This window comes from Brevibacillus brevis (genome assembly GCF_900637055.1).
GTDB classification, from domain to species: Bacteria; Bacillota; Bacilli; order Brevibacillales; family Brevibacillaceae; genus Brevibacillus; species Brevibacillus brevis.
Genome location: NZ_LR134338.1, coordinates 1,310,001 through 1,367,671, shown reverse-complemented (window position 1 = coordinate 1,367,671; position 57,671 = coordinate 1,310,001). Strand labels below are relative to the sequence as shown.

The 57,671-nt window shown below is 49.8% G+C and carries 50 protein-coding genes, 1 rRNA gene and 1 pseudogene (2 of these 52 cut by a window edge); 6 read left to right on the top strand and 46 right to left on the bottom strand.

The annotated features are described in order from the left end of the window. From EL268_RS07260 to EL268_RS07200, 12 genes are all read right to left on the bottom strand, one after another. A protein-coding gene (locus EL268_RS07260; protein ID WP_106655536.1) for an ROK family protein crosses the window boundary here: on the bottom strand, positions 1-96 show its 5' end (the start). It extends 1,083 nt beyond the left edge of the window; the window shows 96 of its 1,179 coding nt (coding positions 1-96); its start codon is at positions 94-96; its stop codon lies beyond the left edge, outside the window. Between the two features lie 781 nt (positions 97-877). Next, entirely contained in the window at positions 878-1,156 is a 279-nt protein-coding gene (locus EL268_RS07250; protein ID WP_106655535.1) for a hypothetical protein, read from the bottom strand. 320 nt (positions 1,157-1,476) lie between these two features. Then, the gene (locus EL268_RS07245) at positions 1,477-2,358 is read right to left on the bottom strand and encodes a LysR family transcriptional regulator (RefSeq protein ID WP_106655534.1); all 882 of its coding nucleotides are present in this window, start codon (positions 2,356-2,358) and stop codon (positions 1,477-1,479) included. A 129-nt stretch (positions 2,359-2,487) separates the two neighbouring features. Further along, positions 2,488-3,456, bottom strand: coding sequence for a threonine ammonia-lyase (locus tag EL268_RS07240; protein ID WP_106655533.1), 969 nt, complete (start codon positions 3,454-3,456; stop codon positions 2,488-2,490). 16 nt (positions 3,457-3,472) lie between these two features. Next, positions 3,473-4,618: a M20 metallopeptidase family protein gene (locus EL268_RS07235; RefSeq protein WP_106655532.1), complete on the bottom strand. Its 1,146-nt coding sequence runs from the start codon at positions 4,616-4,618 to the stop codon at positions 3,473-3,475. A 16-nt stretch (positions 4,619-4,634) separates the two neighbouring features. Further along, positions 4,635-6,050, bottom strand: a complete 1,416-nt coding sequence (locus tag EL268_RS07230; protein ID WP_106655531.1) for a YfcC family protein — start codon at positions 6,048-6,050, stop codon at positions 4,635-4,637. Positions 6,051-6,151: 101 nt separating this feature from the next. Further along, a complete protein-coding gene (locus EL268_RS07225) occupies positions 6,152-7,273 on the bottom strand; it encodes an aminotransferase (RefSeq protein ID WP_106655530.1) in 1,122 nt (373 codons plus the stop codon). A gap of 35 nt (positions 7,274-7,308) precedes the next feature. After that, on the bottom strand, positions 7,309-8,358 hold the full coding sequence (locus EL268_RS07220) for an ornithine cyclodeaminase family protein (RefSeq protein WP_106655529.1): 1,050 nt from the start codon (positions 8,356-8,358) through the stop codon (positions 7,309-7,311). Between the two features lie 130 nt (positions 8,359-8,488). Continuing rightward, entirely contained in the window at positions 8,489-9,220 is a 732-nt protein-coding gene (locus tag EL268_RS07215; protein ID WP_106655528.1) for an IclR family transcriptional regulator, read from the bottom strand. 27 nt (positions 9,221-9,247) lie between these two features. Then, positions 9,248-9,937: an amino acid ABC transporter permease gene (locus EL268_RS07210; protein WP_106655527.1), complete on the bottom strand. Its 690-nt coding sequence runs from the start codon at positions 9,935-9,937 to the stop codon at positions 9,248-9,250. Positions 9,938-10,001: 64 nt separating this feature from the next. After that, positions 10,002-10,814 (bottom strand): ABC transporter substrate-binding protein, encoded by an 813-nt coding sequence (locus tag EL268_RS07205; RefSeq protein WP_106655526.1) that lies wholly within the window; start codon positions 10,812-10,814, stop codon positions 10,002-10,004. Positions 10,815-10,856: 42 nt separating this feature from the next. After that, positions 10,857-11,579, bottom strand: a complete 723-nt coding sequence (locus tag EL268_RS07200; RefSeq protein ID WP_106655525.1) for an amino acid ABC transporter ATP-binding protein — start codon at positions 11,577-11,579, stop codon at positions 10,857-10,859. 213 nt (positions 11,580-11,792) lie between these two features. Between EL268_RS07200 and EL268_RS07195 the strand changes: the two genes are divergently transcribed. Then, entirely contained in the window at positions 11,793-12,113 is a 321-nt protein-coding gene (locus EL268_RS07195; RefSeq protein ID WP_232030288.1) for a hypothetical protein, read from the top strand. Positions 12,114-12,195: 82 nt separating this feature from the next. On the opposite strand, the gene EL268_RS07190 is transcribed toward EL268_RS07195, so the two are convergent. From EL268_RS07190 to EL268_RS07160, 7 genes are all read right to left on the bottom strand, one after another. Continuing rightward, complete coding sequence (locus tag EL268_RS07190; protein WP_106655524.1) at positions 12,196-13,008, bottom strand: metallophosphoesterase family protein; 813 nt, start codon at positions 13,006-13,008, stop codon at positions 12,196-12,198. Then, positions 13,005-13,556 carry a riboflavin biosynthesis intermediates N-glycosidase gene (locus EL268_RS07185; RefSeq protein WP_106655523.1) on the bottom strand — a complete coding sequence of 184 codons (552 nt, stop codon included), beginning with the start codon at positions 13,554-13,556 and terminating at the stop codon, positions 13,005-13,007. The genes EL268_RS07190 and EL268_RS07185 overlap by 4 nt, the downstream gene beginning before the upstream one ends. Before the next feature lie 21 nt (positions 13,557-13,577). Further along, entirely contained in the window at positions 13,578-14,180 is a 603-nt protein-coding gene (locus EL268_RS07180) for a YwqG family protein (protein WP_373863429.1), read from the bottom strand. Positions 14,181-14,235: 55 nt separating this feature from the next. Continuing rightward, positions 14,236-14,586 (bottom strand): DUF6463 family protein, encoded by a 351-nt coding sequence (locus EL268_RS07175; RefSeq protein ID WP_106655521.1) that lies wholly within the window; start codon positions 14,584-14,586, stop codon positions 14,236-14,238. Between the two features lie 25 nt (positions 14,587-14,611). Then, positions 14,612-14,806, bottom strand: a complete 195-nt coding sequence (locus tag EL268_RS07170; RefSeq protein WP_106655520.1) for a hypothetical protein — start codon at positions 14,804-14,806, stop codon at positions 14,612-14,614. After that, positions 14,803-15,987, bottom strand: coding sequence for an ArsA family ATPase (locus EL268_RS07165; protein WP_106655519.1), 1,185 nt, complete (start codon positions 15,985-15,987; stop codon positions 14,803-14,805). Before EL268_RS07165 ends, EL268_RS07170 begins: the two co-directional genes overlap by 4 nt. A gap of 76 nt (positions 15,988-16,063) precedes the next feature. After that, positions 16,064-16,540, bottom strand: coding sequence for a MarR family winged helix-turn-helix transcriptional regulator (locus EL268_RS07160; protein WP_106655518.1), 477 nt, complete (start codon positions 16,538-16,540; stop codon positions 16,064-16,066). A gap of 145 nt (positions 16,541-16,685) precedes the next feature. Between EL268_RS07160 and EL268_RS07155 the strand changes: the two genes are divergently transcribed. Further along, entirely contained in the window at positions 16,686-16,874 is a 189-nt protein-coding gene (locus tag EL268_RS07155) for a small acid-soluble spore protein H (protein ID WP_106655517.1), read from the top strand. An 82-nt stretch (positions 16,875-16,956) separates the two neighbouring features. Here the strand turns inward: EL268_RS07155 and EL268_RS07150 are convergent, their stop codons facing one another. The 18 genes from EL268_RS07150 to EL268_RS07060 all read right to left on the bottom strand — a co-directional run bounded on the left by EL268_RS07150 (position 16,957) and on the right by EL268_RS07060 (position 43,098). Beyond that, a complete protein-coding gene (locus EL268_RS07150; protein WP_106655516.1) occupies positions 16,957-19,140 on the bottom strand; it encodes a glycosyltransferase in 2,184 nt (727 codons plus the stop codon). Between the two features lie 4 nt (positions 19,141-19,144). Beyond that, a complete protein-coding gene (locus EL268_RS07145; RefSeq protein ID WP_106655515.1) occupies positions 19,145-19,852 on the bottom strand; it encodes a glycosyltransferase family 2 protein in 708 nt (235 codons plus the stop codon). 46 nt (positions 19,853-19,898) lie between these two features. Continuing rightward, positions 19,899-21,377 carry a glycosyltransferase family 2 protein gene (locus tag EL268_RS07140; RefSeq protein WP_232030287.1) on the bottom strand — a complete coding sequence of 493 codons (1,479 nt, stop codon included), beginning with the start codon at positions 21,375-21,377 and terminating at the stop codon, positions 19,899-19,901. A gap of 29 nt (positions 21,378-21,406) precedes the next feature. Continuing rightward, positions 21,407-21,604, bottom strand: a complete 198-nt coding sequence (locus EL268_RS07135) for a hypothetical protein (RefSeq protein ID WP_106655514.1) — start codon at positions 21,602-21,604, stop codon at positions 21,407-21,409. Positions 21,605-21,618: 14 nt separating this feature from the next. Beyond that, positions 21,619-21,993, bottom strand: coding sequence for a DUF2642 domain-containing protein (locus EL268_RS07130; RefSeq protein WP_106655513.1), 375 nt, complete (start codon positions 21,991-21,993; stop codon positions 21,619-21,621). Between the two features lie 221 nt (positions 21,994-22,214). Next, on the bottom strand, positions 22,215-23,183 hold the full coding sequence (locus EL268_RS07125; RefSeq protein ID WP_331251422.1) for an aromatic acid exporter family protein: 969 nt from the start codon (positions 23,181-23,183) through the stop codon (positions 22,215-22,217). 116 nt (positions 23,184-23,299) lie between these two features. After that, positions 23,300-24,934 (bottom strand): YcdB/YcdC domain-containing protein, encoded by a 1,635-nt coding sequence (locus EL268_RS07120; RefSeq protein ID WP_232030286.1) that lies wholly within the window; start codon positions 24,932-24,934, stop codon positions 23,300-23,302. A 151-nt stretch (positions 24,935-25,085) separates the two neighbouring features. Next, positions 25,086-27,320, bottom strand: coding sequence for a YcdB/YcdC domain-containing protein (locus tag EL268_RS07115; RefSeq protein ID WP_106655511.1), 2,235 nt, complete (start codon positions 27,318-27,320; stop codon positions 25,086-25,088). A gap of 125 nt (positions 27,321-27,445) precedes the next feature. Beyond that, positions 27,446-28,198 (bottom strand): hydrogen peroxide-dependent heme synthase, encoded by a 753-nt coding sequence (gene hemQ, locus EL268_RS07110; RefSeq protein ID WP_007715842.1) that lies wholly within the window; start codon positions 28,196-28,198, stop codon positions 27,446-27,448. A gap of 121 nt (positions 28,199-28,319) precedes the next feature. Continuing rightward, positions 28,320-29,084 (bottom strand): glucosamine-6-phosphate deaminase, encoded by a 765-nt coding sequence (gene nagB, locus EL268_RS07105; protein ID WP_106655510.1) that lies wholly within the window; start codon positions 29,082-29,084, stop codon positions 28,320-28,322. Between the two features lie 33 nt (positions 29,085-29,117). Beyond that, a complete protein-coding gene (locus tag EL268_RS07100) occupies positions 29,118-30,011 on the bottom strand; it encodes a MurR/RpiR family transcriptional regulator (RefSeq protein ID WP_106655509.1) in 894 nt (297 codons plus the stop codon). Positions 30,012-30,156: 145 nt separating this feature from the next. Further along, positions 30,157-36,711 (bottom strand): carboxypeptidase regulatory-like domain-containing protein, encoded by a 6,555-nt coding sequence (locus EL268_RS07095; RefSeq protein WP_106655508.1) that lies wholly within the window; start codon positions 36,709-36,711, stop codon positions 30,157-30,159. Between the two features lie 233 nt (positions 36,712-36,944). After that, positions 36,945-37,310, bottom strand: coding sequence for a YisL family protein (locus EL268_RS07085; protein WP_106655506.1), 366 nt, complete (start codon positions 37,308-37,310; stop codon positions 36,945-36,947). Positions 37,311-37,463: 153 nt separating this feature from the next. Further along, positions 37,464-38,468, bottom strand: a complete 1,005-nt coding sequence (locus tag EL268_RS07080; protein WP_106655505.1) for a proline racemase family protein — start codon at positions 38,466-38,468, stop codon at positions 37,464-37,466. Positions 38,469-38,511: 43 nt separating this feature from the next. Next, on the bottom strand, positions 38,512-39,951 hold the full coding sequence (locus EL268_RS07075; protein WP_106655612.1) for an aldehyde dehydrogenase family protein: 1,440 nt from the start codon (positions 39,949-39,951) through the stop codon (positions 38,512-38,514). A gap of 14 nt (positions 39,952-39,965) precedes the next feature. After that, positions 39,966-40,850, bottom strand: a complete 885-nt coding sequence (locus tag EL268_RS07070; RefSeq protein ID WP_106655504.1) for a dihydrodipicolinate synthase family protein — start codon at positions 40,848-40,850, stop codon at positions 39,966-39,968. 32 nt (positions 40,851-40,882) lie between these two features. Continuing rightward, positions 40,883-41,908 (bottom strand): 4-hydroxyproline epimerase, encoded by a 1,026-nt coding sequence (locus EL268_RS07065; protein ID WP_126435401.1) that lies wholly within the window; start codon positions 41,906-41,908, stop codon positions 40,883-40,885. Continuing rightward, positions 41,905-43,098 (bottom strand): NAD(P)/FAD-dependent oxidoreductase, encoded by a 1,194-nt coding sequence (locus tag EL268_RS07060; RefSeq protein WP_106655503.1) that lies wholly within the window; start codon positions 43,096-43,098, stop codon positions 41,905-41,907. Before EL268_RS07060 ends, EL268_RS07065 begins: the two co-directional genes overlap by 4 nt. Positions 43,099-43,232: 134 nt before the next feature. On the opposite strand from EL268_RS07060, the gene EL268_RS07055 reads away from it, so the two are divergent. After that, positions 43,233-44,993, top strand: coding sequence for a sigma-54 interaction domain-containing protein (locus EL268_RS07055; RefSeq protein ID WP_106655502.1), 1,761 nt, complete (start codon positions 43,233-43,235; stop codon positions 44,991-44,993). A 669-nt stretch (positions 44,994-45,662) separates the two neighbouring features. On the opposite strand, the gene EL268_RS07045 is transcribed toward EL268_RS07055, so the two are convergent. The 7 genes and pseudogenes from EL268_RS07045 to EL268_RS07015 form a co-directional block, all read right to left on the bottom strand. Beyond that, the gene (locus tag EL268_RS07045; RefSeq protein WP_106655501.1) at positions 45,663-46,379 is read right to left on the bottom strand and encodes an ABC transporter ATP-binding protein; all 717 of its coding nucleotides are present in this window, start codon (positions 46,377-46,379) and stop codon (positions 45,663-45,665) included. After that, positions 46,376-47,135 (bottom strand): annotated as a pseudogene (locus EL268_RS07040) (ABC transporter ATP-binding protein). The gene EL268_RS07045 and the pseudogene EL268_RS07040 overlap by 4 nt, the downstream one beginning before the upstream one ends. After that, positions 47,098-48,105 (bottom strand): branched-chain amino acid ABC transporter permease, encoded by a 1,008-nt coding sequence (locus EL268_RS07035; RefSeq protein WP_106655500.1) that lies wholly within the window; start codon positions 48,103-48,105, stop codon positions 47,098-47,100. Before EL268_RS07035 ends, EL268_RS07040 begins: the two are co-directional and overlap by 38 nt. 3 nt (positions 48,106-48,108) lie before the next feature. After that, positions 48,109-49,011, bottom strand: coding sequence for a branched-chain amino acid ABC transporter permease (locus EL268_RS07030; RefSeq protein ID WP_106655499.1), 903 nt, complete (start codon positions 49,009-49,011; stop codon positions 48,109-48,111). Between the two features lie 30 nt (positions 49,012-49,041). Then, on the bottom strand, positions 49,042-50,187 hold the full coding sequence (locus tag EL268_RS07025; protein WP_106655498.1) for a branched-chain amino acid ABC transporter substrate-binding protein: 1,146 nt from the start codon (positions 50,185-50,187) through the stop codon (positions 49,042-49,044). A gap of 21 nt (positions 50,188-50,208) precedes the next feature. Then, complete coding sequence (locus tag EL268_RS07020; protein WP_106655497.1) at positions 50,209-51,876, bottom strand: peptide ABC transporter substrate-binding protein; 1,668 nt, start codon at positions 51,874-51,876, stop codon at positions 50,209-50,211. A gap of 222 nt (positions 51,877-52,098) precedes the next feature. Beyond that, a complete protein-coding gene (locus EL268_RS07015; protein ID WP_106655496.1) occupies positions 52,099-53,166 on the bottom strand; it encodes a M24 family metallopeptidase in 1,068 nt (355 codons plus the stop codon). A gap of 148 nt (positions 53,167-53,314) precedes the next feature. Here EL268_RS07015 and EL268_RS07010 point away from each other — a divergent pair, with 148 nt between their 5' ends. From EL268_RS07010 to EL268_RS07000, 3 genes are read left to right on the top strand one after another with little or no spacing between them, the layout of a single operon-like run. Further along, entirely contained in the window at positions 53,315-53,587 is a 273-nt protein-coding gene (locus EL268_RS07010; protein WP_106655495.1) for a (2Fe-2S)-binding protein, read from the top strand. After that, positions 53,584-53,919, top strand: a complete 336-nt coding sequence (locus tag EL268_RS07005) for a (2Fe-2S)-binding protein (RefSeq protein ID WP_106655494.1) — start codon at positions 53,584-53,586, stop codon at positions 53,917-53,919. The genes EL268_RS07010 and EL268_RS07005 overlap by 4 nt, the downstream gene beginning before the upstream one ends. Continuing rightward, positions 53,916-55,121, top strand: coding sequence for an NAD(P)/FAD-dependent oxidoreductase (locus EL268_RS07000; RefSeq protein ID WP_106655493.1), 1,206 nt, complete (start codon positions 53,916-53,918; stop codon positions 55,119-55,121). Before EL268_RS07005 ends, EL268_RS07000 begins: the two co-directional genes overlap by 4 nt. A 30-nt stretch (positions 55,122-55,151) precedes the next feature. Here EL268_RS07000 and EL268_RS06995 read toward each other — a convergent pair whose 3' ends face one another. After that, positions 55,152-55,979, bottom strand: a complete 828-nt coding sequence (locus EL268_RS06995) for a DUF2161 domain-containing phosphodiesterase (protein WP_106655492.1) — start codon at positions 55,977-55,979, stop codon at positions 55,152-55,154. 99 nt (positions 55,980-56,078) lie between these two features. Then, positions 56,079-57,671, bottom strand: a 23S ribosomal RNA gene (locus EL268_RS06990); it runs 1,349 nt beyond the window's last position.

Below are 57,671 nucleotides of genomic sequence, written 5' to 3'. Positions count from 1 at the left end.
GGAAATCTGCCCGTGCAAGACGACCTGCTGCAATACTTCTTCTTTATTCAGTTTTTTCACGAGTTTGCTGTTACCTGTTTTTTTGGGAGCTTGCACGCTTCATCGATCACCGCCACACAGTTAGTTAACATTACTAACAAAGATAACCAAATTATAGACACGGCAACTACCAATAGTCAAACAATTTACATTTGTCTTTCAGATATTTTTTGGATTTTTAGTATGTATATACCTTGTTAAAAAATACTAAAAACGCAGTCGTTAAGCTGTTGTGGTGGGGAGGAAACAGGAGAAAACGCTCAGCTTCTTGTCCCACCCGCTGGGGGATTCACTGCCCGACTCCATGCAAAAAGCGAAACCGCGTCCAAAGTGGTCCATTCAGGATGTGTTTCAGAGGTGGACGCTTAAGAGCGTGTTTCGCTTTTTGCATTCCGTCTCGGTCGGTGTACCAAAGATCTTCGCTTATTTCTCCTGTTTCCTCTACGAGCTGTTAAAGTTATTCGTTTTTTAAAAGCTTGAAAAGAACGAAGTACGTAATCAGATACGCCAGAGAAGAATATTTCCAGACGTAGCGACTTGTGGAGTCCTACCGAGCGGAATAGGGATTAGCGGGTAAAAGAAACGCAACCGTGCTCATGCGACGTAGCGGCTACCACTTTTGCGTTTCCCCGCGAATCTCTTCGGAGCGTGCAGTCCATGCTTCCCCGAGGGACGGAGCACTGAGCCTAGACTGGAAATATTCTTCTCCCCACCGCAGCCACTGATTACCCTTTTGTGTTGTGGTTTTTCAAAAAGAATAAAAAAAGCACATCACCCTCTACAGGGGAAATGTGCTTGGAACACTACTCTTCTTTTCCTGATAACCAGACGTCCTCTATTAGTCTATGTATCCAGCGACTCCTTTTTTAATCAAGTATTCCATCTCTACATCCAGGATCTTCTCGACGGTGATCTCATCCAGTTTCACATCTGACTTACCCATGACGTAATCCACGAGATCATCAAAATCAACGTCGACATCACCTTTTGCATCTGCCTTCGCACTGTTCATGTACGCTTGCTCATGCTTGAGTACGATCATGATTTTTTGCGGGTCTACTTTTGTTTTGGTAGCTACATGCAAAACGAGTTCGTTTTCGTTTACTTGCTTACTCATTTGTTGTCATCTCCTATTTCTCTTACCTTCTGTCATTTTACAATATCATATCCGTTCCACACAAAAACGAAATGGGAAGGGGGGCTGTCCAAAAAGTAAGCACAAAAAAACCGTTTTGCTCTAGAGGTGCAAGAAGAAAACTATTGTCTCCAAGAGATAATTTGCCCCCATGTCGAGTTCGGAATTCTGGTAATCGCACATAACTTGTTGAAAGTAGCGGGCATCCGCCTAGCCACTTTCTGTGAACCAATAAAAACGAAACCTTTTTCCCAGCTTCTTTACTTTTGAGGGACTTCTTAGACAGCCCCTTGCCATTACTCTTACTCTTCTCTTACGGATAACCATACGTCTTTGACCAGTTCCATGAAGCTTTGGATTGCAGGTTCTTCTCGTCGGCGCTCCAGACTGACCAGCGATGTTTCAGCTTTCTTGGAAAAGCGGTACAGCTCGATCAGTTCGCCTGTTCGCAGCTCTTTTTCCACCAGAACCTTACTGAGCAATGCTATACCCGTTTGATTCAGGACGGATCGTTTGATTGTTTCTTCGCTGCTGCATTTTATGACAGAGGGCGGGATGTAGTTTAACTCCAACAGGCATTGGGTAATAAATTCATCGAGATTGCACCCCTCCTGATAGGACAAAAAAGGGAAGGTCACGAGTGCGTCTGCCAGTGTTTTTTCCTTCATCAAATCAGGAGAAGCGATCAAGGTGAATTGTTCCAAGTCCACGACGCTGGAATGAATACCTGGTTGTGCGGTGGTGCCCGCAATGATCCCAATATCCGCTTCGTGGGCTTGGATTTTTTTCAATGCCTCCTGACTGGTGCAAGAAATCACCTGCAGATTGACCTGCGGATGAGTCTCCACGTACGCTTTCAAAATTTGGGGCATGTATTGGATGCAATAAAACTCTGGAGCCGCCACAATCAGCGGACCTACAGGCATGTCTAAGTGATTGAGCCCTTCCGCCATGTGCTGCAAAACGTAGAAAAGCTGATCCGTATGCTGCTTCACTATTTTTCCGGCCGGTGTCAAAAACGTGCGCTTGCCTACCCGATTGAGCAAAGGATGACCCAGCTCCCGCTCCAACGCTTGAATCTGGAGCGTAATCGTAGGCTGGCTGTATCCGAGTTGCTCCGCAGCCTTCGTCAAGTTCAAATGCTCGGCAACGACCTGAAATGTCTTCAGATTGCGTAACTCCATGGTTGATTTTCCACTCCTCACCGAACGACACCATTTCTTCGTGCAAGTGCGTGTTCAAAAAGTCGGCTTTTTGAACAACCTTTGTTAGAAAAAGTGTAGCCGAGAGTGGCTCTATGTTCAACCGATATCCTATGCGTGCTTCCCTATGATCCCCGCCAGCTTGCCAGCATCTACATTACTGCCGCTTACAATCGTCAGCACCTTTTTCCCTGCCAGTTCGGGTACAGTTCCTTGCATGAGAGCAGCAACACCGACCGCGCCTGAGCCTTCCACCATCAGATGATGCTCCTTTGCCAGCCAGCTCATGGCTTGGGCAACATGTTCTTCCTCTACGATCAGGAAGTCATCGACGATCAGCAGGGCCAAGTCCAGATTCCCTTGTGTAATTCCCCCATGAAGACCGTCTGCGAGCGAATCACTGTATACCACATCAGCCAACCGCTTTTCACGGAACGAGTAGTACCATGGCGGAGACGCATGTGTCTGAATCCCAATCACCTGTACATCCGGATTGATTGCCTTTGCTGCGAGGGCCACCCCGCAAATTAACCCGCCACCACCAGCAGGTACGAGAATGACGTCAAAATCCGGCTCTTCCAAAAGAGCTTCCAGGGCTGCCGTTCCCTGCCCTGCTATGATCTCGTTGTCTTCAAAGGCATGGACGAATGTGCGCCCAGTTTCTTTCGCCAGTTCATAGGCGTGACTTTCTGCGTCATCATAGCTGTCTCCATACACGACCAACTCCGCACCGTAGCGCTTGATCCCCGCTTTTTTGGTCTCCGGCGCCGTTTTTGGCACGACAATCAAGGCCGACACACCTCGAAGCGAAGCCGCATATGCGACCCCTTGCGCATGGTTGCCTGCTGAAGCCGTAATAACGCCCCGAGCTAGCTCCTCATTCGTCAAGGATGCGATTTTATTAAGCGCGCCGCGCGCCTTGAATGAGCCTGTTTTCTGATGGCACTCCAGCTTCATCCAGACATCTGCATTTGCGATGGCAGACAGCGCGGGTGATGATAGTAACGGGGTATGAATAACCTGCCCCTTTAGATTCTTGTGAGCTTTTACAATATCGAGAAAGGATACGGACAACGACATGAACTACTCCTCCTTGTTAAAATCTTTTCACTAATTGAATCAATAGTTCAACAGCGGTCGGAATGACATCCTCATCAATGTCAAAACGCGGATGATGGTGGGGATAGCTGCTCTTTTCTCCATGCATTCCTATAAAAATAAAACTGCCAGGCTTGCGTTCCAAATAGTAAGAAAAGTCCTCGCCCCCCATAACCGGCTCCACATAAGCAAGAGAACTCTCACCAAATATATCAGTTACAACGTCAGCAACGAATCGGCTCATAGACTCATCGTTGACAACAGGTGGTGTCCCCCAATCCACGATGACTTCACCATCCGCGCCCCATGCCGAACACAATGCCTCAATCTTCTGCTTCAGCTCGCGAGCCAAGAGCTGCCTTGTCTTTTCCGACTGCGCCCGTAGCGTTCCGTATAATACAGCCTGATTCGGAATGATGTTATAGGTCGAGCCAGCTTCCATCCGACAGATGGAAATGACCGCAGGTTCGATTGGGTTGACGCAGCGACCCACGATTGCTTGGATCGCGTTAATCACCTGACTTGCCACATAGATCGGATCGACGGTTTCGTGCGGCATCGAGCCGTGTCCTCCACGTCCGGTTATGACGATGCGCAGGTCATCAGCAGACGCCATCATCGCGCCTGTACTGATTCCGATCTTTCCTTTCTCAAGAGGCTGCCAGAGATGCAGCCCAAAGACAGCGTCCACATCATCAATCACACCTTGACGGACGATAGCTTGCGCTCCACTAGGAAGCATTTCTTCTGAGGATTGAAATAGAAAAAGCACATTTGGTGCTACGTCTGCGCGGTTTTCCGAGAGCCATTTGGCTGCTGCTAGCAAAATGGCCGTATGTCCATCGTGACCGCATACATGAGCGACACCTTCATTTTTCGAGAGATAAGGCTTCTCTCCCTCTTCAACGATCGGTAGTGCATCCATATCCGCCCGTAACGCAATGGTTTTCTTGCCATCCGTCCCCCGCAAAATGCCGACCACATTCGGCGGCTCACATGGGAGCAGTTCCATTTTCCATTCCTGCAAATACTTCCGAACATAGGCCGCTGTCTGATACTCCTGACCAGACAGCTCTGGGTATTGATGCAAGTATCGCCTTTCACTGATGGCCCATTGGGCAAGCGTTGGTGTGCAAAGTGCCATTCATAATCTCCTCCCGTCAATATGGTCCATAACCAATCAGATGCGCGACGACGACTGCGACTGTCGCAATCACGTACTGCATCAGAATCAGCGGCATAATCCATTTCATCCAGCGCAACCACGGGATGCCAGCCAAAGCCAAACCAGCCATGAAATAGCCGGAGGTCGGAATGAAGATATTGGATATGCCATCCCCGAACTGATAGGCAAGAACCGCGGTTTGACGCGTGACGCCAACTAATTCTGCCAAAGGCGCCATGATTGGCATGGTCAATGCAGCCATTCCACTTCCGGACGGAACAATAAAGCTGATCACGGTTTGGAGGACGATCATGCCAAACGCTGTAAGAGCACCAGGCAATTGATTCAAGAGGCCAGCCGAATAGTAAAGAATCGTATCGAGAATATGGCCGTCATTAAGCACTACAACAACCGCCCGTGCAACTCCAATGACCAAGGCCCCGGCTATCAGGCCAGCAGCACCTTTCATGAAGTTGTCTACCATTTCGTTGATGCCGAGTCTTCCCACGATTGCGATGATGATTCCCAGCAGCAGAAAGATTCCGGATAGCTCGGTTAGATACCAGCCATATTGAATGACACCAAAGACCAACACGACAAAGTTGAGAACAAAGCAAGCCAAAATTCCTTTATGCCTCGCCGTCAACTTCAAATCTTCACGCAAAAGCTCAGCCGTGTTTTTCCCTTCGAACAATCCGAAGAAGCCCAGCGAACGGTCTTTTTTGACTTTCGACGCATACCGCAGGACGAATGCAGTCGATACGAAGTACATCACGACAAAAACAGCAATTCGATAACCCATTCCCGAAAAAGTGGGAAGCTCGGCGATGCCTTGGGCAACCCCCACTGTAAACGGATTCATTAGTGCAGATGTAAATCCGACCGACGCTCCTACCAGCACAATGGCAGCGCCAGTCATTGCATCAAAACCAAGGGCAATCGCCAGCGGAATCATGATTGCGATGTAGGGCAATGTTTCTTCAGCCATGCCCATGAGCGAGCCTCCTGCCGCAAAAAACAGCATCATGATGGGAATCAGCCACTTCTCTTGATTCCTGAGTAGACGGGATAGTGTGACTATGAGCGCTTCAATCGCGCCAGTCGCCGTTAAAATACCGAATGTTCCGCCAATTATCAATACAAAAAAGATAATGCCTGAGGCTTCCACCAAACCGGTATGCACGCTGTTGACCAGCCCGAGCGGCTTGACTGGAGAGGATTCGATCCACTGAAACGACCCCGGATCAATGACGCTTCTACCGTTTACCTCGACCCGTCCGTATTCTCCGGCAGGCAAAATATACGTCAGGATGACTGCGATCGCAATCACGGCAAAAAGTAACGCAAACACATTGACTTCCCACAGCTTCTTCTGTTTTTTCGGCTGCCAATCTACATTAGGCTGACTCATGATATCCCCCCAGTTCGGTATCGTGATAAGAAATGCCAGAAGCCTAGGGGGAGTCTCCCTCTGCTCTCATTGAAGAGAGTCTCCCTCCCCTGCTTCATTCGTTATTTGCGTGACTCCAAAAACTCCGATACTTTTGCCAGACCAGCTTGAAGCACGTCTGTCGAGCAGGCGTACCCGATTCGTACCCACCCTTCCATGTCAAAGCAGCTGCCAGGTGTCAAAAACGCCCCCGTTGTTTTAAACAAGTCGATACAAAACGCTTCCGAAGGGATATCCAGCTCGTACTTAAGCATCGCGGTTGTTCCTGCCTGCGGCTTGACGTAAGAGACCAACGGCTCCTTCGCCACCCACTCATCGAGAATCTCCAGATTGTCCCGCACGATCTTCAGATTGCGCTCCATAATCTTGTCGCGGTTTTTCAGTGCATGGACAGCCAGCATGTCATCCAGCATTCCGCAGCTGATCGTGGTGTAATCGCGGTGCTGGAAGCAGCTTTTGATCACATCCTGAGGCGCTGCAATCCATCCCAGACGCAAGCCCGCCAATGAAAACACTTTGGACATGCTGCTTGTCGCAATCCCTTTTTCGTACAAGTCGACTATAGATGGTACCACCACCTCCGGGTCTTGGTGCAAATTTCGATACACCTCGTCACACAGCAAGTAGGCATCAACGGAGCGGGCAATCTCTACGATTTCTCGCAGCAACCCTTCCCCCATCAAAGCTCCAGATGGATTGTTCGGATTGTTGATACAGATCAGCTTAGTCTTGTCTGTAACGAGCGAGCGCAGCTCATCCAGATCAGGCAGAAAATCATTTTCCGGCAAAAGTTTGAGCAGCTTGACCCGCGCTCCGAACGACTCCGGAACTGAATAAATTTGCTGATACGTCGGATGAACGGCAATCACTTCGTCTCCAGGCGCGACGAGCGAGAACAAGGTGAGAAAATTTGCTCCGATCGCCCCGTTCATCGCCAAAATGTTTTCCGGCTGCATCGTTTGATACATACTCGCGACAAGGCTGCGGAATTCCGGCGAACCCTCGATATGACCGTACGTCAGCTTCTTTTGGGCCATCTCGCGGAAAAAGTCTTCCGGCTCATCGGAAAGGCGGATCAACTCTTCTACCGTCAGCGAATCGACGCATGTTTCGGCAATATTGTAAACAGCCTCCATCTCGTAGGCATTCATCCATTCCTCTACTTTAAAAGGTGCAATTCTCACGGGTCGTTCCTCTCCTTTGTTCTAGTTTTTCTTTCCTACAGATCGACAATCGTACCTACGCCGCGCTTATCTGCTTCTTTCAAAATGTGGTTAGCCGTCAGCAAATCCTGGATCGCAATACCCGTACTATCAAAAATCGTAATCTCTTCGATGCTCTGTCTTCCATCTGCAAGTCCGAGGATAACATTGCCGATTTCCGCTTCAATATCGCTCTCTGCTATCAAACCTTTTTTTACAGCTACCTTTGTCTCTCCCACGCGTACTGCCTGCCCGATATCATCCACAAAGACGCGCGCTTTTGCAAAAAGCCGTTCATCGATTTCCTGTTTTCCTTCCATGTCTGCCCCGATGCAGGTGATATGCGTACCCGGTTTCACCCACTCCGCTTGGATCATCGGTTCGCGTGAAGGGGTTGCCGTGATGATGATGTCTGCTTGCCTTGTTGCTACTTCGAGATTGTCCACCGCGATGAACTCCACGTCACAACGGCTGGCATACCGCTCGTACTCTTCTCCTGCATACTTGGAGACGAATTTGGTTATCAACTTATCTTTGATTTGGGCGGCAAAGCTTTGCGCCTTTTCTGCGGACCGCGGATTGCAAATGTAAACCTGCTTGATCTGCTTCATCGTCATCAAGGTCGCCATGATTTGAAAAGGAGCCTGATGCCCCGTCCCTACAATCAGCAGGTTCTCTGATTCAGGGCGAGCCAAATATTTAGCACCGATTCCGCCTGCGGCTCCCGTTCGCATGCAAGTAATGTGCTCTCCACTCAAAATTCCCTGTGGTACGCCGGTTTGGCTGTCCAAGACCATCACAGTTCCGACTAACTGTGGCAGACCTTTCTTCTCATTGTCACCGAACCACGAGACGAGCTTGAGTCCAAATATATCGGCTTGCGGCAAATGACCAGATTTGATATCCATGTCGGCTCTACCCTCTACGAACTCATGAAAAATGAGCGGAAACAACGTCGCCTGCTGACTCGATTTCATTTGATAGGCTTGCTCAACCACTTCAATCACGCTGGCCATATCCAGCACATCTTCCGTGGTTTCCTGATTAATGACGCGAAATGGAAACATGTCTATCTTCCCTCCCCACTGTTTCTATTACACTAACACAGTTTTTCAGGGCGAAAAAATTGAAAGATCCAATGGTTAATATTAAAAAAAGCAAACCCTCCACCAACAGATGCTGGAATGGAGGGTTTGCTTATGCTCCGCCGATTCTTGCCGAAATCGTCGCGGCTTGGCGCTTTACTTTTTCGATGAGTAGGGGCAATCGATTCTCTGTCACCCGAAAGCACGGGGCATTGATCGAGAGCGCTCCGACGAGTTGATTTCCGTAGCCGATGATCGGAGCGGCGACTGCCATGGTGCCTTCCGTCTTCTCCTCGTAGCTGATCGCATAGCCACTTTTCTTGGCTTCACTCAGCTGCTCCAAAAATGACGGCTGCTTGTCTCGCGCAAGCTGGGCGGAAACGACTTTCGTAATCGCATCTTTCTTCAAATACGCGAGAATGATTTTGCTAGGGGCGCCGATTGTGAGAGGAATCCGCTCCCCCAGGTTCTCGTCTATGCGTATTTTCAGTGGACTTTCTACTTTTTCGATCGGCATCGAATCCGCACCAGCCAAGACGTTAAGGAAAATGCTCTCCTCGACTTCGTTCGCCAGCTCCTCCATGAAAGGTCGCGCCACAGCTCGCAGGTTTAACTTTTCATGCAGGATAAAACCGATTTCCATCCATGTATATCCCGGCTTGTAATGCTTGGTGACTGGGTCTTGCTCAACCAATCCGAACTGGATCATGGATTCGAGAAAACGGTGGAGCGTACTGATTGGTAGACCCGTTGCGCTCGCCAGCTCCGAAATCGGCCAAGCATGTTTTTCGTCTGAAATCAGTACCCGAATAATTTTCATCGCCCGTTCGACTGATTGAACCATCCTTCTTTCGTCCTCCATGACAAAAAGTTACGCTGCAACACTCGTGTTATCTTTCGTTTGTTTATTGGGGGCTTTTCCTCTGGCAAGCCTTGCTTCCAGCTTGTTCACGAAATACGAGAAGATCATGATCAGCACGAGATAGTACAAACCTACCACCATGTACGTCTCCAGCTGCTTGTAATTGGAAGCTGCTTCACCGAGACCCGTTCCCCATAAATCCTGCATCCCTACGTAAGCGACCAGCGATGAATCCTTCAACCCGATAATAAACTGATTGCCAAGCGATGGGATTGCCCGCCGGAACGCCTGCGGCAAAATAATTCTGCGCATCGCCAACGGATACGACATGCCGAGTGATCGGGAAGCCTCCATCTGCCCGCGATCGATTGACTGGATGGCGCCTCGGAAGATTTCTGCAATATACGCGCCGTTATGAACGGCCAGCGCGATGGCCCCTGCCCAAAACTGTGACAGCGTGACCATATTCGCCAAGCCGAAGTACAGAATACAAATTTGTACGATCAATGGCGTTCCGCGAATGACGGTAATGTACACGTGTGCGATGTAGTTCAATACTTTAGAATCGGATATCCGGAAAAAGGCAATGACAAGACCTACCACACAACCGAGCATCAGAGCAACTGCGGTCAATTGAACCGTGAGCCATGTCGCTTTTAGAAAAAGGGGATAACTGGATAAAAAAATATCAACAATCACGTTCAATCCTCCTCACATGAAGCGTTAAAAGTGGGGCGTCCATCACGGACACCCCGTTGCCCACTCACTGTTTTTGCAGGATATTGCGACCAAACCATTTTTGGCTGATCTTCTCATACGTGCCGTCCTTGACGATCTCGTCCAGCGCCTTGTTGATCCGATCAACAGCCTCCTGGTCACCCAAGCGCACAGCGATTGCTTGCTCGTCAAAGCTGAGCGGTTCGCCTACATCAATCACTTTTCCGCCGCCTTCTTTAATGAACCGCAAGCCTACTACCTGATCCGTAATCACTGCATCGAGTCGTCCTGTCGGCAGGTCGAGCAAAGCGGTGATATCGCTATCATACTGCGTGATTTTGTCTTCATCGGTCAGCTTTTTCGCCCAATCCAAGTAGTTGGATGCTTTCACGACGCCGATCTTCTTGCCCTTCAAATCTTCTTTGCTCTTGATCGCTGTATTGCCCTCTTGCACGAAAATTTGCGAACCGGATCGGTAATAGGGATTGGTGAACAAAACTGCTTTTTGACGTTCAGGTGTGACAGTCAAGCTCCCGATGACAGCGTCGTATTTTTTCGCGTCCAGACCGGGGATGATTGTTTCGAATGGGTTGGTGATCGGTACTGCGTTCATGCCCATTTTTTCTGCCAGCGCTTGTCCGATCTCTACATCAAAGCCAGTCAGTTGTCCGTTTTCCTTGAAGCTAAACGGCTTGTACACGCCACTCATCGCGTACGTAAAATCTTTCTTTCCACTATCCCCAGAAGCTTGTCCACCTGCTGCCGGTGCACTTTCCTGTGATCCACAAGCAGAGAGCAACAACGAGCCTACTAGAACAGTGGACAACAAAATTCCGGACCATTTTGCACGTTTTTTCATTGGTGATTCCCCCTGTTTTATTCTCTTTATATAGTGAATGGTTTAGCGGATGCTGCCTAAAAACTGCTTGGTGCGCTCATGCTGCGGGTTTTCAAAGAATTCACTCGGCGGTCCTTGCTCCAGGATTTGCCCATCGTGCATGAACACCGCCCGATCTGCTACTTCACGAGCGAATCCCATTTCATGTGTCACGACAATCATCGTCATTCCTTCTTTGGCGAGCTGCTTCATGACCTGTAGCACTTCACCGACGAGCTCGGGATCGAGTGCAGAGGTAGGCTCATCAAATAGCATGATTTTCGGTTTCATTGCAAGCGCCCGGGCGATGGCAACCCGCTGCTTTTGTCCACCGGAGAGCATGTCCGGGTAGACATCGGCCTTATCCTGCATATTCACTTTTTTCAGGAGCTCGTACGCCAATTGTTTGGCTTCTGCTGCATTCATCCCTTTGACGTGAACAGGGGCCTCGATCAAGTTTTCCAAAACGGTCTTGTGCGGAAACAGATTGAAGTGCTGAAAAACCATGCCGACTTCGGCGCGGAACTGATTCAGATTCGTCTTGTGTGGATCAATCTGCTGACCGCCGATTCGAATCTCTCCGCTGTCATAAAATTCCAGAAAATTCAAACATCGAAGCAAAGTACTTTTGCCTGAACCACTGGCTCCAAGCAAGACGACAACTTCCTTTTCTTCCACCGTGAGCGTAACGCCCTTCAACACGGTTAACGGGCCAAAAGATTTGACAAGCTGCTTAACCTCAATCATCCTGCTATCCCCCATTTATCTCCCGGATGAATTGCGTATTAGTTTTTCCGAATACCGGAAATGATTTCTGATTTAAATTATAATTATATATTTTCTGATATTCAAGAAAAATATGTTTTATTGAATAAATATTCACGATAGGACTATGGAATAGTTTTCCTCCTTGCGTGGAATGAATATACGGGAGTGTTTTATACATCAAGGAGGACCGTGATGAAAGTAGCAACGTACTTCTATGTAGGACTCATCCTCATTTTTCTGCTCTCCGCCTGTTCGCTCCCAGGTCCACAAGCGGCACCACCGCGACAGCAAACAACTCCATCTGACCCTGATCCGGAAGTCAAAAGACCGACAACCGATGAGATCAAAGGTCGAACCATAAACAATCAGTTCACGGTGCCGATCCCGATCATCGAGACATTTACCTTTACCATTCCTCCCTCTTGGACAGGAAATTACATCGTAGAGGAGTTCTCATCGACGACGAAGCGTCCCCCTCGCCAACAGCCGCTGGAGGGCAAGCTGTATGAGTAAATGGTCATGTCGCTTGATCAGGTGAAACGTGCGTTTTCCGTTCAGTAGATAGAAAAAAAGTGGTTAGCAGCGCAACGTCTGCTCAACCACTTTTTCGTGTAAAGACAAATAGCTTCCCATCCGCGTTCAACACTTGTGTTCCTTGGGCAAGCTCAATCCAAGACCGCTCCCAGTGTACATGCCCACAGCAGACGAGTACGGGAGGATGCTGCTGCAAGCATTCACGAATTTCAGACAAGCCTTGCAGGTCCAATGAAGGCTCATCCGGTCCTTGATGGAGCAACAAAATGTCAGGCTGCTTCTGAAGCAGCTCCCGCAATCCTTTCAGGAACTCCTTCCTTTCCCTGCGATTCGGTTTATCCGCACGTCCGACGATTCCGCCCAAGCCCGCAATACGGAGCTGACAGACTTGCACCATTTCAGGATCATTGATGATGGTGATACCTGTCATTCCTTGAAGCTGTACGATTGAACCCGAGTCAAACAAATCGTGATTGCCAACAACCCCGACCACAATTCCAAACTCGCGTCGAAAAGCCTGCCATACGGGTGAGGGATCACCGCTGCTTCCTCGTTTCCATGGGTCGGCATACAAGTCTCCGCATAGCAAGACCAGAACGCGTTCCCGTCGAATAGATGGCTTTTCGATTTGGAGTAACAGTGAAACCATCTCTGGCAACGCTTCGCCAAGCAGTACCTGCTGCCCGTTCACAGACTCTATCACCCCTTGCAGATCGGAAGTAATGATCATCGCATCATAAGCATCAGGAATATTCTCCATTTCCCCAAAAAAGATGGGCAGCCTGTTCAGAACAACACCTTTGCCATTAGTACCCGCTGCTAGATAGGGAACCTGCTCGACGGGTTCTTCTCCGATTTTGGCAATCCGGATCACGAACGAAGTTGCTCCCTGACTGCCATCAATGCAAAACCGAGCAAATTTTCTCCCCGCCACTTTTCGGGCTGTTCCGCATGTGGATGATCTTGGGCCATTCCGATTCCCCAAATCCGATCATACGGACTCGCTTCGACAATAATGCGGTCACCTGTGTCCAAGAGGTATGCTTTCAAATCGGCATGCTGGCTGAATTTTAATAGGTTTGCCTGGTGAACGATCGCCGTCTTGTTCGCATTCCACACCGCCTCGTCAAAGGCATGAACCTTTCGTCCCAATTCCTTCGCTTGTTTTGGATGGCTTTTCCTGAGTATTTCATCACGGATGGCAAGATCGTCGAACAGTTCTGCCTTTTTCGCCATCATGTAATGCTCTGCGGTCAGGTACGTGATGCCATCCTCTACAAAAGCGGCCGGATACCATTGGCTGAAGCAGGATTTATCGATAGTGCCTGGCTCCTTCTGTGTATGTCCCCAAAAGAACAAGTATTTCACTCTGCTCTTTTGCGATTCTTTAATTAAGGTTTGGACGTCATGTATACGCTCCATCGTGTTATCCCCGTCTTTCTTTTATAAACAATCCCAAGTATAAAAAACCTTTGAAAAATCCAGACGAAGCAGATCCTCCCTGCGAATGAAGAAGTTGCCCACTCCGCTATCTCCCCACGACACATAGTAATCGTAGTTGTCGCCCTCCATATCTAGTTGAAGGAGCAGCTCCCACCCATCCTGATTCACATACGCTTGGGTAAAGTAAGGATATCCACCGATCCGTGATCCGCTTGCATCGGCGAGGTCCCAATATTTCGAATAGGCCACTTGATCCTCATCCGTAGGAAGCTGAAAATTCACCGCCTGTGGATCTCGATGAGGGACGTACTGTGACTCTCGTTTTCCTGTCAGCTTGTATGGTCCGCCTAAAACCGGACTGTACACGTCAGGGTCCTCTGGTTGAAAGGGGTCTATTTCCTGTATGTCCATGACCTCTTCAAAATGAAGCACTCGAAAGGATTGGTCCATCAATCCGAATGTATCATCCTCCTTGACAAAAAAACTGGTCAATCCACTAGCGGGGTAGCCATCGAGCTGCGGCATTTGCGCCCAGTTGATTTGTGCGAGAAACAAGTAGTCGTTCCCTTCTTCATCCTGTGGGTATGGCATTTCTGGCGGCAGCCTATGGTTACATTCATTTTATCTGAACCATCTACCTATCCGCAAATTTCTTACATCACTTGCGAAGCAGGATGCCAGCCTGTGGTATGCCGAGCCAGAAGCCCGATGCAGGCATGGCAATCGCCCCGACCACGCATATCCCGAGTATCGTCCACCCAAAGGCAGCTGGCGTCTCCATTCCCTTCTTTTTCATTAGCCAATCCGCCATATATCCGAGCAACATCAACAAAAAGCCAAACATCATAAACCAGAAAGCAGCAACTTCCTCTCTCCCTACCGCATTCCAAAAACCGTTTGCGACGATCTGCTGAAGAGGCTCCGCGTATAAAAACAGACCGACAACCGTATGCAGCAGTCCTGTAATGATGAGAGTGAAACCCATTTGGCGCTTGATCCCACTTACCATGTCAATTCTCTCCTCTCAAGTTGGCTTATTCCTTGGAAATGTTGATTTTATGAGCTCTCGGACGTTCCTCTTCATGCTGTAACGCATCAATCATGCTGTCGATCACTGACCGCGATGCGAGCAGCCATTCTTTGCAGGCATTTTTCATATGTCGCTCGGTTCCATGCTGGTCCATGTTCCCGAGAATGGTCAGCACCCGATTCAATCCAGTACGTCTCAATGCTGGGCAGCCCCTTCCCTTGCGCTAAAACGAATGATCAGCCGATCCTCCGCATATTTCGCTCCCGTTACCTGTCGTCCCATTAATACGCGTGGCAAGATGACTTTTCGCTTGTAGTCACCTGCATTTACGGTCAATTCATCTCCTGTTTGCGTTAAATCCAGCGCTGCTTTATCCACAAAAGGAATCATCAGCTCCAAATGCAGCTCTCCGTCCACTTCTCGAATCAGTTCCGTTCTGCCCTGATACAACTTGGCGAATGGGTCTTCTGTTCCAAAAACGATATCAGCCAATTCTTCTAGAACGGGAAGCCCAATCACTTCTTTTGGCATCATCGGTGCTTTCAAAATCGGGAGCGGCTGAAAGTTTTCCACGATTTCGTTCTCATACTTCCGTTGCAGCTCTCGCCAGTGGGCAAAAAATCCCTCTCCCGCTTCATCCGGAAGCACCCGATTCACGACGATGGCGTCCGTATTGAACCCGAACAGATTCAAGTAAGTGAACGAGCGCTTTGCTTCCGCAAGCACCATTTTTTCCGGGTTTACTACGATCCTCACTGATGTGATCTCCGGGTCCAGAACAATTCGTTGCATTTCCTCCAGCCCTCGAGCGAGGTGCTCTACGCTGTCTAGCACATCATCGGATGGAAGCTCCACTTTGTTGACGATCTTGGCTACTGGGCGAACGAGTTTGATCAGCTTGCGCTCGGTCGGAAAAATTTTCTCCAGCCACCAATTCAATACGTTTGGATAACTGAGCAGACGGAGTGTTTCTCCTGTTGGGGCACAATCGACTACCAGGACGTCGAATTGCCCGCTCACGGCGTGTTCCTTGATCTGCAGCAAACTGAATAATTCCTCCATGCCAGGAAAAACGAGCATTTCCTCTGTTGTAATATCAGTCAGCTGTGCTTTGTCGAGCAATGTGGTCAGCCATCCCTGAACTGCCCCCCAGTTGCGCTCGGTTTCCCGCAAGCTGTTTACTTCCTGGCCCCATAAATTTTCACTGATTGGTACGGGGTCTGGTCCGATCACGGTCCCCAATGAATCTGCCAAACTGTGTGCGGCATCCGTGCTGAGTACGAGCGTCCTTTTTCCCTGCTTTGCCAGCTTAACAGCCGTTGCTGCTGCAACACTCGTCTTCCCAACTCCACCTTTGCCGGTGTAAATGATGATTCTCATCTCGACTCTCTCCTTCATGATCCATTTAATACGATTTCGTAGTAATTAGACAAAAAAAGAAGCAGGCTCGAACGGACTATTCCTCAATGTTGATCTTGATGGAACGAACCTTTGATTCACGAGGCTTGACAGGTCCTCCTTCCTGAAATACCTTGGCGGCTTTGAGTAAAAGGGTGGTGAATTGCTCCATTTCTTCCGGAGTAAACGCCTCCTGAAGCCTGCCCAGCATCGTTAGCATCATTTGCTCGGATTCTTTTGCGAGCTGTTTGCCTGGTTGTGTCAGAGTGACGAGCTTCACCCGTTGATCCTCTACAGAGGTCGCCCTCGCGATGTATCCTTTGCGTTCAAGCCGTTTTGCGATGCTGGTCATTGAACTAAGCGGCGCCCCCATCTCTTGCGCCAGCTCTGACATGGTCAAATCTCCGCGGAACAGCAATATGAGGAGTGTCGACAAATCAGAGCGAGTCAGTTTTTCTTCAAGCTGCATCGTATCGGACATAAAGGCGAACGGACGCAAACCGGTTTTCAGAAATAGGTCGTATAGTTGCTGCATACCGGTGACTCCTTTTAGTACGATTTCGTAGTAATTTCCTCTTCAATTTATTACATATTTTAGGGAATGTCAACAGGCGTTAAAAGTATACCATGCTGGACTGACGTACATATTATAGCTGTTACGAATGACAGGAGGAGTCAACGTGAATAAACAGCGCGCGAAAGAAATCGCAGCTTCGCCCGTGATGGCGAACGTCACCTGCGACGGAATACCCGTATACATCCAGCACATCGATGATAACAACGACATGGCAAGGATTTACCCGCTCGACCAGCCTGATCAGGAGATGAGCGTTCCCGTAGCCAGCTTGCGGGAGCACGGTGAGTACTGATTTTCGCCACAACACGAATGAGGGGACCTGTAGCGAATCCGCAGGTCCCCTCGTTTTCTTCTTTTTCATTGTACAAATGGCCTTACAGCAAGCCTTGGATGAATGGCAGCTCCAAATTCTCGATCATTTTTTTCTGACTCGCCGCTAATTTTGCTGCGATCTGCTCCCTGCGCGCGATTGCCTCCCACGTGCAAGAAACAATTCGTTCGCCTAATTGTGGCTCATCTGTTGGGACGAGGAGCTCCGGCAAATCCAGTGAATAAGCAAAGTCGATGCCCTTGATGCGATACGCCAAACAAACGAAGGGAACACCGGCAGCGGCACTCAGCACATTGGCATGCAGCTTAAAATTGATCGTCGCCTGAAAGCCTTTCATCAGCTGCAGCATTCGTGTATGATCGTGCAGCTCCAGATCCAGGATCGTATGCGCTGGATCGTCGATTTTTTTGTACAGTCTTTTAATGGCTTCCCGATCCGGTCCCCACATGGTAAGCAAGTGGATATCGTAGCCTGCCTCGATCAGCCTCTTGGCTGCATGCGCCAGCGCATCCTCTACTGCGAGCTCGTTTTTCCCATAAATCCGGTTATAGGACGTACCCCAGTTGATGCCAATCGTGAATCGCTTGCTTTTGTCTACCACTGTTGGCAATGATGCTGGGAGAAGCAGCATCCCCGGGTCTCCGCTAATCGCTGCCCTTTCTCCCACTCCCGCTTGCTGAAGGTATTGAAGTGTAATTGGTCCGCGTACACCAAAAAACGTGGCGTGCTCGGCGATTTTTTGCAGCATGTGGCTCATTTTATCTTGGCCAGTTATCAGCTTGTTCGTCAATCTGCCGGAAGAATCTAGATTGACTTGATCTTGCGAGTCAAATCCGCTTCCCCAGACCCATAGATTTTTTTTCTGTTCAACAGCACGATAAGCTACATCCACATACCCCGGAATGAGAAGCGATCCTCCCCCCAAAACGACGGTATCGTACGCACTTAAATCCTTCAGATCAACCCCGGGCAGAGAAGGTATTACCTTGTATTGTGTAGGGTCGAGGTATTTGCATGACAAATTGTAAAAGGCATGCCACATCAGCTCGTCACCCAAATTGTTGAAGCCTAGCCAGCCAACGTACAATATTTTTTTCATACTTGTCGTCCCCCCTCCACTCTTTATTTGTGCATAAATAGTGAGCAAGGAGGCACATTTTTGCGTGATATGAAAATGATTTTGGACCCACGTTCTTCCTTGACCTCCTATTTCCTTCAATTGACTCCGGTCGCGGCATGCTTGACGCAAAGCACTGTCGATCAACGGAGGAGACGGCTTCTGCACAGAGGAGTGGTCACCGAAGTAACAGTCCCAAGCCAAATCGTAAGAGGAAGGTTCGACCAAACCGACGTAGCCATGATTCCCGATTGCAAGCACAGGCTTTCCGCACGCCATCGCTTCGAGTGCGACCCTGCCTGTTCCGATCACCAAATCACTGATTTCGTAATACGGCCGGACATCGGTTTGCTCCCCCACAATGTGAATATAGGGCTTCCCTGCGGCTTTATTCAGCGCTTTTGCCAGCTCATGAACATGAATGGCCTGGGCACCCGACCCCACCACCACGATATGCAGGTTGGGGATGTCACTCCGCAGCGTTTTGGTTGCTCGCAATACCATGTTGCACACCGATGCTTTTTGCCAAGCCAGCCGGCTCACGTACGTAACCACCATAGCGTCAGGCGGCAATGACGGTACATCAGCCCTACTTGCAAAGCCAGACTGGAACTCTTCCACATCAACCCCATTGGAAATGAGTGTGCTTTTTACCCCTCGTTTTTGCCAGAATAGTTGGACAGGTTTGCTCACACTGATCACTGCGGAGCAGAGCTGGGCTACTTTTATCGCCTCATCCTTTGGGTAGTACGTTCCATGCAAGGTGAACACGACAGGAATGCCGAGCTCATTGGCTGCCGTAGCGGCAAGAAAGCCTGAAGGAGTCTGATGCACATGGACGATGGTAATACGATGCTTCTTCATACATGCACGGTAACACTCGATCAGATGCTGTCTGCGTGCCGAGAGCGGTTCACGTGCGGATTCTATCGGTTCAACCAAAAAGCCTGCATCAACAAATTCTTGATAGAGGGGGCCATTCCCACCTGCATAAAACAGTTGGACGCCTTTTTTCCTCAATGCTTTACCCATGCTAAGAACATGCGTCTCCGTTCCGCCTGTCCTCAAACTGTCCAGCACCATCAATATCCGATCATTACTGCTAGTCAACTTTTTACCCTCCCTTCTTCCGATAATAGTGGGCCGAACGCTGCTCAGCGTGGGTACGGTAATAATACAATGCTTCTGCTATATTGTTCACGCCTGCTCTCGCATTCAAAGCTTTGGCGATAAATTCGTAGTCTTCCGCACCCTCAATCCGGCGTGTCGGGCCACCAATCTGGTCAAACAATCGTCCTCGAAACATGCAGGTTCCATGACAGACGCAGTGTCCCCCGTTTCCGTATACTTTGCGAATGTCATCGTCGTACTTGATCCATCCAGCGAGCTGCTTTTTTTCCGGATTATCGGATGAAAACGCATAGTAATTCGTACCGACCAAATCGATCTGGGGATGATTTTTCAAGTATTCAACCTGCCGCGAAAGACGCAGGATATGGGAGAAATCATCCGAGTCCTGAATCGCGATGAACTCGCCTCTGCTCAGGTAATACCCGACGTTGATGGCACCCGCAAAGCCAATATTGCGAGGGAGCTCATGAATCAGCACCTGATTCTCCCCTGGAAAAAACCTTTTACTCTCTTCAAGCCACTCTCTGGCCACTTCTACGGAATGATCTGTCGATGCATCATCGATCAGGATAATCTCCCAATTTTCATAGGTTTGCTGGAGGATGCTGTCCAAGCATTCACGTATATAAGCAGCCCTGTTGAAATTGGTAATGACGACACTTACCAGACCTTCTATTCGCTCTCTTGCCAATTTCAATTCCTCCTTCCAGCCTTTTTGTTTTCATATGGCATCCCCGCTACCTTCCTTTCGCCAGAAACTGCAAGGCTTCCACATGGTCACCCGCAATCTGCTCGACGGCAGGGGGCATTCCGGAGCTGGCGAAGTGTTTGTCTGGCCGGAATCGGTTGGAGGTGAAGCTGTTCACTTGATGAACCAATTCCATCCTTACACCTGCCTGTGCGTATGCTGCTTGCGCTTTTGGCGGGCAGAGCAATATGGGCCACCCGAACGGAGCAACCGCTTCCTTGCGTAAGGCAAAGGGGACGGTCACCATAGACCCGATCCCCAAATCCTTACGATTCAACGCCAAGTTGAGAGCTTGGCGACAAGCTACAAAAACGTTGTCTGCGAAAGGCTGATTCAAAAATACAGCAACATCATTCAGGGCAACATCCACGCCGCACTCGCACGCGAGAACAAATGGGTACAGATCATGCGCGGTCATGACAACATCCGCATCGACAAACAGCAGGATGTCGCCTTTCGACAGGCTTGCCCCAATTGCCCGTCCTGTGTCTACGCCTAATGCATATGGGAACTCTACGGTCGTCGCGCCGCATTCACGGGCAAGCTGCGCTGTTTGATCACTCGAGCCATTGACGACCACGATAATTTCAACTGGCTCCAGCCGAAGAACTTCACGGATCACTTGCTGGATCGTCGCTGCCTCGTTGAGGGCTGGAATGATAACGGATACCGTTTTGCCGCTGTAAAGAGTTGTTTGTCTCAAAGGCCATTTCCCTACCTGCGTAACAGGGATACCACTGTTTTTACCGCTCACATTCTCTGCTATATCTCTTCGCCTACCTCCATCGGACAGTCCGCCGCGAAAGGGAAGACGCGAGACGAGATCAAGCTGTTCGGCAATCACCAGCTTTTCATACAAAGAGAGCTCTTTGAGCAACGAACCATGAAGCTGTGGCAAAAACATCCGTTCTTCCGTTCCCGTTCCAATAGCTTGCGTGGTAATGGACAGACCGCTTTCGACCGCCCGCTTGTGCGCTTGAGCAGGCTGTGCCAACTGTTCCACTCCGATTTTGGAAAGTGCTTCTCTGGTCATCGCGTGAGGTGTGTCCAGCAAGGAAGCTTCACGCAGGTCAGAGCGACCGAAGAGGTTATTTACCAGCAGGGAAAAACTGTGGATAGGACTTGGTTTTGTCATCCTCCTGTGTCGCATATCCTGCTGAGGCAAAACGACCTGCGCATTTCCATATAAAATCGGGAACAAGAAGCGCTGCAATCCAGACAACGAATCGATTTGCTCTTCGCCGAGAAAAAGCAGGACATTCCCTCTTGCATGCTTGGCAGCCTCTGTCCGCCATGAGAACAGACTCTCAACACCCTCTGCAAGAACGACGCGAATACCGGAGCCAAGTTCCAAGGCCCCTTTCGAAATCACGATGATTTCCAGAGGTGCAAGCTGTTTGCATGCGGCGATCAGCTTTGGCAGATGAGCTGTCCCAAACATGGCAGGAATTAGAATGGATAGGGGCACGTGGCCCCTTCTCCCTTGCCGCCCTACCATTAGAGAACGCGCACATACGTGATGCGGTCGAGTTGAAATACCACTGTTTCGCCACCGCCATAGCCTGGCTCACTTGCTGCAAGCAAGGTTAATGTCGAATTGGTCACGCCGAGCAACTCACCGGTAATCACATTCAACCCGGTTACGACTTGTACACTATCGCCTATAAACGTTCTCAATTTCTGTACATAGTTCATTTGTCTTCTCCTCCTTACACCTCATGAACATAATTAATTTGCGCAAAACGAATCAGCACACGTGTACCGCTTGGCTCTATGATTTCAGCATAGTCCCGGCCAACCTCATTCAGGACCCCTGTGACACTCCCAGCATCTGTTCCCAGCTCAACGGTTTCATGCAAATAGCGCAGCAGTACTTTGCGAAAAGAATCACTATGCAAATCACTGTGGCTTTCTTGCAGAAATGCGGCGAATTCTTCTGCGTACAGTTCTTTGCGTAGCGAACTACGAATCGCTTCTTCCTTGTCATTTCCGAGTCCTTCGTCTGTTTGCTCCTTACCCCAGACGAGACTCCGCAGCCCTCGAAAATACTCTTTCAACTCTTGTTCATTCACAATTAATTTCATTTGGTCACTCTCATCTCCTTAATCCTATTCTTTTGATTTTTTTTCGCCGCTTGTACACGGTATACAAGTAAGCTGAAAAACGTACTAGGACAACGGTGTATTTTTTTGATTTTAATGAAAAGTTCACGGGATTTTTACCGAAAAACAAAAAAAGACTGCGAAAAGTATTCGCAGCCTTCCTTCGTATTCTACAACTCTTTCATTGTTACGTACTGTTTTGTCTAACTCTTTGCCACCTGTGCCTTTTCGTCCCTGTTCTTGCCTAGCTCATGCTTGATGAACAAATAACTCTCAATTTCTCGAAGGAGATAAAACAGCGAGGCACGCGTCTCAAATTCCTCTCGCGTTCGCGGCAACTCTGCTGCCTTGATCTCCTCTTGCATCACACGCAGTTGGTCGATAAAGCGGTAGGCAGTATTGCCCGGATGTACCGAGTCGCTGATTCGCGCAAGAAAATCTGCGATCCGATGGCTCTCTGTCACCTGATGATCCAAGGAAGAGACAATCGGCATCATGCGTTCCAATAGCTCGAACTGCTTTTGCCGCATGACAAAATACTCATAGTACGAATCGTTTCGGCGGCCCAATCGATTGTCAACATCTCGCGAAGCTAAACGAATCGCCGTTTCCAAGACACCTGTTGTTTCAATTAATTCTTTCCCGTCCCAATCACTTTCTCCGTGACGCAAGTAATAGCAGAACTCCCGCAAGATTTTGCTGAACAGCTTCTCCACCTTTACTTGCATCCCTTTTAGCTCTTTATCGAGACTCGGCATGTACAGATTGACCAGTAGGGCTACGCCCACACCGATAACGAGCAAAGCGACCTCATTCAGCAATAGCATTCCGTCGATTCTCTTTGAAGAATACAGGTGCATGAGCACAACCATGCTGTTGACGAAGCCTTCCTGAATGCCAAAACGCACCGCCAGCGGCAAGAAAAGCAAAATGAAAAGGAGAATGGCAATCGGCGTATAGCCCATGAGGGAAAACAGGCAGACACCGATTCCCAGCCCCAACAAGCTGGCCAGAATCCGATTCCACGCTGTTCGAAACGATTGCTTGACCGTCACCTGAATACACAAGATCGTAATGATCCCAGCCGAAGAAGCATACATCAAGCCCAGTTGCTGGGCGATCAGAATCGAGATAGCCGTTCCGATGGCTGTTTTTAATGTGCGATAACCAATTTTAAACTTGAGAAAGCCCAGTCTTGTTCCCCTCCGCTGTCAAAAATGCTTTCCTGTTTACTTTAACAAAAAGTATCGGGGAACCAAAGGAAAGAGTTCGTAAATTTTCAAAGCATCTATTCCTGTTTGTGCTTCTCTGCATAACTGTGCCACTTGCCATCTGCTTTGACGAGCCCTTTTTCTCCCACATAACGATAGACGAGGAGTGGTTGTTCAAGCATTTTCTTTCTTCCATAAATTCCATCAACTTTTGGCTGAAAGTAAGTGAGCATGAGCTTCTTGTTCTCTTTCATGACTTTTTTCGCCGTATTCAGATCGATACCAATATTTTTTTGAGAGGGACGTGGTAGTAAATATTCCTGAAGTCCGTTGTTATACATTTGCCATACTTCCCCGGTCGCAGGGTTGATATCGACGTGAAAGATGGTATCCTCTTCTGGTATGCCTTTGATCATATAGCCAAATTGGATATGATACGGTTCACCATTTTCCAAGATTTCTTTGATCCTTTTCTCATTCGGAACGTAATCGACCGCATAAATTATTCCTAACTGATCAGGGTAGAATGTTTGTAAGAACTTTTCTGCACTTTCTTGTGCTTGTGCCCAAGTAATACTCTTTTCTATTTTCTTTTTCTCTTCTAAGAACCTGCTTTTTTCATTCATACTGAATTCGACGAAATAACCACGGTTGTTAATCCCTATTTTTACAGTATCTGACTCACTTCCATCCCTTGGTTGCGAAACAAACTCAAAATTCCAGTTCTTTCTATCAAGTACTGAGCGTGACTCATAGCTTCTACCATTCCATCGGTAAGTACTAGGTAGCTTTTTAATCTGTTGCTCTGCTATTTTTAACGCTTCGTCTTGTGTAATGATCTTTTGTTCAGTGGTAGAAGGAGGAACGGTTTTCCCTAACAGCCTTATCTTCTTTTCATTGACAGTCTGTCCGTACGAATCAAGCATTTCCCCTGTAATGGCATTGACAATTTGCGGGTCTTCACTCTTGAAATCATAAACAGGCTGGTCTATTTCAGCAGTATCCTTGTACATGGATGACAGAATCGCCTCTTTATCCCATTTCTTTTCAGCTTTCTTTATATCTATAACTTTCGAAGTATCTGGAAGTTCCTCCTCTGTCCAATGTCGCTCAAACCTGATCACTTCCCCATTGCTGCCCACTCTGAATCGAAACCCATTTTCCAGAAAAGGAATCTCGTTTTCGATACGGGTAAAGTTTATAATGGTTCCTTTGCTAGTAGAGTTATAGTTAACATATGGATCAGGATATTCATTCGGCTTGGATAAACGGCTCCGTTCTTCTTCCGTCGTTACTTGCTTAAGAAATTCGGTTGCCACTTGGATCGCCTGATCTTCCGGAAGCTTCTTTTGAATTGCGTCCAAGTCCCGCTCTTCCCCACGACGTTCATATTTCAAAATTCCCCCTGATAATGCATCTATTCGCAATTCAATACTCCCACTATTTTCTTTATTCCAACTGCTAGACCATATGGGTTTTCCCCATAGCATTTCAATACCGTCGACAAATTCGACTCTTGCCAGCTTGTACTCACCCAGAATCGTCAATTGCTTCTTGGCAAGCGCAATTGCCTCTTCCTCCGAAAGTGCCTTCTCGGCTGCATGTACGACTGGTGCCAAACTTCCGGCCCCTGCTGTAGCGAACACAGTTGTCATCAAAATGGAAAATGTCACGCCGAGTGAAAGTCCCCTCGATATAGTACGTCTCAACACGAATAACCTCTCCTCTCCATCTACAAACAACCTCATTTTACCATTTATGAGAGAAAATAGACCAAAAAAAAAGATCCGCCGATGCGAAATCTCGCACAACAGATCTTTTGGGATGTTGATTATACGTCAAGCTTTTTCACGATCTTGCAAATCAATTCCGCTCTTGCTGCTGGTCGTAAATCAATTTCAGCAGTTCAGCGGCTTGTGCACGCGTAACTGTTGCATCCGGATCAAAATTCGTTGCTGATTTTCCCTTGAGCAAGCCATTTGCTGAGATGAGGGTAACAGCAGGAACATGCTTGCTTTGCACGTCCTGATATGGCGACTTGAATAGTTCGGGCTTTTCCAGGAGGTCACCATAACCGAGCAGTCTTGCCACCATATCCGCTACTTCGGCACGTGTAATCAACCGATCTGGCTCAAAGTTATTTCCTGTTTTTGGAATCAATTTGTATTCTACGTTTCTTTGAATGGCAGCGTAGTTTGGATGGGAAGAAGGTACGTCAGCAAAGTTATGAATAAGCCGTTCTTCATCGCTGTCGAAGTAAGGACGCAGATATCGGAATTCGCCCTCATCTGCCATCTGCGCCATCATCATGGCCATTTCCCCACGAGTAACCTCTTTTTCGGGTCCTAACTGGCCGTCTGCGACCGTCATCCATCCCTTACGGACCGCAAAATCAAGCACTGCCTGTTGCGGATGCTCATCGATATCAGTCGGGGATTGCTTTTTTTGTGCCTCAACAAAGCTGTACCATTCTCCGGTATCTGCTTTCACAACCCCATTATCTCCAACATAACGATAGACGAGAATCGGTTCAGACGGCTTTATCGGTACCCACTCTGGCACAGGCTGGAGGTAGGCAAGCTGAAGCTTCTGCTGCTTCTTGATTACTTCTTTCGCACTTTGCCGTTCGATTTGCTTGTTAGTTGGCTTGGAAAGCAGCTTCACTTCCGAGCGTGACCTTTGGCTCAATGACTCAGCCATCCCCGTCTCCGGATTGACCTCGACTCGAAAGGTTTCATCCTCGACCGGAATACCATTGATCAGCATGCCAAATTGAATTTCATATGGTTCGCCATTATCCGCATAACTTTGGAGTGTTTCCTTCGAAGGCTCCTGTTCTATCTGATAAATTTCTCCCAGCTGGTCGGACAAGAGAGTGTTTACAAGTTTCGTAGCACTTTCTTCGGCCTGTTCCCAAGTGATGACCATCTTTTTGGGAGTTTCTTCAAATCGACCGTTTGGATTCACTTGATAACCGACCAACTCTCCCCGGTCGTTAATATCCACTTCTACTTGCTCTGACTTTTTGCCTCCTCCATTTTGAGGGGAGAAATCAAAACTCCAATGGCGTTCAGAGATTCCACCTGGTCCTGAGCTCGAACCCCCTCCGCTGCTGCCGTCAAAACGATAGTTGCCAGGCAGTCTTTTCACATATTGTTCCGCAATTTTTTGTGCCTCTTCTTTTGTAATCAACCGCTTTTCTGACGTTTCTGAGGATATCATATTCCCCAACGGCTTGATTTTTTTCTCACTTGCTACTTTTCCAAATAAATTAATGACTTCTCCAGTCGTAGCATCGACCAGTTGCGGGTCCTCATCCTGGAACTCGTAGACCAGCTCGTAGGAGCCAGGTGCCTGCTGATATCTATTCGTCATCCCTGCCATATCCTTGTACATAAGGGACGGGCTTGCTTTCTCCTCCCATTTTTTCTCTGCTTCGGCTGTCTCAATCACTTTCGTAGCTTCCGGGAGCTTGCCGTCATACCACTCCCGGTTAAAGTTGACGACGTCCCCATTCCTGTCCACGATTATTTGAATACCATTTCCCAAAAACGGGATTTCGCCCACCATGCGAGTGAAATTTACAAATTCTCCCTGATTTCTGAAATAGTAACCGTTCTGGTCCGCATATTCATTGGGCTTGGATAAACGCCCCCGCTCCTCTTCGGTTGTCACTTTTTCCAGAAACTTCGTCGCTACTTCTATTGCCTGCTCTTCCGTAAGCTTGTTTTTAGTGCTTCCTGGTTGATCGTCCTCCAAACGGTTAGAATATCGGGATAATGCACCAGAAACAGCGTCAATCGTCACATTAATGCGTCCAGCCTTGCCTTTTTCCCAAGAGATATTCCAATATGTTCGACCTGTAACATTGTATTCCTCGTCCGGCTCTGTGATTCTGGCACCTCTCAGCTTGTAGTCTTCCGGAATTGTCACCCACTTCTGGGCTTGTTTAATTGCCTCTTCCTGCGACAGCGTTTTCTCGGCTGCATGTACGATTGGGACAAGACCCTCGACACTTGCTGTAGCGAATACAGTCGTCACCAGAATAGTGGATGACACGCCGAGTGAGAGCCCCCACGACGTTGTACGTCTCAACACGGATCAACCTCTCCTCTCTATTATCAAAATATCACCTTATTTTACCATTAAAGAGAGGATATGTAGTCCAAAAAAAGATCTGCCGATGCGATTTTCTCGCAAAGCAGATCTTTTGGGGGCATTGCTTATACTTCCAGCTTTTTCGCCAGTGTTTCTACGTTCAATACGTTTCCTACGAGGAAGTTGCCGAATTCACCGAAGCGTGCGCTTACTTCATCAAAGCGCATTTCGTAAACGATATGCTTGAATTCCAGCGGATCGTTGGCAAAGAGGGTAACGCCCCACTCCCAATCGTCGAAACCAACAGAGCCACCGATGATTTGCTTCACGCGGCCAGCGTAGGAGCGGCCGATCAAGCCGTGGGAGCGCATCATTTCTTGGCGCTCCTGCATGGATAGCATGTACCAGTTGTCTTGCAGATCACGCTTTTTGTTCATTGGATAGAAGCAAATGTGCTCCCATTTTGGCAAGATCGGATAGAGGCGGTCACGCACGTGCGGATTCGCTTTTGGATCTTCACCTGGATTATGTACATAGTTGCTCAGCTCTACTACGGATACATACGAATAAGGAGCTTCTGTATAGGCAGCAAAGCGAGTTTTGTTGAACGCTGTTTTGATCTCATCGAGTTCTTGCATGGTTGGACGCAGGAACATGAACACGAGGTCTGCTTTGTGTCCGAGGATGGAGTAGACAGCCGTGCTTCCTTGGTTCTCGCCCTCATTCGCTTCCCATGTGCGGATCAATGCATTCAGCTCGTCCAACGCTTCTTGGCGTTCTGCTGCGGACGCTGCTTTCCACTTTTCCCAATTGATGGTGCGGAAATTATGATACGTATACCAACCTTCTAATGTAAGCAACGCTTCGTTTGCGCTCATTCTAAATCAGCTCCTTTGAAAAATCTGGTGACCTTCTTGCAACATTCCCAGTATAGCATAAGGAACAAGTGCGTATTCGGAACAGATTGGTGAACAAGAAAAATGAAAACCAAGCGGAGCATTAACTGCCGCTTGGTTTCGTTCCTGCCAGCACAGAGGTTGTCAGCTTGCTCGCTGCTCCCTGATCCACAATAACTGTTACATCCGGATGCGATTGCAATAAGGAAGCTGGTACATCTGCCGTAGGCTCTTCCTCCAGCATCAATCGCACTGCTTCTGCTTTTGCCTCTCCACTTGCGAGAAGCACGACTTTTTTCGCGCCAAGAATCGTCTTGATTCCCATGGAAACTGCCTGAGTCGGAACCTGGTCCACACTATCAAAATAGCGGGCGTTTGCTTCGATGGTGCTGTCAGTGAGCTGGACCACGCGTGTCACTGAGTCGGCAGGAGATCCTGGCTCGTTGAAGCCAATATGGCCGTTATTGCCGATCCCCAACACCTGGATGTCGATCCCGCCTGCCAAACGAATCGCTTCCTCGTAGCGTGCACACTCTGCCAAATGATTTGTCGTATTGCCAACTGGCACATGTGTCTTCTCCGCAGGAATGTTGATGTGATTGAACAAGTTTTCTTGCATATACGCGCGATAGCTTTGCGGATGAGTCGAGGAAAGACCGACGTATTCATCCAGATTAAAGCTGCTCGCTTGCGAAAAATCGATGCTCTTTGCCTGCGACAGCTTGATCAGCTCACGGTACATCCCTACTGGCGTGCCTCCGGTTGCGAGACCAAAGACGGTCTTCGGATTTGCTTTTACTTCGCTTACGAGCATTTCAGCAGCTTTTCTGCTGAGCTCCGCGTAATCTTTCACGATCACCAGCTTCATTTCCAACCACTCCTATTCAATATAAGATACCTCTTAATATTTTCTCTCTAGGACAGCCTTCGCTGTTCTCTCTTTATATAAAAGGGCCTTTTCCTTGTTGCGCATCGTTATTGTCGTACTGATGACATCCAGTACATGCAGCTGTGCAATTTTGGCTGCGAGCGAGCCTCCCTGCAACGGCCCTTCTTGCGCTGCTGTCAGAAGCGTAATGTCCGCTACATTCGTAATTGGTGAGCGTCGATAGTGCGTCAGGCAAATGCAAGTTGCGCCTGCCTGCTTGGCGACTTTCAATGAATCGATGGTGTCTTTCGTACTGCCTGATACAGACAAACCGATCGCGACATCCCCCGGTCCCAGAGTCGCTGCAGCCATCGCTTGCAGATGCGATTCATTAAAAGCGTCCACTCGAAGCCCGATCCGCAAAAACGTGTACTTGGCATCCTGGGCTGTTACCGCTGACGTACCTACCCCGTAAAAATGGATTGTGCTTGCTTTTTGCAAAAGGTCTACACAGCGCTCCAGCTGTTCGATCTGAAACAAAGCCGAAGTATCCCCAATCGCCTGTTGATTGGCGGCTGTTACTTTGTGCGTAATGATGTCCAGCGAATCGTCTTCTCCTACTTCGCCATGCAAGTTTTTGACTGGATTGACCATTTCCTGTGCCAATGCCAGCTTGAATTCCTGATAGCCATGGAACCCTATTTTCCTGCAAAATCGCAAAACGGTCGTCTCACCCACTCCCGCCTTTTCGGCAAGGTCAATCACCGATGAATAAATCACGCTGTCTGTCTGCTGCAAGACAATATGGGCAACCTTTTGCTCCGATTTCGTAAAGGAGGGAAGGAGACTCTGAATATGTAAAAGCGTATTTGTCTTCGTGATGGTAGCTGTCAATGGATGGGACAGCTCCTCTTGCTGTTTTGCCATATAGCTCGCTCCCCCTTGAATAAAAGTCAGGATTTTCACAGCTGTATTCATCCAAAACAAAAAAGCTGTATTTCTACAGCTATTATATCAAAAAAGGAGTTATCCGCCATCTTTATTATTTTTAGTGGAGCAATTCTCCAAAACATCAAAATGGGGTAAACAAAATGGTCGGACATATTGCGACCCGAAAAGATCCGCTCATTGCTGCCGGAAGCAAAACCAGATCGAGCGTCACGATTTCCCCTGTGCCTAGAGTCACTGTCCCTCTCGCTTCTCCAACCCCCATCGCATTGGCTACAACCAAGTAGGTGCCAGGAGCAAGATCAGTCACCTTGTACCTGCCGAAGCTGTCTGTTTGGACAATGACAGTGATTATGTTTGGCTGATTCACCTTTTGCACATACACGGTTGCCCCAGCAACCGGCAAACCTGTCAAACCGGATCGAACTGTTCCTTGTATCGTACCCGTTTGAGAAAGGCGAATGATGATAAAGGTTGTTTGGTTCGGCAAAACGACTGCTTCTGCCTGACCGGTACCAATGCCCGGGATGGTCCCGATAACGGTATAAGTCCCCGGAGCCACATTGACAAAATGAAATGTTCCATCCGGCTCGGCCAGGATATTTTGCAGACGAATCTGGTCTGAGTTGAATAGCGACAATTGAATATTGTTTCCGCTGGCTTGGATTCCGTTTGGCAAGAGGACAATCCCGGATATCGTTCCGACGAATGGCAATAGCTCGACAGTCGTAACCGTCGTCTGCCCGCTTGCGACCGAAACGGTAATGTAATGCGTACCGAAACCCTCTGCGCTTGCAATGACATTGTACTCTCCAGCCGTCAAGCTATTCACCTGGAATTGCCCGCTCTGATTGGTTACGGTGTTGGCAACAAACAAGCCATTGGCAAACAGCTGAATCGCAACGGCCGCTCCTGTGATCGGAAGTCCTGTCAACTGATTGGTCACCTGTCCGAAGATATTGCCTGGAAGAGGAGACATCGTGAGAATGACTCCGTTAAGTGTCTGTCCAGCAGTCACGGTTATGTTACTGGTTGCCGCTGCATAGCTGTCTTCACTTGCGCTTATCACATACGTTCCAGGCGGCAGGTTACCGACAGAGAAATTGCCGAGGTCATCCGTAATCGCACTACCGAACAATGTTCCGTGTGAATCCTTCACCTGTATCAACGCGTTGGAAACAACACCGCAACCCTCAGACTGAACCTGACCTGCGACCGTAGCTGGAAACGGGGGAAGACCCACATCGATGACCGTCGTCTGACCAGAAAAAATTGTCGCGCCAACTGGCTGGGTAGCATAGTTGAGAGCACTGATCGCCAGCGTATAGGTTAAAGGTGCCAAGCCGTCGATTGTAAACTGGCCGAGACCGTCTGTAATTGCCCGAGACAGCAGGTTGTTTGTTCCCGGGAAAAAGATCAGAACCTCCGCTCCTACCAGCGGTGTCCCATCAAACTCATCTCTGACGGTCCCCTGCAAAATGCCTGGGTTTGGATTTAGCGGAATATTGACAGTAGCGATTCCCCCTGGCGCTACATCAAAGGATACGTTTTCTCTCTGATAGTTATCGTTTCTTGCCAAAATGGTGTAGTTTCCTGCCGCAAATCCATCGATGAAGTATATCCCCTGAGCGTCTGTTTGAGTAGAATAGAGAATCGTATTATTGTTGCCTAACAAGCGGACGAGCGTGTTCGGCAAGGGTGTGTTGAGAAGGGCGTCCGTAATTTCTCCCGTGACGCTCGCAGGAAGACTCGGCAAGGAAAAATCGAGACCTGTAGTCGCTCCCAATCCGACCATAATGGTCGAGGCCTCAGCTGCATGTCCTGAGGCAGTAGCGATCAGTGTATAACTCCCCGGGGGAAGTCCGCTTACCATATATTGTCCTTGCTCATCAGCCTGAACAATGGCAATGATCGTTCCAGATGGACTTCCCTGCCGAACCGTAATGACAGCGCCGTCAATCGGCAAAGCCGTACCTTGCTCTCGCACTGTACCTACAATCGCACCGGGCAACCCTTGTAGTGCAAAGCTTAAGGTGGACATTGCCCCGGCTTGAATTTGTGCACCCGCTACATCGCTTGCATACCCAGATGCATTTACATTGACGGTATACCCTCCGGGAGCCAGCCTGTCAAACGAATAGTTCCCTGCAGCACCTGTCAGGACAGATCCTACCGCTGCACGGGTGTTGTCGTAGACGGTTACCGTTGCGCCAGTAATCGGCAAGCCCGTCTCCAGATCAGTCACAACGCCGGATAAACTGCCGGGATTGGGAGTCAATGCCTGCTGAAAGTTGGTAGTAATGCCCCCTTGCAAAATAACAGCTTGCGAGACAGATACAAAATTCGGGGCAGAAACGGTTACATTTACGACACCCGGTGGAAGCTTCTCTGCCAAAAAATTGCCTTGCTCGTCTGTCAATAATTGAGCAAGCACAACACCATGGTCATCCGTAATGAGCACTGTGCTTCTCGGAATCCCGAATCCCGTCATCTGATTGGTCACTACACCCGAGATAGCCGCAGGCAAGTCAGGTAACGTAACGGTCGTTGAAGTTGCGGTATTGGCCGCCACGATCACACCGATACTTCCTACGACATAGCCAGGTGCTGACGCGATAACGGTGTAAACGCCGGGAGCGACACTCGCAAAGAAAAACACGCCCGATTCATTCGCCAGTAAGCTCTGTATGACGGCCTGATTGCTATCCATCAGCTTGACGTTGATTTCGCTTCCCGTAACAGGTACACCCAAGCTGTTTATGACACTTCCCACAATGGAACCAGGCAAAGAAAAGAGCGCCACGCTAGCCCCCGTCGTTTCTCCACCGACTACATTGGCCCCTGCTGATTGATTAGCATAGCTAGGTGCGCTTACCGTGACGGTATAAGCACCCGGCAACAGATGTTCAATCAAATAGCTGCCCGTCTGGTCGGTACTAGCTGTAGCCACTACATTTCCGTCACTTATGGAACGAACCAGGACAACTGCCCCTGAAATGAATATCGCGGGATTTGTCGCGTCCGTCACCTGTCCACTAATCCCGCCTGCATTCGCCCCAAGAGTAAAGTCTACTCCGGTTTTATTTTCACCGGGTCCAAGTGTAGCACCAATCGAACCTATAACATATTCAGGGGCACTTGCCACCACGACAAATGAGCCCGCAGGCAGGTTGGCAATTGTATAGGACCCGTTTGAATCCGTATAGCCAAAGCCTATTGTCGTCTCATTCAAATCCAGAATACGGACAACGGTATTGACAATCGGCTGCAAACCCGTGTCTCGTACAGTTCCAGAAATACTGGCCGGATTCGGGGTAAGCGTAAAGGAAACGTTGGCCGTCTGCCCAGGCTGTACGATCGCCCCAAAAGATTGAACAGCGTAGCCGGGAGTGGTAGCTGCAAGGACATAAGAGCCTGGTGCGACTCCTGAAAATGAAAACGCCCCATTCCCATCTGCGACGACAGTACCGATCAACAGGTTATTGATATCAAACAATTGAATGGTGGTTCCCGGTACGATAGGTGCTACTGTACCGCTAATAAAACCGAAATCCTGATTGAGCTGAAGCTGGACAGGAGTAGTTGTATTCGCGAGCACAATGGCCCCGACATGATTGGACTGAAAGCCACTTGCTGAGGCAGCGATGACGTATTGTCCCGCAGCCAAGCCCGTGATGACAAAGCTTCCTTGACTATCACTGTATACTGAATTCACCACAGAGCCGTTGGAGTCAAGCGCATTAATTTGGGCACCAGCAATCGGCTGCAACGTCCCTGCAGCAAGTACCTGTCCCTGAATATCACCCGGACTTGCAAAAAGAGAAAAGGAGACTGGCGTATTTGTATTCGCCAGCACAGTGGCGGTAGCACTGCTCGCTTCGTAATTCGTTGCACGTACCGTAACGGTATAAACCCCGGGTGCCAGCCCTGTGATCTCGTAATTGCCAGCTAGATCGCTGCTCGCATGGGCCACGACTGCCCCCGCTTGGTTCAACACGCTAACCTCTACCGAAGCACCAGATATCGGTAGACCGGACGTAGCATCGAGGATCGAACCCGAAATGCTCCCCGGCAAATCTGCAAGCTGTACATTCACCGTTGTTGTCGTCAGGGAAGCGACGCTTGCCCCTGTGAATACAGTCGTTTTGTCCGGAGCAGACACGATGACGACGTACGCCTGCGGCAGCAAATCAGGTACCACATACTGTCCGTTCCCATCCGTCAATACAGTAGCAATTACAGCCCCTGCTGCCGTATTTTCCCTAATGATGACAGTGGCACCCTGAATCGGCTGATTGCCGCTGTCTACCACCTGTCCTGCGATTGATCCCGGAGAAGCTTGCAGGACAAAAGCAAGGGACGATATTTCCTGAGGCAGCACTGTTGCCCCCAACACAACGGTGGAATAACCAGAAGCTGTAGCTGTTACGGTATAGGTGTCCGGTGCCAAGTGCGGGAAGGAAAAGGTGCCAGCGCTGTCGGTAATGGTCTGCGCCACAGGAACAGTTCCCTTCAAAACAACGACGATGGCGTCAGCTAGCGGATTCATGCCTGTGTCCGTGACAGTCCCATTTAATATCCCTGCCTGTTTTTCCAACTGGAGGTCAACCGCTGTAGTAGCTCCCGCATTGATTTCGACGCCTACGGTTTGACCAGCATACCCTTCTGCTGTAACCGTCAGGACATAAGTTTCTGGACCAAGCAAGGACAAGGAGTAGTCTCCATTCGCATCGGTTAACGTCTCACCTACAGCAATTCCCGAACGAGTGACAACCTTGATGCTCGCATTTGGGATTCCCTCGCCCGTTTGCGCATCAGAAATGGTTCCGCTTACTGTTCCAAATGCTGTAGTCAATTCAAAATGAAGTACCTTGGCATCTCCCGCTTGCAGACTGATTCCAGCTAACTGTGTGGAAAAGCCTGCGGCACTGACACGGATTTGGTAACCGCCTTCTGCGAGCTTGGTCAGCAGATACGTGCCTGCACCGTCTGTTGTCGTTTCCGTCAGCGTAATACCTGCCTGGTTCAGCACTTCCACCAATGCCCCGGGAATCGGTATGCTACCCGGACCTGTCACCAAACCGGAGAGCTGCGCAACTGACGTCTGGAGCACTACATTTTGTGTAGTAGACTGGGCACGAATGACGTTGATTGCGACTGTTGCTGGCTGGAATGTATCCGCACTGACTGCAAGGGTATAGGCACCCGGCACGACATTGGTAAACTGATAGGTTCCCCCTGCGCCTGTCATTGTCTGGTTTATCGTCACGCCTGTCGTATTAATGAGCTTTACCACCGCACCTGAGATGGGTGCCAATCCGGTATCTGTTATCGTCCCATTCACCTGACCTGGACTCGGAGGAAGCAAAATGTCTGCTCTTGTAGTCTGCCCTGCTAGAACGCTCACGAATTGGATTTTGGGGTCATAAGTCGGCGCGGTCACCGACACAGAATACAGACCAGGAGCCAATCCAGTAAACGAATAGGCACCATCTGTGTCTGTTGTCGTCGTTCCGATTAGCACAGGAATCGAATCATACAACTCGACCTGTGCACCTGCTACAGGCAAGTTCGTGGACTGGTCAAGCACCACGCCAGCAACACTTCCAGCCAAGTTAACCGTGATGACAATATGATCCTGAACAGGAGAAAGTGTCCCGCCAGAAAAGCTGTCTACACCAGTGACTGTCGCTGTATTTAACCGCCTTGTTCCACCAGGAGAGACCGCAAAAACCCCACCGACCGTAAATGTCAAGCTGGCAGTAGAACCAGCGGCCAAATTGCCGATCGTCCAGCTGAGCACCTTGGTGAGCGGATTGTAACTGACAGAGCCGGTGCTTGTTGCATTTACCGCAAAAGCTGTTACCTGATCCAGCTCGATCAAATCATTGACAACGACAGTCGTTGCCTGGCTCTTCCCAGTATTGGTGACAGTGATCGATCCCGTCCATTGTGACAGCTGTCCTGTGGTAACGACGGCTGGTCCTGCTGTTACCTGCTTGTCGATCGCGAGTTTCGCCCGTACATCTCCCGCAGATATCGTGGTGTTATTACTCTGGGAATTTTCAAAAGTGTAGCCTTCACTGATTCGCAGAGAGTCCTTGTTGTAGTTATTTTCATTCGTGGAAGTAAACGGAAGGAAACGAAGGGAAGTAAGAGAGGTAACACCAATCGTTGAAAAAAAAGTAGCAGCCGGCATGACGAGATCAATGAAGTAATCAGGAGTGCCGCTAAAATTAGAGCCGTCATTCGTCAGCCGCACACGAGCTGTGTCAAAATTGATAATCGGCGCTTGCCAGTTTGGTGCTCCACTGCCGTTTGTGCCCTCTGCCGGATCGTTCCAAGAGTTGAATTCTACGACCGTGTTTTGAATCAGGGCAATACGATTGCGTAAGCCTTGCACACTTAACATCCATTGATAGGTGCCAGCCACTCCGTTTGTATTGATCAGATAACCCCAACCAAAGTTTTGGAAACCTGTTTTTTGCGAATTTCTTGGATCTTCATTGACTCTCATCCGAAAGTAGAGATACGTTCCATCAAACGCAGAAAAAGCAACAGGAAACGTAGCGTTTCCTACCAAGTCGATAGAGCCGGGATTTTCATCGTTCGGGACGTCTCCGAATGGACTTCCCCCGAGCATAAACGGGATGAATTGACTGTCAGAAGGATAGGCCATTTTTCCTCACCTCTCCCCTCTAACATATGTACATAGAGTGATATGGCCCCCGCCCTCTCTTTGCTAATTGGCTTGTCCGTGCCCGTCCCAACAAAACGGTCATGACCGTTTTGTTGACCGCAAGCGGTCACATCCACTTTTATGAAAAACGTCGAGACGTTTTTCACAGAAAAAAGGGCTTTCGCCCGCAAATATTTCTTGCGAGGAAACCCTTTCCCTCCGTATTACCTATCTTACATAAATACGCGATAGCCAAGCAGAATAACCAGCACCAAAACGACAATACAGCCGATGAAGAAGCCGATGCTGCCTTCTTGTCGCTTTGCTTTGCCCAAGGACATTTCCATCAAACCAAAGGCGATAACCGCGATAATGCCCTTCACGTAGTAATAGAAATCTGATGCGTGACCCACGAAAAGCATCCAAGCTCCCGATACAAGAATAATGACCATCATGAGTCTGAGCAGCATATGTACGATCTTTCCTGCTTTTGCTTTACCCACGCGATACAGGATGTAGGCAACGATCAAGAGCACGAATGCGACTTCCCAGCTACCCACATGCGCTTCAATTAACGCTTTGTACGGCAAAATATTCAACCCCTTTACTCCTAAATTCAATCTTGTCCATTATAACAGAAGAAGGGGAAAAATGCTGATGTCCCAATGCGTGGCAGTATTGTGACCAGGCTTTTTTGGGGATGAAAAAGAGGCTGCCTGTCATCGGCAACCTCCTTTTTCTAGCAAACGATCCTATCGCAGTAAAAATCCGTCTTTCAGCGGGTCCGTAGGGTCCACGACAAATTGATGCAAACCTGTGATATACGCCTTTCCTTCTATGCTCGGAATGACAGCCGGATAACTACCCACCTGCGTGGTTGCTGCCACCTTGCCGATAAACTGGCTCCCGACAATTCCTTCATGGACAAACGATTCTCCAGCAGCCAGCTTGCCTCGCGCATGCAAGGTGGCTACGCGAGCCGCAGTACCTGTACCACATGGTGAACGATCGACCTGCTTGTCGGCGAAAATCGTCACGTTGCGCAGGTCTGATCCTTCCACTCTCGGCTTATCCGAGATAATCACCCCGTAAATGCCTTTGAGCTCAGGCTCCAACGGATGAACGACCTCCATTTTCGCCTCGATTTGTTCCTTGATTCGCCTTCCCCACTCTTGCAGCTCTGCCAATTGCTCCATTTCTGCCTGAACCCCGATATCTTCCGCCTGTACAACTGCATAGAATGCTCCGCCAAAAGAAATGTCCACAGGAAAGGAACGTCCTCCCCACTCAATGGGAACGTCTTGTGCCAAAACAAAGGAGGGGACATTTTCAAACGAGACGGAATGGACCAGCGATTCTTCCACCTTGGCGTGCGCAATGATTCTTCCTGCCGGACTGTCAATCACAATACGCTCTGTCGGATCTTCCAGCCGAAGGATTCCAGTCTCAATGGCAGCCGTCACTACCGCAATAATTCCATGCCCGCACATGGTACTGTAGCCCTCGTTATGCATGAACAGCACGCCAAATGCCGCATCTGGGCTGACGGGCTCTGTCATGACACACCCGTACATACCATGATGTCCGCGCGGTTCATACATAAGCACCCGCCGGATATGGTCCAGCTCCTCCCGAAAGTAACGTCGCTTCTCCAGAATCGTCTCGCCCGCGAGCGGTGGAATGCCGCCTGTTATGATGCGCAGCGGCTCCCCTCCAGTATGGGCCTCGATCGTCGTAAACAACTGATTGATGTTCATGACATCCTCACCTTTTTATGCGATTGGCGAAAAGCTCGATGGATCACCATGCGTATTTGATCGCGCATGTTTTCGTCGTACTGTAAAAATCAAGTGCCGCTTGCCCCTGCTCCCGTGTATGCGAGCTGGATAGCTTCATGCCGCCAAATGGAGCCTGATATTCCACACCTGCCGTCTCCTGATTGACCCGAACCATCCCCGCCTGCGCCACATCCAAGAAGCGATGGGCACTCGCCAAATCTCGGGTAAACAGCGAAGCGCTCAGTCCGTATACAGACTGGTTGCACAGCTCCACAGCCTCGTCAAAACCGTCCGCTGTCAATAGCACAGCCAATGGTCCAAACACTTCCTCCTGAACGAGGCGATGATTGGCAGCGACACCCTCGACAATTTGGGGACGGATGTAATAGCCTTGCTCCTCTTTTGCATAAGCAGGGCTTTGGGCAATGACTGTTGCTTCATCGCTCGCCAATGCGATGTATTGCCCAACCGTCTCATACTGTGCAGCCGAGGCAACAGGCCCCAAATACGCTTCCAGATCGCTGGCATCCCCTACCCGGCACGTCTCCATAGCCGATTGCAACCGCTCGACAAGTGGCTGGTAGATCGCCTTCTCTACAATGATCCTGCTGGTAGCCGTACATTTTTGACCAGCCGATCGAAACGCGCCGCTGAGCAAAATCGGAACCGTTTTATCCAGATCAGCATCTGCCAAAACAACTGCTGCATTTTTTCCGCCCATTTCGGTTTGATATTTGATATTGCGACCCGCGCACGCGATGGCAATCTGTCTGCCTGTTTCCGATGAGCCAGTAAAGCTGACCGCATCGACTTCGGCTTCATTCGTAAGTGTATGGCCGATCTCTCGGCCCTTGCCAATCACCAGATTCAGCACACCCGCTGGCAGCTTCGTTTCCGCAAATATTTCGGCTAATCGTGTCGCTGTGAGCGAGCCGTTTTCCGCTGGCTTCCAAATGACCGTGTTCCCGCAAATGAGTGCAGGGGCGATCTTCCAGATAGGGATCGCAACGGGGAAGTTCCATGGTGTGATAACCGCCACGACTCCGAGCGGGACGCGACGGCTGTATTGCAGGACGTTCGTATCTGAAGAAGGAATCAGGTTGCCGTTGGAACGCATCCCTTCTCCGGCATAATAGCGCAACAGACTGACCCCGCGCGCCACTTCTCCGCGCATCTCGCCAAGCTGTTTGCCCATTTCCCGGCTTGCCAGCTGTGCCAAGCTGTCTGCATTTGCCTCTAATGCGGCAGCCATTTGAAAAAGAATATCGCCACGAGCCGCACCTGTTTGTTTTGCCCAGCCGATCTGTGCCGCACGAGCTGCCTGTTCAGCAGCAAAAACTTGTGACCGATCAGACAGATGCAGAACGCCGACTTCTTCTGTGATACGTGACGGGTTTTTGACCGTTAGTTCCTTCCCTGACGGCGTCATCCATTCGCCGCCAATCCAGTTTTTGCTGTGCATCATGCCCGTCCCCCTTATCGTCCACTTGCAGCGCCGACAGCGTAGTCAAACGCCTTTTTAATGCCTGCGTAGTATTCTTCAGACAGCGGCAGACGCGGCGGACGAGTCGGTCCTACTGGGAAATTTGCCAGCTCCATCATGTATTTGATCGACTGTACCAATTGTGGGCTCGCATCATAGTGGAACAGTGGCAACAAACGACGATAAAGCGCTTGTGCTTCGCCGAGCTTGCCTGCCCGTGCCAGACGGAACAGCTCCACTCCTTCTTTTGGCAGCGCATTCGGCACACCCGAAATCCAACCAGTCGCCCCGATCAAGCCGCCCTCCATAACGAGATCGTCTACACCGACCATGACTTCCAAGTCCGTCTGCGCGAGAATGTCCTGCATGCGGCGCACATCACCGGAGAATTCTTTCACAGCGACGATATTCTCGAACTTCGCCAGTCTTGCCAAAATGTCCGGTGTCAGGTCGATTTTGTAGTCGTGTGGATTGTTATAGGCAATAATCGGCAGCCCGACAGTGTTCAGCGCCTCGTAGTGGGCAAACACTTCATTTTCCAATGGCTTGTAGTTAATCGGAGGCAAGGCCATCACGCCTGCTGCTCCCGCATCCTTGGAGAATTGCACCCATTCCACTGCTTGACGAGTAGACGGAGCAGCAGAGCCTACGACCACGGGAACCCGACCTTTTGCCGCAGCGATCACGGTATGAATGACTTTTGCCCGCTCTTCTCCTGTCATTGTCGCGTATTCCCCCAGCGAACCAGACGGAACCAGTCCGTCTACGCCCTCCTGAATCAGCCAGTCACACAATTCCGTCAAACGTTTGTAATCCACCTCATACTCGTTTGTAAACGGCGTGACAATCGCCACGTACACTCCTTCAAATCTTGCCATTTCTCATTCTCCTCTCACATTTGTGTTGTGTTTTAATGATCAGTTGCGGCTGGGATGAGCAAAAAGCCATTCGCCAGCTCGTCTTCCGGATTGTAAAAAATCGTATGCTTGCCCATCAGCCAGGCCGATCCTGCAATTCGGGTGATGACAGCAGGCAGCCCTCCTTCCTCCGTCTCATGGAGCACTCTTCCTGTAAACAGAGAACCGACGATGCTCTCATGCACAAACGGTTCGTCTATCCCGATCTTCCCCTTGGCAAACAAGGTCGCCAGCTTCGCGGAAGTGCCCGTTCCACATGGCGATCGGTCTATTCCGCCCGGTGGTACGACGACAGTATTTTTCACATCCGCTCCCGGATTGTCAGGGGCCGTATAGAACTCCACATGGGTCAGTCCGCGAATAAACGGCTTCTCTGGATGAACGATCTCCATGGCCTGATTAATCGCTTTTCGAATCGTGACGGCCGTATCGACGATGGTGGATGCATTCGCTGGTGTCAGTTCGAGATGGAGCTTGCGTGCATCCGTGATGGCATAAAAGTTTCCACCGTAGGCAATATCGCAGGTTACTGCTCCAATCCCTTCTACTTCTACAGTCACATCTTGCTGATAGAGGAAGGCTGGAATGTTCACAAACGATACTTCCTTGGCTTTTCCTCCCTCTACCTGTATATCTACCTCGACCAGTCCTGCTGGCGTATCGAGCGTAAGCTTTGTCACCGGCTCGGTCACAGGGATCATGCCTGTCTCCACCAGCGCGGTGCATAGACCGATCGTATCGTGACCGCACATCGGCAAGTATCCGCCTGTCTCGATATAAATCACGCCTACATCCGCATCCGGATGGCATGGGTCAACGATCAAGGCCCCGGACATCACATCATGCCCGCGCGGCTCATACATCAAAAACGTGCGAATCCAGTCGTACTCGGCCTTCATCTGGAGCATTTTTTCTCCCATCGTGGTTCCGGTAAGCTTTGGCAGACCACTGATTACCGTACGGGTAGGATTTCCCCCGGTATGCGTGTCAATGGTGGTAAACACCCTCGTTGCTTTCATGGATGCAACACTCCTTTTTTCGTAAACCGTTCCAAGCGCAGCGGCTCTGTCGGAATGATGGTGTCTGGCTGATCGACTAGCATCTCGGACACCAGCTTGCCTGTGACGGCAGCCAGACTGATTCCATCTCCTTCATGACCAGCTGCGATAAAGTAACCGGGAACTTCTTCTACGCGAGAAATAATCGGTAAGTGATCCTCTGTCCACGGGCGCAAACCGCAATACGTGCGGATGATCGCGAAGTCGGCGATCTTCGGATAAAAGCGCAGTGCTCTTCTCGCCATGCACCTGACGACATTCAGATCAATCCGCGTATCGAAGCCTGCAAACTGACGACTAGAGCCAATTAAGAAGTTCTGGCTCTCTGTCGGCTCAAAAACGAGCGCGACTCCGTACTTCTCTGTCTCCTCGTCTACTTGTCGGACTCCACCAAACTTTGAGATGAGATAGCCGAACTCCATCACCTTTCGCACGCCGACTGGCATCTGTCGCGAGGCGACGATCAAATGCCCTTTGCGCGGAACGATCGGAATATCCACCCCAACCATTTTGCCAATGACTGGCGCCCACACCCCTGCGGCATTGACGACCTGCTTGGCTGTCATGCTGCCTGTACCAAGCCCGATGTGGAACGTACCCGTCGCCTGATCACGTCTAATCGACTTGACCTCTGTACGGCGCATGCTCCTCGCTCCATGCTTTTTCGCTCCTTCAAACAGGGCAAAGGTCAGCATGTACGGATTGACGGTAGAATCGGTGGCGCACTCCAAGCCTCCCAGCAAATCGTCGGCAAAGTAAGGCGACTCCTGCCGAATATCCGCTCGGTCCAGCATCCGAAACGGCAGTCCGGCTTCCTTTTGTCGTCGCACCCATTCATTGGCGGCTTCCATCTCGGCCTCTGATTCGCAGACGAGAATGCTCCCCGGTGCCCGATATTCAAACGTATGGTCCAGCTCCCGGCTAAGCTGATCAACGAGCATCTGGCTTTTCAGGGACATCTGACTGTCAAAGCCGGGGTCCTTGTCGATTGCCAAAATATTCCCGTCACAGCGCGAGGACGTCCCGGATGCCAGCTCGCCTTTTTCCAGGACAACGACATCCAATCCAGCCTTCGCAGCGTAATACGCAATCGCCGCGCCGATGATGCCACCACCGATTACCGCAATCTGCGCATGGGTTTGTACTGTCATGCTGATTCTCCTCAAATGCGTATTCTGCTACTCACTTTCTCTTTTTTGCAAAAGCCATGCCAATCGTTCCAAGTGCGATTTCCAAAATATTTCGTCTAAATTCTTTGACAACAAAAAGAGCAAATGTATAATAAATGAGAAATTGTTCAAAATTTTATACACTTGAACGACCTCTTTCAAAAGGGATGATCGAGTTGAATCACAAACTTCCTGCCTTACCCGAGTTGATACAGACAAATATGCAGATTTTCAACGATCACGAGCTTCTCCCTTCTCAGTTGGACGAAACCATTCCTGTATTTGCCCAGCGTCAAACCAGCTGGCATGTCACCGATTCCTCCCATTTAACCGCCAACTTGACGACCGATTGCACACAAGCCCCTTGGGAACCAGCTGCTGTAATGACACTGGATTCAACATTGGCCGACGCCATCCACCTGCTGGCTACACACAACTATCTCCTGATCGAAAAACAGCCCGGAGTCCCTGTCGGCTACCTTCATCGAGGTGCAGTCATACAAGCCATTTTTTCCTCGTATGAGATTTTGGAAGCGTATTTCGAGACGATGATCAAAACCATGGACGCTTCCATATCCGTCATCGATGAAAAAGCGCGTGTGATGGTTTGGACAGAAGGGGCTGAACGAATCTTTTCCTTGAAAGCAAAAGAAACGATGGGTCGCCCGATCACCGAATTTTTCCCGCTCGAAATGCTCGAAACACTCAAATCTCTGCAAAGTGGACAGTCTCTCTACCGCCATCAGCATCAGCCTCGGGAGGATCTCGTCGTGCTCATCAATACCAATCCGATCTATTTGCATGACAAAATCATCGGTGCTGTTGCGGCGGAAACCGATATTACGAGCCAAGTCCGACTGAACCAGGAGCTGTTGAACGCCAATAAAAAAGTGAATCACTTGCAGCAGGAAATGGCGAAGCTCAGTCCGACGCCTGATCCATTTGCACAGATCAAGGGAACGAGTCTCCCCATTCGCCATATCAAGTCCATGATCCAGAAGCTCAGCGCTACACAAGCAACCGTCTTGATCACAGGGGAAAGCGGCGTCGGCAAGGAGCTTTTCGCCAAAGCCGTGCATGATGTGCGGGAAGGCTCCAATGCGCCCTTTATCGCCATCAACTGCGGTGCGATTTCGCCTACTTTGTTTGAAAGCGAGCTGTTCGGGTACGAAAAAGGTGCCTTTTCTGGTGCGGATCAAAAAGGGAAAAAAGGAATGATTGAGCTGGCACGTGGAGGAACGCTGTTTCTCGACGAGGTAGGAGAAATGCCGCTCGATATGCAAGTGAAGCTGCTTCGCGTGCTTCAAGAGAAAAAGTATTATTCCGTCGGAGGGACCAAGCAAATTGAGGCAGACTTCCGCGTGGTTGCCGCTACGAATAAAAATTTGGAGGAGTTGGTGAAGGAAGGGAAATTTCGCCAAGACCTGTTCTATCGGCTCAATGTCGTGACCTTGAAAATTCCTCCGCTTCGAGAACGTATTGAAGATACGATTGAACTCGCCCACTTCTTTCTCTATGAATTCTCTTTACGTTACAACCGTCCCATTCATGCCATCTCGCAAAATGTCATGCAAAACCTGCTCCAATACGACTGGCCAGGCAACATTCGCGAGCTGCGAAATGCCATTGAACGATTGGTGGTATTTGCGACAGACGGTATTATCAAAGAAGAGGATTTGCCGTATTCCTTGCAAGGTCAGACGAAACAGGTACCGATGGAGCTCCCTCCCGATCTCTTTTCGCTGCAAGAAGAAATCGAAGCACATGAGCGCCGTGTCATTTTGCGAGCCATTGAGCTGGAAAACGGCAACAAGCAAGCCGCTGCGAAAAGACTCGGCATATCGCGGGCCACACTCTATAACAAATTGGGAAAGTAAAAACGCTGTCCTTCAACGGTTGTGCACGGGGAAGCCCTGCCACATGTTTTCCAGTCGCCTGTATCCTCTCTTCGTTCGGGCGGTCTCCTTCCAAACATGTGACAGGGCTTTCGAGCTGTTAGGTGTTCATCTGGCTTTCAAACCGTTTTTGGGGTTGATCAAGGTAGATTTCTTGTGCTAGCTGACCATCTTGAGTTATCGAATCATGATCGTGAAGCATTTTGGGTTCGTTTTGAAGACTCAATGCTCGCGAGTTGTTCATCTTCCTTCTTGGATCGACTTGCAATCATGTTTTACAAAAGCCGCGTAAGAAGAAGCGGATTTCCAGTCCAAGCGCCTCTGGAGCCCACCTCAGCGCAGGAAAAAATGGCGGGGAATTTCAGCTTTTTTCACATACAAAAACGCTCTAGCGTTTTCTGGTTTGAAGCGCTCCCGCCATTTTTTCCGAAGCGGACAGTCAATCCCCCCTTGCGGGGCGTAGGCCGAAGCGTAGACTGGAAATACGCTTCTTCCCTCCACTACAGCTTCTTTTTAAACACCGCACACCAACGCAAACAAAAATCTGGAAACCTTCGCCCCGCTTTTGGCGGCAACACCTCAGACAAAATACGGATCAATTCCATGGTTGATTCCTCCTTTGTCGTCGGGCACGTAAGCAGTGCACGCGGCCTACGCGCCCAAATACGCCTTGACGATCGAATCATCTGCCCTGAGAACGTCTGCCTTATTTTCCATGACGATGCGCCCTGTCTCCATTACATAGCCGCGATGAGCAAGCTTCAACGCTGCCTTCGCATTTTGTTCGATCAAAAGGATCGTCGTGCCCTGCCTGTTTATTTCTCTGATTATATTCATGATCTCAACCACAATTATCGGGGCAAGCCCCATCGACGGCTCATCTAGCATCAAGAGCTTTGGACGTGCCATGAGACCGCGGCAGATTGCGAGCATTTGCTGCTCACCTCCGCTCAGCGTTCCTCCCATTTGTTCACTCCGCTCCTTCAATCGAGGGAACAGCGCGAAAGCCTGCTCAATCCCCTCTGCGATGGCCGCCTTTTCTTTTCTCTGTGTAAAACCGCCTAACTCCAAGTTTTCACGCACAGTCAAGCCAGCAAAAATCCGCCTGCCCTCTGGTACATGGATGATGCCTGCTTCGACAATTTGGTGAGGAGCCCAACCTACGAGACTCTGTCCATGAAGCAAGACATCTCCACTGCTTGGTCGAACGATTCCAGAAATCGTTTGGAGTGTCGTGCTCTTGCCTGCCCCATTGCTGCCTAGCAGTGCGACAATCTCGCCTTCATACACGTGCAGGTCAATGCCTTTAAGCGCTTCAATTTTTCCGTAAAACGAACGAATGCCGCTGATCCTCAAAAGTGGTGTCATATCGCCTCCTCCTCCTTTCCCAGGTAGGCTTCTACAACAAGCGGATTGCTGAGTACATCCTCGGGAGTTCCCTCAGCGATCTTCTGTCCGTAGTCGAGGACGATTACTTTTTCCGATATTTTTTTGATCAAACCCATATCGTGCTCGATGATCAGCACGGTTAACTCGTAATGGGTGCGGATTCGCTTGATCAAAGCAATCATAATTCAGCCCCGCAGCAGGCTCATCAAGAAGCAACACTCGCGGCTTGGTAGCTAAAGCCCGCGCGATCTCCAAATAGCGCTGAGCACCATACGGCAAGTTTTTGGCAATGCGCCAGCAGCTGTCTTCCATCCCCACGAAGCGAAGACAGTCCCTTGCCGTATCCTCGATCAACTCTTCCTCTCGTCGCTGTGCCCTTGTCTGCCATAATGCTCCCCAGACGGTTTGGCTCGTGCGGCTGTGCATGCCCGATTTGACATTATCCAAGACCGTCAAATTCGGAAACAGCCGCAAGTTTTGAAACGTTCGCGCCATGCCGAGCCGTGTGATTTGGCTTGGCTTTTTTCCCACGAGCTGGTTGCCGGCAAGGATGATCTGCCCCGCAGTCGGACGGTAAAATCCGGTGATCATATTGAAAACGGATGTTTTCCCCGCTCCATTCGGGCCAATGATACTGCTGATCGAGCCTGGGCTGATATCAAAAGACAAATCGCTTACGGCAGTCAGACCGCCGAATTTAAGCGTTACATTTTTCACTGTCAAGCTTGACGTCATTACCGCTGCCCCCTTCCGTAGCCTCCTCGGGTTCGCCACGTCTATCGTCTCGTTTCATCTCATAGAGGGCAGGCCACAGTCCTTGGGGGCGAAACAGCATCATCGCGACCAGCGCGGCACCGAAGATCAAATACCGCCAATCTTCCACTGAGCGCAGCAGCTCCGGCAAGGCAATGACCAGCACGGCGCCCAAGACGACGCCGGGAATGCTGCCCAAGCCCCCGAGTACCACTGCCAGAAGAATCATGATGGACTGGGTAAAGCTAAAGCTGAGCGGCGCAATTGCACTCATTTTGACAGCAAAAACAGATCCAGCCAGACTCCCGATGACAGCTCCGATCGAATACGCCAACAGCTTCATATTGATCCGGTTAATGCCCATCGCCTCGGCAGCATCCTCGTCCTCGCGGATATACATCCACGCCCTGCCGATGCGTGATGTGCCCAACCGTTTGACAGCCACGACCGCCAAAACAGCAATGATCAAGATCAAATAGTAAAAGTCGATCTGTCCGCCAAGAACATAGCCCCCAATAGAAGGACGCGGGATTCCGTAAATGCCAGATGCTGATCCGGTAATCGTTAGATTAATCGCTAAAATACGAATGATTTCCCCAAAGCCGAGGGTGACGATGGCCAGGTAGTCACTGCGCAGCCGAAGTGTCGGTGCTCCGATAATCACACCCACCATAGCCGCAAATAACATGGACACAGGCAAGGTCAGCCAAAACGACCATTGATAGACCGTCATCAGAATGCCTGTCGTATAAGCGCCTACGGCAAAAAAGGCGGCGTAGCCCAGGTCAAGTAATCCGGCAAAGCCGACTACCACATTCAGCCCCTGGGCCAAGACAACGTAGAACAAGGCAAGTGTCGCAACATCCAGCCAGTAGTTATTGGACAGAAACGGCAGTACACACGCGACTGCGAGCAACAGGACAACAGCGATTTTTTTTCGAGATGGATTCATCCGCTACATCCTCTCTGTCACTTTCTCACCCATGATGCCCGTTGGCTTCAATACGAGAATCAAGATCAACAGGGAAAACGCCACAACGTCCTTCCATGAACCGCCGAACATAAATGTTCCGGCTGTCTCCATCATCCCGAGCAACAGCCCGCCCAGCATCGCTCCCGGTATGCTGCCAATTCCCCCCAAAACCGCCGCCGTAAACGCCTTGAGCCCAATGATAAAGCCCATCATGAAATTGACGGTTCCGTAGTAAGCACCTGCCATCGTGCCTGCCCCTGCTGCCAGCGAAGCACCAATTAAAAAGGTCAAGCCAATGACTTTATGCACATGAATGCCCATTAAATGACAAGCCGTCTGATCGAGCGCAATCGCCCGCATCGCCTTGCCGTACAGCGAACGATTGATGAATAGATGCAAGCCCAGCATTAAAAGCGCAGAGATGATGACAAGCCCGATTTGGACATACGTAATTTTGGCCCCTAAGAGGCTAATGCCGTCGTGAGAAAGCTGCAAGGGATACACTTGATACTGCGCCCCCCAAACAATCATCGAGCCGTTCTCCAAAAAGAGAGAGACACCGATAGCCGTAATCAGGATAGAGAGTCGTGGAGCCAACAGGAGCGGCCGATAAGCCACCCTCTCAATCCCCATCCCGATGACGCCGACAATCACCATCGTCAGCAATAAGACAATCAATATTCCCATCAAGCCTGCTCCGGAAGAGTCTCCGCCAAGCACGCTGAGCAAGGTATAGCCGACAAATGCACCAAGCATGTACAAATCGCCATGCGCGAAGTTGAGCAGCTTGATAATGCCAAAAACCATCGTGTAGCCCAAAGCGATCAAGCTGTAAAAAGCACCGATGACCAGTCCGTCCGCCAGTGTTTGGACGAGAATATCCATTCCTCCACCATCCTTACTTTGACGTATGCCCTACTTCGCTAACGTGAACTTGCCACTCGTCACTTTCAAAACGGCGAAGTTGGAGGTATCCAGCGTATTTTGGGCGTTGAACGAGATCGTTTGACCAAGTGCCTTGAAAGCTTTCGTTTCTTTGATTGCTTTTTTGATGGCGTCACGATCAGTCGAGTTCGCTCGCCCGATCGCATCTGCCAGCAGATTGACCGCATTGTAGCTCAACGCTGAGAAAGGCCCCGGTGCCAAGTTGTTGTACGTCTGCTTGTACGCAGAAGTGAACGCTTCTGCCCCCTCGATGAATTCGGCTGTAGGTGTCGCGGTAATCAAAAGCCCTTCCGCATTGTCTGCGCCTGCAATCTTGATAACGTCCTCACTGAATGAGCCATCGCCTGCGAGGAACAGACCGGATACGCCTTTTTGCTTGAATTGCTTGACCATGAGTCCTCCAGCCGCATAATAGCCAGTAAAATACGTCGCGTCCGGCTCGAGGCCTTTTATTTTTGTTACCAACGCACTGAAATCTTTTTCTTCGGGGTTGATCGCTTCATACGCGATGACCGTGCCTCCGGATTTTTCAACGGACGCTTTGGCAAAATCGGCCAAGTCTTTGGCATAGGCAGAATTGTCATGGATGAGCACGACTTTTTTCGCCTGGTTGGCTGCCATGTAATCTGCTGCAGTTTGTGCTTGATCTGGGGTTAGGCCATTGATCAAAAAGAGGGTGTCATAACCTTGAGCGGGTAATTTGGCTGAGTTGGCTGCGGGAACGATCATGGGAATGTTGGCATTTTTGAATACACCTGATGAGGGGAGTGTCGCACCTGAGCAGTAGCCACCGACGACAGCCACTACGTTTTGGGAGACCAGCTTATTGGCTGCTGTCGTCGCCATTTGTGGATCGCAGCCATCATCAGCTACCTCGATCTTCAATTTTTTCCCAATAACTCCACCGCTGTCGTTTATTTTTTTGACAGCCATTTCGATGGCGTTTTGCATGTCTTTTCCATCCGTTGCATTGTTACCAGTTACTGGCAAAATCACACCCACGAGTATCTCGCTAGCGTCTGTACCTCCAGTAGAAACTCCTTGACTAGCACATCCCGCTACTGCCAGTGAAAAAGTCAACATCGCCGCGCCTATCACGCTTCCCCATTTTTTCATAGCCCATCCCCCATTCGAATATTATTCGATTGATGCCCATTTCCAGTCGATTGCGCCTAGACCATCCTGGAAGATTCCTGTTACCTTGTCATTCTTCACCCATGTATGCGTATAGAAGTAGATCGGCATAATCGGCATTTCGTCCATCATGATTTGCTCGGCTTCACGCAGAATCGCCTTGCGTTTTTCCGGATCACTCTCGGTGGCGGACTGATTCAGCAGCTCTTTGAATCTCGGATTCTCCCAACGCGTATCGTTATTGCCCCCATCCTTATCCTTAAACAGCTCCAGGAAGTTGATCGGATCGTTGAAGTCACCCGACCAGCCGAGACGCCCGACCTGGTAGTTGCCCTCGTGCATGGTCTCGAGGTACACCTTCCATTCCTGATTTTCCAGCTTCACTTCTGCACCAAGGTTTTGACGCCATTGGTCTTGAATCGCTTCTGCGATCTTTTTATGCCCTTCCGACGTGTTGTAGCTGAGCTTGATCGGCGGCAGTTTAGAGATACCCAGCTCTTTCATTCCTTCTTCTAACAGCTTTTTTGCCGTTTCTTGATCATTGTCTTTGAAATAACCGCCCGTATTGAGTCCCATTGTTGGAGGAACTGCTGCCATCGCTGGCTGCTGATTCGCTTGGAGTACGTTGTCGATCAAGATTTGACGGTTAATGGCGTAGGCAAAAGCTTTACGGATCTTCACGTTATTGAACGGAGGTTTCTCTGTATTGAACTTGTACCAGTAGGTAGCACCGACAGGCTTCACTTGCAGCTTTCCGCTGTCTTTAAGCGCTGGCATCGCATCTGTTGGCAGCGAGCTTAACGGACTGCCTGCCCAGTCAATCTCGCCATTTTCGAACATGGACAGCTCTGTATTTTCATCCTCCACCATCGAGAACTCGATCTTGTCCAGCTTGACACTATCTTTGTCCCAGTAGTTGTCGTTTTTTACGAGTACCATTTTGCTTTTGTGTTCCCAAGACTCCATTTTGAATGGGCCATTTCCTACGTGGGTTTTGGCATCTCCAGCCCATTTTTCATCTGCTTCGACTACCTTTTTATTTACCGGGAAATAAGTTTGGAAGGCGGTCAGCTCCAGAAAAAACGGGGTTGGATTCGTCAACTCTACTTGGAGAGTCTTGTCATCCAATGCTTTTACGCCGACATCATCCAAGCTGCCATTCCCTTTGTTCGCCTTCTCCGCATTCTTGATGTAATAGAGCTGGTAGGCGTAATTGGACGCTGTCTTCGGATCGAGAGCTCGCTTCCATGCGTATTCGAAATCATGCGCTGTTACTGGTTCTCCGTTGCTCCACTTGGAGTCTCTCAGCTTGAAGGTGTATGTTTTCATATCACTCGATACTTCAATCTTCTCGGCTACTGCTTCCTCTGGCTTGCCCGAAGGCCCGATGCGTGTCAGTCCATCAAATACTGCTTTGACGATGGCAGCAGAGGTCGTATCTTCCGCAATTCCAGGATCACCTGTGGGTGGTTCAGAGTGAAGATTCCAGCGGAGGACTTGTGCTTTTGCTGGTTCTTTAGCCGTGGTGGCAGGTGCTGGCTGCGTGCTTGGCTGTCCACTCTGTGATGCTTGCTCGGCTGGGTTCGCTGCTGGCTGTCCTCCCCCACATCCTGCTAAAGCTAATCCCATTACTGCTAGGCTACTCATTACCGCGAACATACTTTTTTTCATTCGATCAACCCCCCATTACTCAGTCGTTATGTGTTGGTTTTCAGAATTATCAGAATGCAAGAGGTGTGCCAAAAATGAAGAGGGCAGTGGCTTCGTTCTAGGGGTGATTGTTGTAAATTTTTTTGTACACTGTATTACTTGCTGTGTTTCAAATCTTAGACACCACTGTTAGACAAAAAAAGCCTCAGCCCACTTACTCGGCCAAAGCTCCTGTCTCTCGATTTACAAAATGATCAATTCGCGCGGTGAATGTGTAAGCACCTCATTGCCACTATCTGTGACAACCAGATCGTCTTCGATTCGGACTCCACCAAGCTCTGGGATATAAATCCCCGGCTCCACGGTCAAAATCATGCCTTCTTGGAGAACGGCCGTGCAACGTGTAGACATAAATGGCTCCTCATGAATGTCCAGGCCCACTCCATGCCCCATCCCATGTCCAAATCGCTCGCCATACCCGTGCTCCGTGATGTAGTCTCGTGCGAAGGAGTCTGCCTCTTTCCCGGTAATGCCAGGGCGAATGCCTGCGACAGCACGATTGCGTGCTTCCAGAACGATCTCGTAGATGGTTTTGAGCTGTTCATCAGGAGTGCCAACAGCAACCGTACGGGTAATATCAGAGCGATACCCTTGGTACAATGCGCCGAAATCCATCGTGACCATATCTCCTGCTTCAATCATCTTTTCACTCGCTACGCCATGAGGAAGTGCGGAACGATAGCCAGAAGCAATAATGATGTCAAAAGCAGAGCCCGAAGCTCCTTCTTTTCGCATGAACATTTCCAATTCATTAGACACCGCAAGCTCTGTGATACCAGGACGCAGGAAGGAAGCAATATGGGAGAATGCCGCATCAGCAATTTGTGCAGCCGTTCGGATGATCGCCAATTCTTCCTTTGTCTTAATCATTCGCAATCCCTCAATGACACCTGACGTCGGAATGAAGGCTGTTTTAACCGACTCGCTGTATTTACGATGCAAAGCAAACGTGACATTCTCTTCTTCAAAGCCGAGATGCTTGATCCCCATCGCTTCCGCCTGGCACGCTACCTCACTGTATATGGATTCTTTTGTAGGCAAATAAACGATCTCAAAGCCTGTTGCTTGTGCTTGCGCTTGGGCTGTGTAACGGAAATCTGTAAAGAGCTTGGCCTGGTCCCTTGAAATGAGGACAACCCCGTATGTACCTGTAAAGCCTGTGAGGTATCGTCGGTTTTGTCCATTGGTGATCAAAATTCCGTCAATCCCAAGTGAATCGAATTGCTCACGCAGTCTTTTTACTTTTTCCATCTCTGTCATCCCTCTTTTGCTTGTCGTGATTGGGCTCATTCTTTGAGAATATTCAGCAAGTATTGTGCCAGCCAAGTCGATTTCACTCGCTTCTCCATGGCACGACACTTGCATTTTTCATCAAGCAAGAATGAAAGGAGGCTTCATCATGGAATCGCATCCATTGATTATCTGCCGTTGTGAAGAAGTAACTCTCGCTGAATTGGTAGAGACCGCCCAAACCTATCCATGTACTGCACGCGAGCTGAAACTGCGGACCAGAGCCGGCATGGGCTGCTGCGGTGGGAGAACCTGCCGCACATTGATCGATCAGGTCATTCAGCAAGTAACTGGCCAAGCGCCTTCTCATACTGTACCTCTTGGATACCAACCGCCTATCCGTCCTGTCTCATTTCAAACGCTTGGGGGGCAACGGGCATGAGTCAACGAATTGATCACCATCCGGTCCTTGGTTCACTCGGTGACAGAAAGCAGCTTCCTTTTTATTATAACGGCTCTGTCTATACGGCTTACGAAGGCGAGACGATTGCAGGAGCTCTATTGGCCGCAGGGGTCCGTACACTTCGGGTGCATGAGGAAAAAGGAACACCCCGAGGAATTTACTGCAATATCGGTCACTGCTATGAATGTCGTGTCCATGTAGACGGTGTTCCTACCGTGCGTGCTTGTATGACGCTTGTGCAGGAAGGCATGCAAGTGAATGCGGGTTCTCTCCTTCCTACTCCCTTGAAAAAAGGAGGGCATGGTGCATGATCGACCTTATCATTATCGGGGCTGGACCCGCGGGCTTATCCGCCGCAATTGCAAGTGCCAGGCAGGGATTGGCTGTTCTTGTAGTCGATGAGTTTTATCGTCCTGGGGGCCGCTTGCTCGGACAGCTTCACGAAGAGCCGGACGGTGTGTGGTGGAATGGACTGGATGAAGCTGCTCGTCTCACCCAAGAAGCGATTGGGCTTGGCGTAGAGATCCGTTGCGGCGTTTCCGTGTTCCATTTGACCCAATCTCAAAATGGCTGGGTTGTTTCTACCACAGAAGGGGAAATAATAGCCCCATTGCTCCTGATGGCTACGGGGGCTTCTGAAGCAGCCGTGCCCGTGTCAGGGTGGACGTTACCTGGCGTGATGTCCATCGGAGCTGCTCAAGTCATGACGAATGTGCAGCGCGTGCGAGTAGGACAACGCGGGGTCGTCATTGGAATCAATATCCTATCGGTGGCGATATCCCGAGAATTGCAGTTGGCTGGAATTACGGTGGATCGAATGATTCTCCCACCTAGTACGACTGTCAGTGGCACTGCGGGGCAACCACAAGCAGTGATGCAATCCTTATTGCGCGTCGCCCATCTTGCCCCTTCTCTGATAATTCGGCTGGGGAGCAAACTGATGAGAAGTTCATGGATGCAAAAGCTGGCAGTATCCCTCTACCCCTCAAACGGGTTTTCTATGTGGGACATCCCGATACAACTGCGAACAGCAGCACTGGAAATCGTCGGAACCGAACAAGTCGAGGGTGTCCGTATCGCCCAAGTTGCCGTTGATGGTTCACCCATAGCTGGAACCGAACAAGTCATTCCAGCTGATTTCGTTTGTATCGCAGGCGGATTAAGTCCTCTCGCGGAATTGGCAGCGATTGCTGGGTGTCCTTTTGCTTATGTTCCCTCCTTGGGCGGGCATGTCCCCTTACACAATGAAAGCATGCGAACGCCAGTCCCTGGACTCTATGTTGCTGGCAATATCACGGGAATTGAAAGTGCCAAAGTGGCAATGGCTCAAGGCACGGTCGCTGGACTTTCTATTGCAAAAGCTAGGGGGAAGCTGACGAATGAACAGCCGTTATCGGATGCCATTCAACAGGTGAAAATCGTCCGTCAAAACGCAACGATTCAGTTCCATCCAGACATTGTGGCTGGGCGTGCACTGGTGGGACAAATGACAGCAGAATGGATCGCGCACTAATTCATTCCTTCAATAGAAAAAGGCAGCCTGTCATTCTTTCACGATAGGCTGCCTCTGTTTTTTCTTTCTGTTTTGTGCTTTGGTAGTTGATGAAGACGGCACCTCTGAGTCCGTAGTAAGCGGATCGTGTATTTCCTCTGCCTGTTCTCGATAGTAAGCAATGAGCTCAGGGTATTCCGCGATTTCTCTCTCTCCTGTCGGAGTGATCGCATAGAGCCCTCGTTGCACACGGGTAAACCATCCATAATGATTTTGGATAAGAATCGACGAGGTTTTCTCCCCCGTCCCTTTACTCTTGAGTAATTTGGGCGATAACGGCCCATACTGCTGAAGCAATGTCGCAATTTGAATGCAGCTCTGCTTGTAGGCTGTCATGAGCTTGGTTTGATAGCTGCCGCCAACATTGTAATCGCCGTATCTTCCCCGCATCTCTTCAATGATGCGGTTTCGCTTTTTTTGATTGAATTGCTTGCTTTTTACCCGATCAAACGGTCCTGGTGAAATATTCACTTCCATGACTGCGGCCCCTCTTTTTGGAAAGGACACGAGAATAAGACCGAGCTCGAGACGTCTAACCAAGTAGCATATATCTTGCCATTTTTTCGAAAACAATTTGTATTTGGGCTTCGGGATTGCCATATAAACAAAATCGGTATAGCGTTGTCGCTTGGTTGCCTGTATGAGCAATTCCACACTTAGGTTGCGCTTAAACTCAACAATAATCAGTTCCTCACCTTTGATGGCAGTCAAATCGCAATGCTTAACCTCGCCAAAAACGTCATATCCTTGCGCGACAAAATAATTTCGAATCGGTTCGTACATGTCAGCTTCATATTTTTTCTCCGCTTTTGGTTCCATGTGCTCCCCTTCTCTTATAGGAAAAAGAGCCAATCCAGTGGATTGACTCCTCTCTTCGTTATTCCTTCAAAACTGAATACGCATGATTGCTAAGAGTGTGTGGATAAGTCCTCGACCGATTAGTATTCGTCAGCTCCACGCGTTACCGCGCTTCCACACCGAACCTATCAACCTCATCGTCTATGAGGGGTCTTACCAGCTTGCGCTGTGGGAAGTCTCATCTTGGAGGGGGCTTCACGCTTAGATGCTTTCAGCGCTTATCCCGTCCGCACATAGCTACCCAGCTGTGCCACTGGCGTGACAACTGGTGCACCAGCGGTGCGTCCATCCCGGTCCTCTCGTACTAAGGACAGCTCTCCTCAAACTTCCTACGCCCGCGACAGATAGGGACCGAACTGTCTCACGACGTTCTGAACCCAGCTCGCGTACCGCTTTAATGGGCGAACAGCCCAACCCTTGGGACCTACTTCAGCCCCAGGATGCGATGAGCCGACATCGAGGTGCCAAACCTCCCCGTCGATGTGGACTCTTGGGGGAGATAAGCCTGTTATCCCCAGGGTAGCTTTTATCCGTTGAGCGATGGCCCTTCCATGCGGAACCACCGGATCACTAAGCCCGACTTTCGTCCCTGCTCGACTTGTAGGTCTCGCAGTCAAGCTCCCTTCTGCCTTTACACTCTACGAATGATTTCCGACCATTCTGAGGGAACCTTTGGGCGCCTCCGTTACCTTTTAGGAGGCGACCGCCCCAGTCAAACTGCCCACCTGGCATGGTCCTCTCGCCCGATAAGGGCGACGAGTTAGAAACTCCGTACATCAAGGGTGGTATCCCACCGACAGCTCCACAGAGGCTGGCGCCCCTGCTTCTCAGCTTCCCACCTATCCTGTACATGATGCACAAAGTTCCAATACCAGGCTACAGTAAAGCTCCATGGGGTCTTTCCGTCTTGTCGCGGGTAACCTGCATCTTCACAGGTATTATGATTTCACCGGGTCTCTTGCCGAGACAGCGCCCAAGTCGTTACGCCTTTCGTGCGGGTCGGAACTTACCCGACAAGGAATTTCGCTACCTTAGGACCGTTATAGTTACGGCCGCCGTTTACTGGGGCTTCGGTTCAAAGCTTCGCTTGCGCTAACTCATCCCCTTAACCTTCCAGCACCGGGCAGGCGTCAGCCCCTATACTTCGCCTTGCGGCTTCGCAGAGACCTGTGTTTTTGCTAAACAGTCGCTTGGGCCTTTTCACTGCGGCCCCCTCGGGCTATTAACCCTACCGAGGCGCCCCTTCTCCCGAAGTTACGGGGCCATTTTGCCGAGTTCCTTAGCAAGAGTTATCCCGCGCACCTTAGGATTCTCTCCTCGCCTACCTGTGTCGGTTTGCGGTACGGGCACCTTGTTCCTCGCTAGACGCTTTTCTTGGCAGTGTGAAATCAGGGACTTCGGTACTTACATTTCCCTCGCCATCACAGCTCATGCTTGACGGTGTGCGGATTTGCCTACACACCACACTCACTGCTTGGACGGCCATCCAGTAGGCCGCTCACCCTATCCTCCTGCGTCACGCCATTGCTCAAGCGGAACAGAGGTGGTACAGGAATATCAACCTGTTGTCCATCGCCTACGCCTTTCGGCCTCAGCTTAGGTCCCGACTAACCCTGGGAGGACGAGCCTTCCCCAGGAAACCTTAGGCTTTCG

What these genes read in the sequence shown, in the direction of transcription:
- EL268_RS07055 (WP_106655502.1), top strand. Translation starts at nt 43,233, where the DNA reads ATGAGAAATTGTTCAAAATTTTATACACTTGAACGACCTCTTTCAAAA.
- EL268_RS07075 (WP_106655612.1), bottom strand. Translation starts at nt 39,951, where the DNA reads ATGCACAGCAAAAACTGGATTGGCGGCGAATGGATGACGCCGTCAGGG.
- EL268_RS07240 (WP_106655533.1), bottom strand. Translation starts at nt 3,456, where the DNA reads ATGTCGTTGTCCGTATCCTTTCTCGATATTGTAAAAGCTCACAAGAAT.
- EL268_RS07230 (WP_106655531.1), bottom strand. Translation starts at nt 6,050, where the DNA reads ATGAGTCAGCCTAATGTAGATTGGCAGCCGAAAAAACAGAAGAAGCTG.
- EL268_RS07065 (WP_126435401.1), bottom strand. Translation starts at nt 41,908, where the DNA reads ATGAAAGCAACGAGGGTGTTTACCACCATTGACACGCATACCGGGGGA.
- EL268_RS07070 (WP_106655504.1), bottom strand. Translation starts at nt 40,850, where the DNA reads ATGGCAAGATTTGAAGGAGTGTACGTGGCGATTGTCACGCCGTTTACA.
- nagB (WP_106655510.1), bottom strand. Translation starts at nt 29,084, where the DNA reads ATGAAGCTGGTGATCGTGAAAGATTACGCGGAGCTCAGCAGAAAAGCT.
- EL268_RS07205 (WP_106655526.1), bottom strand. Translation starts at nt 10,814, where the DNA reads ATGAAAAAACGTGCAAAATGGTCCGGAATTTTGTTGTCCACTGTTCTA.
- EL268_RS07005 (WP_106655494.1), top strand. Translation starts at nt 53,584, where the DNA reads ATGAGTCAACGAATTGATCACCATCCGGTCCTTGGTTCACTCGGTGAC.
- EL268_RS07080 (WP_106655505.1), bottom strand. Translation starts at nt 38,468, where the DNA reads ATGAACATCAATCAGTTGTTTACGACGATCGAGGCCCATACTGGAGGG.
- EL268_RS06995 (WP_106655492.1), bottom strand. Translation starts at nt 55,979, where the DNA reads ATGGAACCAAAAGCGGAGAAAAAATATGAAGCTGACATGTACGAACCG.
- EL268_RS07020 (WP_106655497.1), bottom strand. Translation starts at nt 51,876, where the DNA reads ATGAAAAAAAGTATGTTCGCGGTAATGAGTAGCCTAGCAGTAATGGGA.
- EL268_RS07010 (WP_106655495.1), top strand. Translation starts at nt 53,315, where the DNA reads ATGGAATCGCATCCATTGATTATCTGCCGTTGTGAAGAAGTAACTCTC.
- EL268_RS07195 (WP_232030288.1), top strand. Translation starts at nt 11,793, where the DNA reads ATGAAAGTAGCAACGTACTTCTATGTAGGACTCATCCTCATTTTTCTG.
- EL268_RS07135 (WP_106655514.1), bottom strand. Translation starts at nt 21,604, where the DNA reads ATGAACTATGTACAGAAATTGAGAACGTTTATAGGCGATAGTGTACAA.
- EL268_RS07130 (WP_106655513.1), bottom strand. Translation starts at nt 21,993, where the DNA reads ATGAAATTAATTGTGAATGAACAAGAGTTGAAAGAGTATTTTCGAGGG.
- EL268_RS07165 (WP_106655519.1), bottom strand. Translation starts at nt 15,987, where the DNA reads ATGAGAATCATCATTTACACCGGCAAAGGTGGAGTTGGGAAGACGAGT.
- EL268_RS07200 (WP_106655525.1), bottom strand. Translation starts at nt 11,579, where the DNA reads ATGATTGAGGTTAAGCAGCTTGTCAAATCTTTTGGCCCGTTAACCGTG.
- EL268_RS07045 (WP_106655501.1), bottom strand. Translation starts at nt 46,379, where the DNA reads ATGACACCACTTTTGAGGATCAGCGGCATTCGTTCGTTTTACGGAAAA.
- EL268_RS07175 (WP_106655521.1), bottom strand. Translation starts at nt 14,586, where the DNA reads ATGGTAAGTGGGATCAAGCGCCAAATGGGTTTCACTCTCATCATTACA.
- EL268_RS07000 (WP_106655493.1), top strand. Translation starts at nt 53,916, where the DNA reads ATGATCGACCTTATCATTATCGGGGCTGGACCCGCGGGCTTATCCGCC.
- EL268_RS07060 (WP_106655503.1), bottom strand. Translation starts at nt 43,098, where the DNA reads ATGACAGTACAAACCCATGCGCAGATTGCGGTAATCGGTGGTGGCATC.
- EL268_RS07220 (WP_106655529.1), bottom strand. Translation starts at nt 8,358, where the DNA reads ATGTTTCCATTTCGCGTCATTAATCAGGAAACCACGGAAGATGTGCTG.
- EL268_RS07160 (WP_106655518.1), bottom strand. Translation starts at nt 16,540, where the DNA reads ATGCAGCAACTATACGACCTATTTCTGAAAACCGGTTTGCGTCCGTTC.
- EL268_RS07095 (WP_106655508.1), bottom strand. Translation starts at nt 36,711, where the DNA reads ATGGCCTATCCTTCTGACAGTCAATTCATCCCGTTTATGCTCGGGGGA.
- EL268_RS07015 (WP_106655496.1), bottom strand. Translation starts at nt 53,166, where the DNA reads ATGGAAAAAGTAAAAAGACTGCGTGAGCAATTCGATTCACTTGGGATT.
- EL268_RS07185 (WP_106655523.1), bottom strand. Translation starts at nt 13,556, where the DNA reads ATGGAGCGTATACATGACGTCCAAACCTTAATTAAAGAATCGCAAAAG.
- EL268_RS07030 (WP_106655499.1), bottom strand. Translation starts at nt 49,011, where the DNA reads ATGGATATTCTCGTCCAAACACTGGCGGACGGACTGGTCATCGGTGCT.
- EL268_RS07100 (WP_106655509.1), bottom strand. Translation starts at nt 30,011, where the DNA reads ATGGCAAAACAGCAAGAGGAGCTGTCCCATCCATTGACAGCTACCATC.
- EL268_RS07035 (WP_106655500.1), bottom strand. Translation starts at nt 48,105, where the DNA reads ATGAATCCATCTCGAAAAAAAATCGCTGTTGTCCTGTTGCTCGCAGTC.
- EL268_RS07250 (WP_106655535.1), bottom strand. Translation starts at nt 1,156, where the DNA reads ATGAGTAAGCAAGTAAACGAAAACGAACTCGTTTTGCATGTAGCTACC.
- EL268_RS07215 (WP_106655528.1), bottom strand. Translation starts at nt 9,220, where the DNA reads ATGGTTCAATCAGTCGAACGGGCGATGAAAATTATTCGGGTACTGATT.
- EL268_RS07235 (WP_106655532.1), bottom strand. Translation starts at nt 4,618, where the DNA reads ATGGCACTTTGCACACCAACGCTTGCCCAATGGGCCATCAGTGAAAGG.
- EL268_RS07245 (WP_106655534.1), bottom strand. Translation starts at nt 2,358, where the DNA reads ATGGAGTTACGCAATCTGAAGACATTTCAGGTCGTTGCCGAGCATTTG.
- hemQ (WP_007715842.1), bottom strand. Translation starts at nt 28,198, where the DNA reads ATGAGCGCAAACGAAGCGTTGCTTACATTAGAAGGTTGGTATACGTAT.
- EL268_RS07025 (WP_106655498.1), bottom strand. Translation starts at nt 50,187, where the DNA reads ATGAAAAAATGGGGAAGCGTGATAGGCGCGGCGATGTTGACTTTTTCA.